The sequence below is a fragment of the Pseudomonas sp. SORGH_AS_0211 genome (genome assembly GCF_031453455.1).
Taxonomy (GTDB): Bacteria; Pseudomonadota; Gammaproteobacteria; order Pseudomonadales; family Pseudomonadaceae; genus Chryseomonas; species Chryseomonas aestiva.
The window spans coordinates 4435550-4493220 of sequence record NZ_JAVIZV010000001.1 but is presented as its reverse complement, the minus strand read 5'-3'; the positions used below and the strand labels follow the sequence as shown (position 1 = coordinate 4493220).

The window sequence follows — 57671 nt, the reverse complement described above, 5'->3', positions numbered from 1 at the left end:
CCTGGGAACTGCTGTTCGACCGTCTCGGCGCAAGCGAAGGCGGCGGCGCCGGCCAACAGCTGCTGGTGATGGGCGCGGCGGGCGGCGTCGGTTCCGTGCTGGTGCAGCTGGCCCGCCAGCTCACCGAGCTGACCGTGATCGGTACCGCCTCGCGCCAGGAAACCCAGGACTGGGTGCGCCAGCTGGGCGCCCATCACGTCATCGATCACCACCAGCCACTGCGGCCCCAGCTCGAAGCCCTGGGCCTGGACGGCGTGACCCTGGTCGCCAGCCTCACCCACACCGATGAGCACTTCACCCAGCTGGTGGATGTCCTGCGGCCCCAGGGCCGTCTCGGCGTCATCGACGATCCGGCGCAACTCGACGTAGTGCCGATGAAGGCCAAGTCGCTGTCGCTGCACTGGGAACTGATGTTCACCCGCTCGCTGTTCCAGACCCCGGACAAGGTGCGCCAGCACGAGATCCTCGAACGCGTCGCCGGGCTGATCGACCAGGGCACCCTGAAGACTACCCTCGGCGAGCACCTCGGCCGCATCGATGCCGCCAACCTGCGCCGCGCCCACGCCCAGCTGGAAAGCCACCAGGCCCGCGGCAAGCTCGTACTGGAGGGTTTCTGATGCCTCGCTGCAGTGCCCTGACCCTCGCCGTCGCCCTGGCCGTGGGTAGCCTGACGGCCCAGGCCGCGCCGCTGCCCCAGGAGCGCACCCTTGGCCAGCTGGAGCAGGTGTTCGCCTTCCAGGACGCCATGCCCACCGGGGTCACCGTCAGCGAGACCGGTCGGATCTTCGTCAACTATCCCCGCTGGGGCGACGAGGTACCCTTCACCGTCGCCGAACTCAAGGACGGCAAGGCGGTGCCCTACCCGGACGCCGCGTTGAACGTGGAAACGCCTGGCCAGCCGGGCAAGGGCTTCATCAGCGTGCAGAGCGTGGTGGCCGATGGTCGCGGGCACCTCTGGGTGCTGGACACCGCCGCCCCGGGCTTCGCCGCGCCCAAGGCCGGCGGCGTCAAGCTGGTGGCCATCGACCTCAAGACCAACCAGGTGGCCAGGACGCTGGTCTTCCCCGCGGCGGTGCTCGAACCCAACAGCTACGTCAACGACGTGCGCTTCGACTTTCGCGTCGGTCGCGCCGGGGTGGCCTATGTCACCGACTCGGCGCCGCCGGGCGGCCTGATCATCCTCGACCTCGCCACCGGCCAGGCCCAACGTCGCCTGACCGGGGCGCCCCAGGCCAATGTCGACCCCAGTTTCGTCCCGGTGGTGGAAGGCGAGCCGCTGCTGATGCAGCGTCCCGATGGCAGCAAGGTTCGGCCAGCCATCGCCAGCGACGGCATCGCCCTCTCGCCCGACGGCGGCACCCTGTACTTCAGCCCGCTGTCCAGTCGCCATCTCTATGCCGTGCCCACCGCCCTGCTGCGTGACCCCAAGGCGAGCGAGGCCCAGGTCCGCGCCGGGGTGCAGGATCTCGGCGAAAAGGGCGCCTCCGACGGCCTCGAAGCCGATGCCCAGGGCCGCGTCTATGCCGGCGACTACGAGCACAACGCCGTGCGCCAGCGCCAGGCCGACGGCAGCTGGAAGACCCTGGTCCACGATCCGCGCGTGCTGTGGCCCGATACCTTTAGCATCGGTCCGGACGGCTACCTCTACTTCACCGCCAACCAGCTCCATCGCCAGGCCCAGTTCCACGGCGGCCAGGACCTGCGCCAGAAGCCCTACAGCCTGTTCCGCGTCAAGATCGACGCCCAGCCGGCCCCTACCCACTGATCCGATCAGGAGTTATCCATGCAGCTGTCCCAGATCGCCCGTACCCGCTACACCACCAAGGCCTTCGACGGCTCCCGCAGCATCCCCGCCGAACAGGTCGAGGAACTGCTGGAGCTGCTCCGCCAGGCGCCCTCCTCGGTCAATTCCCAGCCGTGGCACTTCGTGGTTGCCGCCAGCGCCGAGGCCAAGGCGCGCATCGCCCGTGGCATGCAGAGCCCCTACAACGAGCCCAAGGTGCTGCCGGCCTCCCACGTCATCGTGCTCTGCACCCGCCTGGAAATGACCGAGGGCCATCTGGCCCAGGTGCTGGAGCAGGAAGCCCGGGACGGCCGCTTCGCCAAGCCCGAGGCGCGCGCCACCCAGGACGGTACCCGTCGTCATTTCGTCGACCTGCATCGTCATGAGCGCAAGGATGTGCAGCACTGGATGGAGAAGCAGACCTACCTGGCCCTGGGCACCCTGCTGCTGGGCGCCGCCGCCCTGGGCATCGATGCCACCCCCATGGAGGGCTTCGACGCCAACAGCCTGGACCAGGAGCTGGGTCTGCGCGAACAGGGCTACACGGCCCTGGTGGTGGTCGGCCTGGGCTATCGCGGCGAAAGCGACTTCAACGCCGCCCTGCCCAAGTCCCGCCTGACCCGCGAACAGGTCTTCACCTTCCTGTAAGGCAGGCCTCCGTAGCGTGGATAACGGCGCAGCCTTATCCACAGCGCGCGCCGGTAGCCGCCAGTGGAAAACGCTGGCGCGGTTTTCCACGCTACGACGCGTAGGTTGGGTTGAGCGCAGCGAAGCCCAGCAAGGGCAGCAGGTGCCTTCCTGCGGACATGAAAAAGCCGACCGCTACAAAGGGTCGGCTTTTTTGTTTGCAGCTGTTGGGCTTCGACGATGAAGCCGTCTCAACCCAACCTACGAGATTCAGGTAGGTCGGGCTGAGCGCAGCGAAGCCCGACAGGCCCAGCTCCCATCAGCCGCCCTTCAGATCCGCCAGGATCGAGAAGGCACGCAACCGATCCGCCTGCTCGTAGACGTCGCAGGTAAAGATCAGCTCGTCGGCATCGGTCTTCTCCAGCAACAGCTCCAGACGCTCGCGGACCTTGTCCGGGCCGCCGATCACCGCCATGCCGAGGAAGCTCGACACCGACTCCTTCTCGTGGGGCAGCCAGACCCCTTCCATGCTGCGCACCGGCGGCTGCAGGCGCAGGCTGTCGCCGCGGAACAGCGCCAGGATGCGCTGGTAGACGGTGGTGGCCAGGTAATTGGCCTCGTCGTCGCTGTCGGCCGCTACCAGGGGTACCCCGAGCATCACGTAGGGACGATCGAGCACCGCGGACGGCTTGAAGTTCTCGCGATAGAGGCGGATCGCCTCGTGCACATAGCGCGGCGCGAAGTGCGAGGCGAAGGCATAGGGCAGGCCCTTGGCCGCCGCCAGCTGGGCGCTGAACAGGCTCGAACCCAACAGCCAGATCGGCACTTCGGTGCCCACGCCGGGCATGGCGATCACGCCCTGCCCCGGCTGCTGCGGGCCGAAGTAGTGCTGCAGCTCTTCCACGTCCCGCGGGAAGTCGTCGGAACTGCCCAGGCGGTCACGCCGCAGGGCATAGGCGGTGCGCTGATCCGACCCCGGCGCGCGACCCAGGCCGAGTTCGATGCGGCCCGGATACAGCGAGGCCAGGGTGCCGAACTGCTCGGCCACCACCAGGGGCGCGTGGTTGGGCAGCATGATGCCGCCTGAACCCAGGCGCAGGGTGCTGGTGCCGGCGGCCAGATAGCCCAGCAACACGCTGGTCGCAGAGCTGGCGATACCGTCCATGTTGTGGTGCTCCGCTACCCAGTAGCGGGAAAAGTCGAGCTGCTCGACATGGCGTGCCAGGGTCAGGGCATTGTGCAGCGCCTGGGTCGCATCGCCGTCGTCACGGATGGGGACCAGGTCGAGGACCGACAGGGCGGTCTTAGAGAGACGGGTCATCAGGATTCTCCTCGGCGACCTGATCGTAGGCCGCCCTGTGGCGCTGAATGAAAGGCTGCTTCGCGGAGGCCCAGGCGGCCAGGGCACCCACCGGTACCATCAGGCTCTGGCCCAGTTCGGTGAGGGCGTATTCCACCTGGGGCGGCTTGGTCGGCGTCACCGTGCGGGACACCAGGCCGTCGCGCTCCAGCTGACGCAGGGTCACGCTGAGCATGCGCTGGGAAATGCCGTCGACCCGCCGGCGCAATTCGTTGAAGCGCAGCGGGCCGGGTTCCAGGGTGAAGAGCGTGAGCAAGGACCAGGCATCGCCGATCCGGTCCAGCACATCCCGAATGGGACAGGCATGGGCATGCAGGCGGCGACGGCTGGAGATACGACTGACCACGGCGTCCATGGCGATCCTCGAAGCAGAACTAGTTCCCAGCCTACGCCTTTCGGGCGGTTATTAAAAGTAACCACCTGTCAGGACTGGTATTGCCGCCTTGGCCAGGGCACAATCCAAGAGGTGGTGACCGTTTTTATTGATTGAACGTTCAATAAAAAATAGTTACCCTCCGAGGCTCCTTCCGCTCTCTTCAGGAGATGCCTCGTGCCCAAGGTCGGGATGCAGCCCATCCGCCGTTCGCAGCTCATTGCCGCGACCCTCGAAGCCGTCGACGAAGTCGGCATGGGCGACGCCAGTATCGCCTTCATCGCCCGCAAGGCCGGCGTCTCCAACGGCATCATCAGCCACTACTTTCAGGACAAGAACGGCCTGCTCGAAGCCACCATGCGGCATCTGATGAATGCCCTGCGCCAGGCCGTGCGCGAACGCCGCGCCGCCCTGCCGGGTGACGACCCCGCCGCCAACCTGCGCGCCATCATCCAGGGCAACTTCGACGATACCCAGGTCAGCGGTCCGGCCATGAAGACCTGGCTGGCCTTCTGGGCCACCAGCATGCATCAGCCCAATCTGCGCCGCCTGCAACGCATCAACGACCTGCGCCTCTACTCCAATCTCTGCTGGCAATTCCGCCGCCTCCTGCCCCATGAGCAGGCGCGCGCCTCGGCTCGCGGCCTGGCCGCCATCATCGATGGCCTCTGGCTGCGCGGCGCCCTCTCCGGCGACACCTTCAACACCCGGCAGGCGCTGCAGATCGCCTACGACTACCTGGACCTGCAACTGGCCAAGGCCTGATCTCTCCCTGACCGCTTCAACCCCGGCCGGTCCGCTCCGCCGGGGCTCCCCTCCCGCTTTTCCCTATCCGTCCCTCCTCTGATCGAACCGCTCTGGGCCGCCCATCGACCCGTCTCGGCGCGTCCCCGCATTTTTCATTGATTGAACGTTCAATAAAAATTAAGTAGACTGGCTTCATCGCTGGCGCAGAGAGACCTTTCTTTCGCGCCCCCTGTGTTCCTTGCGGGTGCCACGGCGCCCGCCCAGCTTGGGAGACTGTCCATGGCCCGTTTCGCCGAACAGCAGCTGTATATCGGTGGCCGTTATGTCGCCGCCACCGGTGGCGCCACCTTCGAAACCCTGAATCCCGCCACCGGCGAGGTGCTTGCCGTGGTGCAGAGCGCCAGCCGCGCCGACGTGGACAAGGCGGTGGCCGCCGCCGCCGCCGGACAGAAGGTCTGGGCCGCGATGACCGCCATGCAGCGCTCGCGCATCCTGCGCAAGGCCGTGGACATCCTCCGCGCACGCAACGACGAACTGGCCCTGCTGGAAACCCTGGACACCGGCAAGGCCCTGTCCGAGACCCAGGCCGTGGACATCGTCACCGGCGCCGACGTGCTCGAGTACTACGCCGGCCTCGTTCCGGCCCTGGAAGGCGAGCAGATCCCGCTGCGCGAGACCTCCTTCGTCTATACCCGCCGCGAGCCGCTGGGCGTGGTCGCCGGCATCGGCGCCTGGAACTACCCGATCCAGATCGCCCTGTGGAAGTCCGCCCCGGCCCTGGCCGCCGGCAACGCCATGATCTTCAAGCCCAGCGAAGTGACCCCGCTGACCGCGCTGAAGCTGGCCGAGATCTACACCGAGGCCGGCCTGCCCGATGGCGTGTTCAACGTGGTCAATGGCGTCGGCCCGGAGGTCGGCGTGGCCCTGACCGAGCATCCCGGCATCGAGAAGATCTCCTTTACCGGCGGCGTCGCCACCGGCAAGAAGGTCATGGCCAGCGCCGCCGGCTCGACCCTCAAGGAAGTCACCATGGAGCTGGGCGGCAAGTCGCCGCTGATCGTCTGTGACGACGCCGACCTGGAGCGCGCCGCCGACATCGCCGTCATGGCCAACTTCTTCAGCTCCGGCCAGGTCTGCACCAACGGCACCCGCGTCTTCGTACCCCAGGCGCTCAAGGCCGATTTCGAAGCCAAGGTGGTGGAGCGGGTCAAGCGCATCAAGCTGGGCGATCCCCTGGCCGCCGAGACCAACTTCGGTCCGCTGGTCAGCACTCCGCACATGGAAAAGGTGCTGGGCTACATCGCCCAGGGCCAGGCCGAAGGCGCCCGTCTGCTCACCGGTGGCGAGCGCGTCACCCAGGGCGAACTGGCCAAGGGCAACTTCGTCGCCCCGACCGTCTTCACCGATTGCCGCGACGACATGGCCATCGCCCGCGAAGAGATCTTCGGCCCGGTCATGAGCATCCTGGCCTATGCCGACGAAGACGAGGTGGTGCGCCGCGCCAACGACACCGAATACGGTCTGGCTGCTGGCGTGGTCACCCGCGACCTGGCCCGCGCGCACCGCATGATCCATCGCCTGGAAGCCGGCATCTGCTGGATCAACACCTGGGGCGAATCCCCCGCCGAAATGCCGGTGGGTGGCTACAAGCACTCCGGCGTCGGGCGCGAGAACGGCCTCACCACCCTCGGCCACTACACCCGTATCAAGTCGGTGCAGGTCGAGCTGGGCGATTACGCCTCGATCTTCTAAGCCGCTTCCGTAGCGCTTTTCTCCCCTCTCCGCTGGAGAGGGTCCGGGGCTGGGGCCCGACCCCACCCGCCGTCAGGAGGAGACTTTTTCATGGCACACGAATTCGATTACATAGTCATAGGCGCCGGCTCGGCCGGCAACGTCCTGGCCACCCGGCTGACCGAAGACAAGGACGTGACCGTCCTGCTGCTGGAAGCGGGCGGTCCCGACTACCGCCTGGACTTCCGCACCCAGATGCCGGCCGCTCTCGCCTATCCGCTGCAGGGCAAGCAGTACAACTGGGCGTACCAGACCGAGCCCGAGCCGCACATGGACAACCGCCGGATGGAATGCGGTCGCGGCAAGGGCCTGGGCGGCTCCTCGCTGATCAACGGCATGTGCTACATCCGCGGCAACGCCCTGGACTATGACAACTGGGCGCAACTCGATGGCCTGGACGACTGGAGCTACCTCGACTGCCTGCCCTACTTCCGCAAGGCCGAGAAGCGCGATGCCGGTGGCAACGACTGGCACGGCGGCGACGGCCCGGTCTCGGTGACCACCGCCAAGCCGAACACCAACCCCCTGTTCGAAGCCATGGTCGAAGCCGGTGTCCAGGCGGGTTATCCGCGCACCGAGGACCTCAACGGCTACCAGCAGGAAGGCTTCGGCCCGATGGACCGCTTCGTCACCCCGAACGGCCGGCGCTCCAGCACCGCCCGCGGTTACCTGGATCAGGCCAAGGGTCGCCCGAATCTGACCATCGTCACCCACGCCACCACCGATCGCATCCTCTTCGAGGGCAAGCGCGCCAATGGCGTGGCCTACATGAAGGGCGATTCGCTGGAAGCCATCACCGTGCGCGCCCGCCGCGAGGTGCTGCTCTGCGCCGGCGCCATCGCCTCGCCACAGATCCTGCAGCGCTCCGGCGTCGGCCCCGCGCCGCTGCTGCGTCGCTTCGACATCCCGCTGGTCCATGACCTGCCCGGCGTCGGCCAGAATCTGCAGGACCACCTGGAGATGTACCTGCAGTACGAGTGCAAGCAGCCGGTCTCGTTGTACCCGGCGCTGAAGTGGTACAACCAGCCGCAGATCGGCCTGGAATGGATGCTCAAGGGCACCGGCCTGGGCGCCAGCAACCACTTCGAGGCGGGCGGCTTCATCCGCTCCAGCGAAGAGTTCGACTGGCCCAACATCCAGTACCACTTCCTGCCGATCGCCATCAATTACAACGGCACCAACGCCATCGAGGCCCATGGCTTCCAGGCCCACGTCGGCTCCATGCGCTCGCCCAGCCGTGGCCGCATCGAACTGACCTCGCGCGATCCGCGCCAGCATCCGAGCATCCTGTTCAACTACATGAGCACCGAGCAGGACTGGCGCGAATTCCGCGACGGCATCCGCCTGACCCGCGAGATCATGCAGCAACCGGCGCTGGATCCCTATCGTGGCGAAGAGATCAACCCGGGCCGCGACTGCGTGACCGACGCCCAGCTGGACGCCTTCGTGCGCTCCCACGCCGAGACCGCCTACCACCCGTCCTGCTCCAACAAGATGGGTACCGACGACATGGCGGTGGTCGACGGCGCCGGTCGCGTGCACGGCCTGGAAGGCCTGCGCGTGGTGGACGCCTCCATCATGCCGATCATCGCGACGGGCAACCTCAATGCCCCGACCATCATGATCGCCGAGAAGATCGCCGACAAAATCCGTGGTCGCGCCCCGCTGCCGCGCAGCAATGCCGCCTACTACGTCGCCAACGGCGCCCCGGTACGGGGTACTCCCATGCGCGACGTCAGCGGCCAGCGCGCCGCCGAGCCGGTCCCGCAGCGTCGTGACCAACCGGCCGCCTGATCCCAGGCAGCCGAACGCAAGAAGGGCGCCCTGGGGCGCCCTTCTTGTATCTGCCTTTCCAGGTGACGACGGTGGTTGCCTCGCCAAGCCTGAGCAACCACGGCAACCCGCTCTTCCCCCTCTCCCTCGGGGAGAGGGCTGGGGTGAGGGCCGCCCAGCCCCTCACCTCACAGGCAATCCTTCACCGCCGTCAGAATGGTCCGCGGCCGCAGCGGATTGTTGGCCATCTGCTCGCGCAGCTGGATGCGCGTACCGCGCGATGCCGACCCGATGTCGATGATCGCCGCCGTGGCGCCCGGCACCTTGCTGTCCACCAGCACGCGCTGCCCACTGCTGCCTTGCGGCTGGACCAGCACGTGCCGACCATCCTTCTCCAGGCCGGTCACCAGGCAGGTGCGATAGTCCTCGGCACTCTTGCCCGTGCGCAGCTCCATGGGCGGATTGCGTTCAAGATTCGCCTGGCTGGTGCAACCGGCCAGGGCAGCGGCCAGGAAGGCCAGGATTTTGGTTCTCATCAGCGGCTCCTCGCAAGCTCTTCGCGTCATTTTAGCCGCAGCTGGCTTACGTCAGCCTTAACCGTCGCACATCCTTGGTTTACAAGGGCTTTCCCATGGCTATAATGGCGTCCCCTTGCCGGTATAGCTCAGCTGGTAGAGCAACTGACTTGTAATCAGTAGGTCCCGGGTTCGACTCCTGGTGCCGGCACCATCTTCTTCAAGGTCTTGGACAAGCCACCTCTGCCGTGGCTGCCCCGTCCAGGCCCTCTCCCCAATCCGGTCAGCCTCTATCCGATCTTCGTGTGTGAAGAGCGGGTAGAGGCCTTGTATCCGTCATTCCCGGACCCCAGCCTCGCTAGACCGGCGGAGGGGTCTACCGCACGCCTCTCCGCCGGAATGTCCCTGGCTAGCGCCCCAGCCGAGCGCCGTAGGTCCGGGAGAGCGCGGCCAGCGAATAGTTCGCGCGCATGAAGGCCTGGGCATTCGCCGCGCGCCGCTGGGCCTCCGGGCGATCCTCATGGAGTCGGCGCAGCTGGGCCGCTGCCGCGGCGATGGAAGGACTGCCCCAGACGGCACCCGCCACCAGGGTGGGCATTTCGCCTTCCTCGACCGGTACCTCTTCGACCGCGACCAGGAAACTGGTGGCGTCGGTACAGAAATCCCGGGGTCCCGAATAGTCGGACACGACGGTGGGCTTGCCCAGCAACATGGCATGGGCGATGCCGTAGCCGAAGCCCTCCGACTTGTGCAGCGAGACGAAGGCATCGCAGCTGTCCAGCAGACCCCAGTAATGGCTGGCGGAAAGGTCATGGTCGAGAATGCTGATGCGCTCGTCGCCGCCGATGGCCTCCAGCACCCGGTCCCAGTAGCCGCCCTTGTTGCACCAGTGCTCGAAGTCGACGTTCCTGATCTTGAGCACCAGCTTCACGCCCTCCTCGGAGGGGAAGGCGGTCTTGAAGGCCTGCACCACGGAGAGCGGATTCTTTCTGGGTATCGAGCTGTGGAAGTCACCGATCGAGAGAAAGACGAAGTCCTCTTCGGCCAGGCCGATGGCTTTTCGCTCGAACGTCTCGAAGGCTGCGGGTACGCCAATCCCCTTGCCGACATTGACGATGGGCGTGGTGGTGACGCGGGCATAGATGTCCTGCAGATACGCCGTAGGCACCCAGATCTCATCCATCAGCTCGAGCCCCAGGCCGTGGCTGAGCGGCGGGCTGGAGGTCTCCCAGAGAAAGAAGCCGATCTTGTGCGCCTTCTCCAGCAGATCCGCGGGCAGGCGCGAGCACTCGTAGGGAATGCGGTCGGCGTTGACGTGAAAGATGATCACCGGGCGCTCGACCTCGGTAGCCTCGCGGCATTGCTCTCCACCCAGTTCGAGTTCGTCCTTGTCGACGGAGACGATCGCCGGCCTGATGCCAAGTCCCTTCAGCGCCTCGACGGTCATGCGCAGATTGGCTCCCAGACCGGTCTGGGAGGTATGGCCGATGACGAAGACCTTGTTTTCCAGGGGACAGGTGCCTTCGATCAAGGCGCGCAACCGTTCGGCCAGCCGACCGTGCTCGCGGGTGCCCTCGCCTGGCTGCAGGATCTGCAATTGCGGATAGCGCCGGTACAGCACCTCCGCCAGCCACTGCTTGGCCACCTCGGTACCGGGCTCGTAGCCCAGCAAGGCCTTGGCCATGACCGATTCGGCCCGCCCCAGGCCATCGCCGACGTCGCCCCGCCAGTAGTCGAGCCAGGCATCGGGCAGCAGATCGACGTGAAAGCCCGAGGCGCAGCAGAAAAACACCTTGTTGAAGGTGAATTCCACATAGCGGGCGGCCGAGATCTCGTGGACCCCGGCATCGCGCAGCTCTTCGTCCAGGGCGATCCGCCAGTACCAGTTGATGTCGAAGGGCAATCGGGAAGAATCCGGATGCCGCGCCTGCAGCGGTCGGATCAGACGTTCACCGCACAGTCGCAGAAAGGCCGCGGACCCGGCATTGGGTGAGGAGATCAGGCGATACAGGAGGTGCAGGTATCTGGACCGGGAGAACAGGCTGTCCTTGTCCACCTCATGCTTCTTCCAGAACAGGAACAGCAGCCTGGAGACGAACTGCTCGGTCACCTCGTCGCTGAAGGCACAGCCCTGGAGGTAGTCGATCAGTCCGGCGGAAACCGGAAACACCGTGCCGGCCTGCCACTGCTCGCGGAATTCGTTGACATACCAGCTCACCAGCTCGGTGCGGCCCTTGAGCGATTGCAGATTCGCCGCCTGACCGAAACGCTCGTAATGGACGTGCTCCATGTACCGGGAAATATAGGCATGGCTGCCGTCGTCCATCCGGCTCAGGATCGAATCCTGCTTGAGGACGGCAGCCGCATTGGAGCGGACCAGGGCATCCCACAGCGGCGTGTGATAGATGGCCGCCTTCTTCAGCAGTGCTTCGTAGGGCGTGATGGTCGTCTTGAGAAACGGCAGGGCACAGCCATTCGCCACGATCTGCGGCAAGTTCGACGGACTCGCGCCGGCCAGCTGGGGAATCTGGAAGACCAGGCTGTAGGGTGCCCCGGCCGTTTCCATATGGCGGATCTCGCCACCGAACTCCAGGCTCAGGGACACGGCCAGGTAGGGATTGCGAATATCCACGGCCCAGCCGATCACGGCATTGTCTGCCGCGAGGGTGAAGCACCCCAGGACCGGCGCCGTCGTCCAGTCCTGCAGCAGCAGCGTCAGCTGCTGCGAGTCGCCCAGGTGGGTCGTGCGCGTCAGGCAGAACAGCAGGCGCTCCCAGTTGGTGGTCAGGCCATCGGCGGCCAGCGCCAGGCTGACCAGCGCCTGGGGCTGGCAGCCGAAATCCAGCTTGCGAGCGAGAAACTCCTCGGTGTAGAGAATGCCTAGCACCCACTCGAAAACGCCTTTCTCCACCAGGAAGGCGATGGCGGCTCTGGCTTCCTCGGCATTGGGCAGGCGCCCCAGCAACTGGGTGTAAGCGTTGCGGATCAGGGTCACCTTGCGCAATTCCTCGGGCAGGATGTCGCTGCCGGACAGCTCGTAGAGTCCCGCGTCCTGCATGCAGGTCAGGGCATCTTCCAGGTTGGCGATGACCGGGCTGTTGGTCAGCTCGTACTGGCTGTCCTTGACCACCACGCGGATGGGCTCGAAGGATTTCAGACTGGGCAGGTCGAGGATGAAGCCCTGGCAGCCATCGCTGCCGAGGATGGTCTTCAGATCGGACCTGAAGCGGTTCGCCACCGCGGACGCGATGATCTTGCCGGACTGGATCGCCACGACCTTGACCCGCTCCAGGGGGGCGCCCTTGTCGTAGGCCCAGCCCTCGATGCGCTTGGTGGCGCTGGTATCGACGCACCCGATGAACGTGGTTTCCATGTTGCCTTACCGCCTCTGCTGATCCAGCTCCAAAAGTCTCGCCGCATAACGCCTGCCCACCGTGTCCGATGCGAATCCGCTCAGTGTCGAGCCGCGCTCGCGAATGCCCGCCCGGGCGTTCGCCCGGTTTCTCAGCGCCTGCACGGCATCCGGCATAACAGGCTCGCCCCAGCAGTTGCCCGCGCCTTCGTGATAGTCCGCGGCGCAGGTCTGCACCACCGCGCAGGGCACGAGCTCGACTCCGGCGACGCCCGTGCAGAAATCGCGGTTGCCGCCCGCCGCCGAGGCCACCACGTCCAGTCCCAGCAGCAGGGCTTCGGCGATGCCGCGGCCAAAGCCCTCGGCCCGGTGCAGGGAGACGAAGCAATCGCAAGCGGCGTAGAGCGCCAGGACGTCATCCTTGGCGAGCACCTGGTCGATCAGCACGATGCGCTCATCGCCCGCGGCGAGCGCTTGCAACGCCCCCCAGGCGGCGGGCTCCTTGTCCGCCCTCATGCATTTCACCACCAGGCCTACCGACCGGTCGTGCTGGGCGAAGGCCTGCTGGAAGGCGCTGATGACGGCAGCGGGATTCTTGCGGCGGAATGAAGAGCCGCCATCGAAGGCAAAGACGAAGTAGTAACGCCCGGGCTCCAGGCCGAAACGCCGGCGCAGCAGCGCTTGCGGCTCAGGGGGGGCCACCTGCACGGCCATGGGCATCAGGCAGATCGGCACCGCCGCCGCGGCCGACAGGGCCGTCTCGATGTAGCGGCTCGATGCCCAGACCTCATCGACCAGGGCGAAGCCATGCGCCCAGGCCGCCGGCCAGCGCTGCAGCTCCCAGGGCCAGTAGCCGATGGTGTAGCGGCCGGCCAGGAGGCCGCTGCCCTGCTCCAGATAGACCCGGGCGTGTTCGAGGGCGGTCAGGCAGAAGAGGTTGTAGCGATAGCGCGGCGCCGCGGCGACCCAGGCGGCCACGCTCCGGTCCCCCTCGTCCACCCCCGGGTTCACATTGAGGATGACGAAGGGAATGCCCGCCGCCTCGAGGGCACGCGCGGCCATGCGCAGGTCCTCGCCGATGCCCAGCTCGCCATAGGCGTAGCCGATCAGATTGACCCCGAACGGCGGGGGCTCGCCTCCCCTGCGCGCGGGCCAGGCCAGCAGATTGGCCCCCAGCAGCGCATCCAGCGCGGTTTCCTGCCGGCCGTTCGAGCTCAGCCAATGCTTGTAGCCGGTCCGGCCCGGTGCGGTGGTCAGGTCGAAGGCCTGCTGCAGATCGCTGCGCGTGGCGTGGAGCAGGCGGGCGAAGCGAGTGTCCTCGATCGCCGCCGCGTCCAGCAGGAAGGTCTTCTGCCAGAAGGGAATCTCCAGGCACTCAGGCGCCAGCTCCCGAAAGCCACCGCCAAAGAAGAACCAGGCCAGGGCCGCCCGCTGTGACTGCTCGTCCGCCAGGTCGGTGGCAATGCCCAGATCGTCGCGCCGCTGGATCAGGGCCAGGATCAGGCGCGACAGACCATCCGACCAGAGGGTCGCCGGCAGGGACGCGCGCCCGGAGAGTTCGGCCCAGAAGACCTCCAGCTCTCGTAGCGCGGCGTACTCCCGACTGCCCGAGGTGATCAGCCAGCCCAGGTAGGCCCGGCGGGCCGCTTCGTCGTCGAGCGGAAAACGCGGCTGGAGATCGAGTGGCCGCACCTGCCAGATCAGCAGGAACAGCCGATAGAAGGCGGCCACGCCCGCGACCGCCAGCCGTGGGACCGGCACCCGATAGTAGTCACCGCCGCGCAGGGCCTGCGGGCCCGCCTGCCAGTAGTCGGTCAGGTCGCTGCTCATGTCCGGCGCGGCGCCAGGTCGAGACCGCCGTAGGGTCCCAGGGCCCAGTCCTGGTTCAGCGAGGGACTGTAGAAACGATCCGTCAGTTGCTGCGTCGAGTAGGTTTCGTACAGGGCGCGCTGCTCGCGCTGGGCGCGGGCGGCCTTGTCGGCCGAGCTGTCCTTGCCGCGCGTGGCCGACTCGGCGTGGAGCAATTCGGCAAAGGGGGTCCAGAGCACCTTCAGGCCCAGTGCATCGATGCGCAGGCACAGGTCGACATCGTTGAAGGCCACCGGATAGCGCTGGGCATCCATGCCTTCGAGACCGAGGTAGAGATCGCGCCGCATCAGCAGACAGGCCGTGGTACAGGCGCTCTGCTGACGGGTCAGCTGATTGAGGCCCAGATAGCCGGGATCCTCGCGCAGCCAGTGGTTGCCGGTATGGGCGGCCAGGCCGTTGATGCCGACCACCACGCCGCCGTGCTGCACCATGCCGTTGCGCCACAGCAGCTTGGCGCCCACGGCGCCGACTTCGGGTCTGGCCGCCAGACTGACCATCTCGCGCAACCAGTCCGGCTGCAGCACCTCGATGTCGTTGTTGATGAAACCCACGTATTCCCCGGTCGCCAGCGCCACCCCACGGTTGTTGAGGGTGGCGTAGTTGAACGGATAGGGATGCGCCAGCACCTTCACCCCGCGGGCCTGCAGCGCCTGCAGATAGTCCAGCGTCGCCGGATCGTCGCTGCCGTTGTCGATGACGATGACTTCGAGGGCGGGATAGTCGGTCGCCGCAAGCAAGCCTTCCAGGCAGGCCTGCAACAGGCTGAAGGCGTTGCGGGTTGGCACGATCAGACTGACCCTGGGCAGCTGCTCGGGCAACGCCCAGTGGGCGCGCAGCGCGCCCGGCAACTGTGTCTGACGACTCAGGCAGCTACCCGGACGCAGTCGCTCCAGCAGTTCGTTGAGGCGTTCCAGGCGCTCGGGTTTCTGGCCGTCGCACTCGGCGGGCGTCGCCGGACAGAGGGCGCTGCGATGGCTGAGCACCTGCGCGACCCGCGCCACGGGCAGCTCGCCGCGCAGGGTCGCCCAGATCAGCGCGGCCACGACCGCCTCGCGGTCACGCGGGGCCTCCGCCGTGCGCTCCAGGTCCTCCAGCGCCGCAAGGATGACCGCGCGGCCGAACAGGGCGGTCTCGGTAAACAGATCCGCCCCCAGATAGAGATCGAAATCCCAGCTGGGCTTGAACCAGGGATTGCCCCGACTGCCGTCCGGCTGGTCCTGGTCACAGTCGGCGAATGCCCAGGCCGCCGGCAGCTCGCCCTCGCCGCCCGCCAGGGCCAGCGCCAGCTGATCCAGCGTCTGGGGCCGCAAGCGCGAGCTGAAGGGCAGCAGCAGGACCCCGTCCGCCCCCTCGTCGACCAGCTGCCGCAGCGACTCGGCGAAATCGGCCGTGGCGATCCGCTGACCGCTTGGCGCCAGCCGCTGTGCCTGCAGGCTGTCCAGGCAGGCCTGGCGTTCATAGTCCGGTGCCTCGCCATGCAGCAGCACGGCGATCCGCCGGTCCGCTACCTGCTCGGGAAAGGCCGGCGGACGCTGGTGCAGGGCGAACCACTGGGGATAGTGGCCAAAGCCGGCACTGCGCGGACAACGTTGAGCGTAGTCCTGGGCCAGGCGCCTGGCGAGTTCACGCAGCTCGGGCGCGGCCTGCTCCGGCCAGCCGGCGGCCAGCAGGGCGCCAAGGCCTTCGGCCCGGCAGCAGACGAGGATGGGGCTGCCGGCCAGCGCCCGGCCCTGCGGGTCTTCGATATGGATTTCGTGACGCTCGCCATCCGCCAGCATCCAGGGCAGTTCCAGACGGAAACCGTGATCGGCGTCGGGACGATAGCTGAGGGCGGGGTGCCAGAGGTCGGCGCGACCGCGGGCCAGGATCCGATCGGCCAGCCGCGCCCGCACCTCCAGGTGCGTCCCAGGCGTCTCCGCGGACCACAACCAGCCGGTCACCGCCAACCCACCGCCATACCAGACCTGGCTACCGGGCACGGTCGCCTCGACTGGCGCCTCGCGCGGCAGCTCCAGGGGATCGCCGACGCGCGGGCCACCGTTGGCGACGCGCACGACGATCTGGCGCGCGTCGGCCAGCCAGGCTTCGCGCAGCTGCAGGGCAAAGCCGTGAAAGCCATCGCCAAGGCAGGAACCGTTCTGATATTCGTCGGCGCGCACCAGGGCCACGCTGGCCCCATCGACGAGCACCTCGAGCGCGAGCCTGAGATCCGGCTGGGTGAGGTCGCAGGCCCAGCCCTGAAGCACGCCCCCGTGCAAACCTTCGATACGTCCTTCGATGTTGGCGGCGCCGGACCGAGCAGAATCATTCATGGAGAAAACCGAGGGGAAAGACTTCGTTCAACACGGCCGCCAGGTCTGGCGGCAGTGCACTGAGGGGCTGTGCGCCCGCTTCCTTGGCCACCCGGCCTGCCGGGGCGTGCAAGACCAGCCCGGCGGTACGGGCGCGCTCGGGCGCCCACCAGCTGGTGGTCGGGGCCTGCTCCAGACTGAGGACGAGGGTGCATCCCGCCAGCGCTGGCAGCCGCTGCGGCGCGATGCCGGGGACCTCGGGAAGCATCCGGACATTGCCAAGGGCCAGCAGCGCCGTCGTCCAGGGTGAGGAATCGCCGAGCAGGAACCGGCACTTCAGGCCTCGCCGCCGACAGCGTCGCAAGACCACCAGCCAGCGTTGTGCCAGGCCCGGCGCCTGCAGCAGATCGCCGATCAGCACATTGCCCAGCTCCGTCCGCGGCGGGGCCGGCCCGGCCCTGGGCGCGGCCAGCTGGATGACCGGCACCGCCGGACAGCGCAGGTGCAGGGAAGCCGCCAGGGTCGCATAGGGCGTCAGCAGCGCCCGGGCCCGCTGCAGGAACAGCGCGGCGGATTCCAGCAAGGGCGAGGCAAAGTCATCGCTGCCCTGCAGCTCATAGGGAATGTTCAACTGCAAGGGCAGCGCCCGCAGCGCATCGGGGCAGTCCGCGACCTGCAGATAGCGCAACCGGGCCGGAGCCAGCTGCCCCAGATCCTCCAGCAGCAGAGCGGCCTGGGCGGGCAAGCGATAGTCCAGCTGCAGAGGCAGGCCGCAGCCCTGCAGGCGCAGCTCGGCGAGCAACTGGCCGTCGTGCTGCCGATAGGCCAGGGTGCAGGCCGGCGGCTCCCCGCTCGCCAACGCCTGTCGCGCGAAATGGCTGGCCGGCGCGACCTGCGCAATGATGCCCGCCGTCGCGATCCGGGGGCCGAGCAAGACCAGGCGCGCGCGCTGCAGACGATCTCGATAGGACCGCAGTGGATCCTGCCGGCGGTAGCGCTCGAAGGCGCGATCAGCCGCGGGATAGCGCTCGCGCAGCAACGCATTGTTGAAGGCGACACGTGTCAGTTTCTCCTGGCCGAAAGAAACCCCACCCTGGTGACCGACAAACACCCGATGGGCCGCCAGATGCCGCCAGCCACGCTCGCGGGCACGCAGGCACCAGTCGGTCTCTTCGCCATAGCCCCGCTGGAGATGGAGTTCATCGAGCAGGCCGACATCGTCCAGCGCGGAGCGTCTGATATAGAGGCAGAAGCCACAGCCCACCTCGACCTCGGGCGCCGGCTCGTCGCTCGCTGCCGCCTGGGCGTTGAGGACCTCCAGCTCGTCCGGTGTCGGCAGCGGATGGCCCTCGCAGGGGGCCGGAAAGCTCAGCAGCTCGCCGTTGTTACTGAACGGCGTGGCGGTCGCGGCGTCCGGGCGCTCCCGGACCGTCGCGCGCAAGAGGTCCAGCCAGGCGCCGGCGACCAGAGTATCGGCGTTGAGCCAGACCACGTCGCGCAGGCCATGCAGTGTCATGCCGCGATTCATGTTCCTGATGAAGCCCAGGTTGACCGGGCGCCGGTGCAGCTCGATGTCACCCGCTGCGGCCAGGGCCTCCAGCGCCTGGATCAGATGCGCATCCCGGCTGGCATCATCGAGCACGACCAGCTGCATGGGCGTGCGATTGGCCGCACGGCTGCGCAGGACACTCTCGATACAGGCCAGGGCAGCCGCCCGCCCCTCATAGACCGGTATCAGCACATCGACGACGGGATCAGGCGCCTGCCCGGACGGGATCTTGGGGGGCGGCTCCCTCAAGACGCCGGTGGCCAGGGGACTGCCACTCAGGTCCTGGCCGTCGGGCCACTGCAGCCGCAGGCTTTCGACATCCTCGGTCAGCTGCAGACGAAAGCCGCCATGGGCACCGGCATTGCCCGCCTCCGCCAGCAGCGGACAGGATTGCCTGGCTACCAGAAGGCTCGGCGATTGCCCCTCCAGCGTCAGGGTCAACCGGGGGGATTGTCGAGGGCGGCGGGTATCCAGCGCCCAGCCGTGGATCTCCCGGCGCAGCGGATCGAATTCCACCTGTCCCCAGCAGCCCGGCGGCAGATGCGCGAGCAGCAGACCCAATTCGGCGGCACTGCCGACATAGGGCAATTCGGCCGCCAGCTGTTCATTCTTGAATCCTGGCAAGGCGATCAGGGCGCGCAGGCGCAGGAGACGGACCGCAGCGGTCGTGCGCGCGGGGTTGGCCGGCGCCGACAGCAGGTCGAAGGCAGTCTGGTGTTCACCCTTCGCCAGCAGCACATGGCCCAGCAGGGCCCAGACCTCGCCCTGTGGCCCGAGCCGGGTAGCGGCCTCGGCCAATGCCAGGAAGGCGTCTTCCAGCCGGCCTTGCTGCAGGGCCTCCAGTCCTTCGGATACCAGGGCCGCCGGACGCTGCTCGGTGATGCGCAGGGCCAGCGCGAGACGCTCGGCGGCGGTCTCCAGGCAACCGGCTTCCCGGAGTGCCTGATAGTCCTCCATGAGCGATGCAGAGCTCAAGATCGAAACTCCCGTGCAAGGATCCGTAACGACGAGAACCTCCGGCCAGGCGCCGGAGGTTCTCTATCGAGGATGAGGCGTCAGACCTGGCCAGCGATGACCAGTACCCCGGTGTCGTGCTGCTGGGCTTCTGCCGAGCCAACGATGCTTACCACCACCGAGGCCCGCGAGGCGCCATCGGCCAGGGTGCTTTCCCAGTACGCCAGACCAGCCGCATCGGCACTGCGGCCGAGCATGTTCTGGTAGAGGGACTGGACGAAGGTCGCGTCGGAGGCGCCGCCCATCTTGTTCTGGTACTCGCTGGAGCCCAGAAAGGCGCCGGCGATGGCCGTCACGTTGCCGCCATTGGCCGCGACGTTGTCCAGCCAGTAGTGCGTACCCGCCTGATCGGCACTACGGCCGAGCAGGGCCTCGTACATCCGGACCGCGCTCGCCTGCGTTTCGGTGGCGGTCACCGTCAGGGAGCTCTTGCCATCGGCGTCGGTGAAGAAGGTGACGTCCTTCGCCATGACCACGCCAGGTGCGGTGCTGGAGGTGCTGCTCAGGGTGACGGTGCCGTCGCTGCCGACCTTGACGCCGTAGTCGGTCAGCTTGCCGTTCACCACCACGACGTCAAAGCCCGCACCGCCCTCGATGGTGTCCTGACCATTGCCGGCATAGACCACGTCGTTGCCAGCGCCGGTCTTGACGATGTTGACGCCGCCGTGGAGCACCACGGTGTCATTGCCGCCTGCCAGGGTGATGGTGTCGTTGCCGGCCCCGCCATCGATGTAGGTGCTGACGTTGTCGGTGACCGTGAGCGTGTTGCCGCCGGTACCGCCGACGATGACCCGGCCGAAATCGGCGGTATTGACCGGTGCGTCCTTGATCACCTGCGCGGATTGCGCGGTCTGGGCCGAGGCGCCGAAGGTCACCGTCACGGTGGCCTGGGTATCGAACACGAAGGCGTGGGCATTGGCCAGCGCGTTCGGGATATTCAGGGTCACCTGGCTACCGCTGGAGCCCAGGTTGTTGAGCAGGACCAGCTGCGGTGCGACGGCTTCGCCGTTGCTGTTGTGGACGGTATTGACGGTGCTGCCGTCGTAGTTGGTCACGGCGACATTGGCGTTGGCACTGGTCGAGCTGTTCAGGCCGAGTACCGAGGAAATGGCAGCCAGGGTGTTGGAGCTCAGCGAGCTGGACGTCAGGGAATTCTGGACGGATTGAGCGCTGACGGGCTGATCGTATTGCATGGTTAAGTCTCCTGAAGCGCTTCTTCACGAAAGGCGCAAATCGAACGGTGGGGGTCATGACCATCCCAGGGAGACTGGTAGCGGCAAGCGTTCATCTCGACGCCAGGGTTGATCGATACGTGCAGCGCGGTCAGGAAGGCATTCGCCGGGGCGACGCACTCCTCACCGGGCAAAAGGGGTTGCGGCGCCTGACCGGCAAAACCGGCCCAGGCCTCGAGCCGATAGTCGGCCCGGCGCGGACCGACCAGGGCGATGGCGATCGCGGTGATGGGCAGCTGCCCGCTCGGACTGCCGAGGAACTGGCCGGTGGTGACCGCGGGCTGCTGCACGCCGGCGATCTGGCAGCCATAGGCGAGATCGATCCCTTCGGGGCGCCCGGGCCAGTCGATGCAGAAGCCTCCCAGGGGCTGTGCGGTCCTGGGGTCGCCCAGGGTCGAGGCGTGGACGCTCTGGGTGCCTGGCGCGAAGTGGCCGGTCAGCCTGAGTGCGACGGCTGTCGGCCGGCCCCCGTCGTGGCTGGCAACGGCCTTCCCTGGCGCCGGGCGCAGGATCGCCTCGGAGGTGTCGATACGATCGATCCGCAGGTCGATGGTCTGGCAGCCGGCCCCTTGCAACTGATACTCGGTGATCAGCAGCGTCCCGCAGCCGTTCTTGACGCGGATGATCAGGGTGTCCCCCAGCCGCGCCAGGGTATTGCGCACCACGCTTTCGCCGGGAAAGAAATCGACGGTGCTCTTGCCGATCAGGGTCGGTTGCAGGCTGATCAGGCAGGGGCGCTCGGCATCGTGCAGGGAGGCATAGCGGGCGATATACAGGCCCGGCTCCAGGCTCAGCAAGCGAGTCCTGAAGGTGAATTCCTTCTGATCCTGCACCTGATTAGCCTCGCTACGGTTATGGTCATTAACGCTCGGGACGCTAAGATCACCTGAAAATTGTGACATGCATCACATTTATTGCGATAAGCCGATCAGCGGGCACCGAAGGGTTACGAACGGCGGTGTTGGCCGTCTTTGTCAAAGCGCCCTTTCGTCAAGAAGCCCGGGCTAGAGCCATATAGCCATACTAAAAATTTGTAACTCGACGTGTCTTAAATCGTTCAACGGTGAGCCGCCCTGGTCGCTCGCCCATGATGGAGGCAGAGGAAGCGTCCTTTGCCTGAAAACGAGACGACGAAAGCAAGCAAGGCTTGAGGCAAGCCAAGGCTTGGTCGCCGCGAGCAGAGGAGGCTGGAGGGGTCGGAGCGAGACGTTGCAGGCAGGGCTGATCGACGCGCGGAGGGGTCCGGCGTCCATGCCGGTCGAGCAGACAGCGGATGCCGACGGCTGAGCGTCGACCTCCGCCGGTCGCCAGTCGTCAGCCGCGCTCAGCGTCTTCCGGCTTGAGTCCGGTCTTGCGCGTCTCGTCGGGCTTGGGCACGGTCAGCCAGGCATTGATGCGCTGGATGTCGGCATCCTTGAAGTCACCGCTCCAGCGCAGCAGGACCAGCTGGTTGGTGATGAAGTCGTATTGCGCGCGCAGGTAGTCGCGCCGGGCGCTGTACTCCTGGCGCACCGCGTTCAGCACGTCCACCGCGGTGGCCGCGCCGAAGGAGAAGGACTTCTCGCTCGCCTCGCGTGCCTTGACCGCCGAGTTCAGCGCATTGCGCGACGACTCGATCTTGCTCAGGCTGGCAAAGCTCTTCAGGTAGGCGGTCTTGGTTTCCTTGACCACCTGGCGCCGCACCGCTTCGTAGTCTTCTTCGGCCGATTCCTGGGAACCGTACAGACTCCGCGTCCGGGCGCTCACCGAGCCACCGCTGTAGATCGGAATCTGCAGATTGAGGCTGGCCGAGTAGGTATCGACGACGTCCGCGGCGATGACGTTCTCGTAGGCGAAGTCACTGCGTTGCGCCCCGAATTGGAGACTCAGGGTGGGCAGATGGCCGGCCTTGGCCTCGCTGACGGCGTACTCGGCGGAATTCAGGGCTTCCTGCTTGGCCTGCAACGCCGGATTGTGATTGATGGCCGACTGCACCCAGTCGGTTTCCGTACCCGGCAACGCGGTGAAGAGGGTGCGGTCATCGATGCGCTTGAAGGGCTGGTAAATGTCCCGCCCGACCAGCTCGGCCAGCGCCTCGCGTGTCACCTGGATCTGGTTCTTGGCTTCGATTTCCGCGGTCTTCAGGCTGTCCACCCGCGCGGACAGCTGCAACTTGTCGGTGATGGTCGCCAGCTGCCGGTCGAACAGCGCCGAGACGCTGTCGAGGTTGCGCTGGGTCGCCTGGCGCTCGGCGGTGGCCAGCTCCAGTTCATCCTCGGCCGCCAGGGCGGCGAAGTAGCGTTGCACCACATCCGCCGCGGACTGGATGCGGGTGTCTTCGGCCAGCGAGCGATACTGCTTGGTGAGCTCACTGTACTTCTTGAAGCCACGCCAGGCGGCCGGATTGTAGATCGCCTGGGTCAGACTCAGGTTGTAGGTCTGGCCGTCGTAGAACAGCGTCTGGGGGCCTTCGGTACGCTTGATGCGACTGGTGGAGGCGCCGCCGCTCAGCTGCGGCAGCATCTGGCCGAAGGCACCGTCCTGCTGTCCCTGGCTGGCCTTGACCTGAGCATCCGCGCCACCGATGCGGGGATCGGACTCCATGGTCTTCTGGTACAGCTGCCAGAGATCCAGGTAGGCCGCCGGCTCATGGCTGGCGACAGGCGCCGCCTGACCCAGCAGCGGCAACGCCAGGCCCAGGGCGAGAAGCAGTCGGGCGGGCTTGAACATCGCCTTACTCCTCGATCATCGAGCGCGCCATGGCATTGCGCGCCGGCTTGAGCAGGTAATTGAGCAGGGTACGGGCGCCGGTGCTGATCAGCACTTCGGCCGGCATGCCCGGCACCAGCTCACGGCGACCCAACTCGGCCCGACCCTTGTCGGTCAGGGTCACGCGCGCCAGATAGTAAGGCGCACCGGTCCGCTCGTTGGTAAAGCGGTCAGCGGAGATATAGACGACTTCGCCTTCCAGGATGGGGGTGGTGGCGTTCTTGAAGGCACTGAAGCGCACCTCTGCCAGCTTGCCCAGTTCGATACGGTCGATATCGTTCGGCTGCACCTCGACCTCTACCAGCAGGTCGGCGCCGATCGGCACGATGTCCAGCAGGTGGGTACCAGGCGCCACGACGCCACCGATGGTATGCACCGCCAGGCCCATGACCATGCCGTCCACCGGCGCCTTGATCACCGTACGGTTGACGAGATCCTGCAAGGCCCCTACCCGCTCGCGCAGCTCATAGATGCGCGATTGGGTCTCGGCCAGCTTGTTGGCCACGTCCGACTTGAATTTCTGGGTGGTCTGCAGGATCTGCAGCTTGGTTTCCCCCATCTGCACCTTGGCGCGGGCGATGGCCGATTGCTGATCGGCGATCTCGGCCTGCAGGCGCGACAGGTTGCGCTCCTGGTCGCGCAGGCGCTCGTTGTTGACGTAGCCCTGCTTGAGCAACTCGCTCAGGTCCTTGATCTCGCTGCCATAGGATTGCGAGAGGCCCTGCTTGCTCTGGATGATCGCCGAGAAGCCGCGGATCTGCTGCTCGAGTTCGGCACTCTTGTTCTTGAGGACGTCGACCTCACCCAGGCGCGCATTGCGCTGGGCCAGGAAGATCTGCCGTTCGCTGTTGCGGGCTTCCTGGACGCGCTTGTCGTCCTCGGGGAAGTCGCTGGTGCCGAAGGTCACATCCTTCAGGTCGTCACGTTCGGCGATCAGCCGCGCTTCCAGCGCCTGGGAGGCGATCAGCTGGCTGCGCGCCGCTTCGAGCTGGGCACGGGCCTGGGTATCGTCCAGGCGCATCAGGGTATCGCCGGCCTTGACGTGGTCACCGTCGTGGACCATCAGCTCCTTGACGATGCCGCCTTCCAGGTGCTGCACGGTCTTGCGCGAGCTCTTGATGGTCAGATAGCCCTGGGCGAGCACGGCGCTGTCGAGCGGGGCCAGGCCGGCCCAGAGACCACCCAGGCCGAACACGACGATCAGGATGATGTAGCCCAGTCGACGGACCGGCTTGTCGGAAATCTTCAGGCCCTCGGCCTCGGCTTCAGCGAGATACTGGGTGTTCATCAGGCCATACCTCCCGATTGCTCGGCGCTGCCATCGGTCTTGGGCAGGGATTCTGTTTCAGCGGCGGCCACGGGCGTTGCCGCGGGGCGGCCCTGCAGTTGCGCCAGGACCTGGTCACGCTGGCCGGACATGACGATCTGGCCATCGTTCATCACGATGAGGTTGTCGACATAGGCCAGGACGCTCACACGGTGGGTCACGATAAAGAGCGTCGCACCGGTCTGCTTGAGGCGCAGCAGCGCCGCGCCCAGGGCCTTCTCGCCCGCCTCGTCGAGGTTGGAGTTGGGTTCGTCCAGCACCACTAGCCGCGGATTGCCGTAGACGGCGCGGGCGAGACCGATGCGCTGGCGCTGACCTCCGGAGAGGGCACCGCTGTTGGCGCCGATGATGGTGTCGTAGCCCTGGGGCAGGCGCAGGATCATGTCATGCACCCCGGCTAGTTCGGCGGCCTCGACCACGGCCTTGGCATCCACCTGGCCAAAGCGGGCGATGTTGTCGCTGATGCTGCCGTCGAACAGTTCGATGTCCTGCGGCAGGTAGCCAATGTACGGGCCGAGTTCCTCGCGTTTCCACTGGGCGATGTCGGCGCCGTCCAGACGTACCTTGCCGCTCTGCGCCGGCCAGATACCCAGCAGCGCGCGCGCTAGGGTCGACTTACCCGCTGCGCTGGCACCGAGAATGCCGACCGAGGCACCCGCAGTGACGTTGAACGAGATGCCCTTGAGGATCGGCTGGAACGCGCCAGGGGGCGTCAGGATCAGTTGCTCGACCGAGATGTTGCCCTTGGGCGCCGGCAGCGACATGCGCGGCGGCTCGGCCTGCACGTTGCGCATCATCTCATTGAGGCGAGCGTACTGGCCGCGGGCGGAAATGAAGCCTTTCCAGCTGCCGATCATCAGATCGATAGGTGCCAGGGCGCGGCCCAGCAGCAGGGAACCGGCGGTCATCAGACCGGGGGTGATCTGATGGTCGATGACCAGCCAGGCACCCAGGCCCAGGATCAGCGATTGCAGCACCATGCGCAGGGTCTTGGACAGGTTGCTCAGGGCGCCGCCGTGTTCGCTGGCGCGCGCCTGCAGGCCCAGTACGTGGGTATTGCGCTTGCGCCACTGCTTGAACAGGCTGGGCATCATGCCCATCGAGGCCACTACCTCGGCGTTACGCAGGTTCTTGCTGGTGAACTGGGTCGCCCGGGCGTTTTCCTGGTTGGCCTCGGCCAGCCGCTTGCCGGTCAGCTTCTCGTTGGCATAGGCCAGGAGAACCAACAGGATCGCACCGAGCACGGTGAGGGCGCCGAACAGCGGATGGAAGAAGTACATCACCGCGATGTAGATCGGCAGCCAGGGGGCGTCGAAGAAGGCGAAAAGCCCCTGCCCGGTCAAAAATTGGCGAAGACCCGTCAGGTCATTGAGCGGTTGCGCCGAGGCCTGGGCGCCGCCGGTGTAGAGCGCCTGCTTGAAGCTGGCGTCGTAGAGACGCTCGTTGAGCAGCAGATCAAGGCGAGTGGAAACCCGCACCAGAATGCGCGAACGGATCCATTCCAGGGCGCCGTAGGTCGCCATCAGCAGCAGCATGATCAGGGTGAGCATGACCAGCGTGGTGATGCTGCTACTGCTCAGAACGCGGTCGTAGACCTGCAGCATGTAGAAGGAAGGGACAAGCAGCAGCAGGTTGATGAAGAGGCTGAAAAAGCCGACCGTTAGAAAGCTGCCCTTGCAGGCAATCAACGCCTGCTCGAGATCTGTCTTGGGTTTGGATTGCATGCAGATACCAGCGGGGACAAGAAGGAACAAAACCGCAGGGTGCGGACTCTATCACAGGTTTTTGAGGGGTGTTCCCCCTACCCGCGGAGCCCGCGATCCTACCCGATGACCGGGGCCAGAGCCTTAAGCCTGCCTTATATCCGGGGTCTCGACGGCATCGCTGGCCGGCAGATGGCGCTGCTGCAGGATGCCCTGGCGGGTGCGCTCCACCAGTTGCAGCGAGGCTTCGCGCCAGCCGACCCAGGCCCAGTCCTGCAGCGGACGTGCGGACGGGAAGCTACCTTCGGCTTCGTAGCGCTCCACCTGGGCGGCCAGGGACGCCGGATCCTGCAGCTGGAAATAGGCCATGAAATCCCCACCCACCTCGCGGAACACGGGAATGTCGCTGGCCATGGCCGGCAGGCCGCGCTGCATGGCTTCCACCAGCGGCAGACCGAAACCCTCCACATAGGAGGGGAATACCAGGGCCCGGGCATTGGCATAGGCGTATTCGAGGCTGGTGTCGTTGGCGCCGTTGAACATGAACAGCCGGCGCTTGTATTCCGGATGGGTCTTGATGCGCTCGATCAGCGCCTCGGTCTTCCAGCCCACCTTGCCGATGATGCACAGGCGCACATCGGCGCCCCGGGCCCAGAGCAGGTCGAAGGCGTCGAGCAGATAGGCGTGGTTCTTGCGCGGCTCGATGGTGCTGACCATCAGGTACACCGGGGTCTTGCCGTCGAACAGGCGCTTCACTTCCGGATCGCAGGCGGCACCACTGCCATTCAGATCGAGTTCCGAGCCCAGCTGGAAGTAGCCGTGCCACTGGCGCTCAGCCGCGGCGCCGCGACGCAGGCGCAGTTCCGCCGCGACTTCCTGGCTGATGGTCTGGGAGATGGCCATGAAGCCGTCCGCGGTGCGGGCGATCCAGTCGAACCACTCATCGAAGACCTTGACCAGGTGGTTGTCGCAGAACTGCGGATGGGTGAGCGGGATCAGGTCGTACATGACCGAGACGATGCCCACGCCACGCGCCTTGAGCGATTCGGCGAGTTTGAAGAAATCGGCATGCCAGGAGGAGTCCAGCAGCACCAGCTGGTCACCGGGCTCGATCTCCAGGGGAGTGGCACGCTCCGGCTCTTCACCCGCCTGGTAGTCCTGCTCGCGCAGGATGTTCAGCGGCCACTGAATGACCTGGCTGGTCGCACGGCACGGCCAGTACCACATCCGCCGCAGCAGCAGGGAGCGGTCAGCGTACGGCAGCTTCTGCTCGACACGGTCGTGCCAGCGCCAGAAGCGGTCCTGCAGGCGGTCCAGGCGGCCGATCCACTGCCGGCGCCGGATCCGGCCCTCGTCGACCTCCAGCGGCTCCAGGCTGTTTACCCGGTAGAGCTGATCGTGCTTCATCATGACCGGAATGCACTCGACCGAGGGCTCCAGGTGCGGCAGCTGCTTGATGACGTTACGCACCACCCGCTGGATACCGGAGTTGTCGGAAGGGTGTTCGTAAACGTAGGTGCATTCGATCAGTAGACGCATGGCAACTCGCAAATCCTCGCTAGACCCGGGCAGGCCTGCCAGAGAAGGGCCGATGGAAGGCCGAAATGAAGGAGCGCCAACCGGAAAACTGCGGGGGCCGGCGTCTGGATCCGTAGGGACAAAATTGGCGGGCGATTATAAGGCCCAGGGCACACAGCGCCCAGCCCGGTCGTCTCGGCAACGTCAGGGCCGGTCATAAAACCGCTACCAGACGTGGACTAATCGTGGTCAGCCCGGATAATGCGTGCCTTTGCGCCAGGGCTGTCCGGGCGGCTAAGAGCGCTGGAAAGGCGTCCGGACCGATTCCCTCGGCAGAGCCTCCCGACGACCCTCAACCGCCTTCGCGTGAGGGTGCGTTCAACCAGAGCTGTCGAGCAAACATGAAGGTCTTTGTTTCCATCAATGTTCTCAAGCCGCCAATGACCGGTATTGGGCGATATACGCTGCATTTGCTGGAGCAGCTCGTCGATCATCCCGCGGTGGAAGACATCAAGGCCTATGGTGATGATGGCCTCATGGACCGCGCCGCCTTGCGCGCCAAGCTCCAGCGACTGGCCGAAGGTGAAGCGCCATCGCCCACTCGGCTACGCTACGGTCGGCTTCGGCGGTGGCTCGGGTATCGTCCCTGGCTACGCCGGCTCTACCGGGCACGATTGAACAAGGCGTTTCGCCCTTGGGGTGCGCAGCTGGACGGCTACGTCTATTGGGAACCCGGCTATTTCCTGCTGCCTTTCAAAGGCCCCAGCGTTGCCACGCTCTATGATCTTTCGCACCTTCGTCATCCAGAACTGCATCCCCCGGCTCGCATCGACGAAATGCGGCGTTTGATCCCTCACACCATTGAGGCTTCCACGCGCCTGATCACTATCTCGGAGTTCATCCGTAACGATCTGGTCGACACGCTTCAGTTGAAAAAGCCTGTGGACTTGGTCAGCCCCGGTATCGCCGCCGACTTCTTCAACATCACCGATGTCCAGCGACAGGAATGCCGGCAGCACCTGGGCCTCCCAGAGCATTTCATTCTTTCGGTGGCGACCCTTGAGCCCCGCAAGAATCTCGCACGCCTGCTACGAGCCTTCGAAAGCCTGCCGGCTGCCCTACGCCAGCGTTATCCACTGGTCCTGGCAGGCGCACCCGGCTGGCAGAACTCGGAGCTGGCCGAGCTGATGGCCAGGTTGCAAGAGGCAGGTGAGTTGCTGTTCCTCGGCTATGTCGATCAACGCCATATCCCCGCGCTTTATGCCAACGCGACCCTGTTGGCATATCCCTCGCTTTATGAAGGCTATGGCATGCCCATCGCTGAAGCCATGGCCGCCGGCTGCCCGGTCCTGACCTCCACTGTGAGTTCGATGCCTGAGGTCGCCGGGAACGCCGCGGTATTGGTCGATCCCCTGGATGAGTCGTCAATAACAGCAGGCCTCAAGCGTCTGCTAGAAGACTCGGACCTGCGCAACCAACTGACCGCGGCGGGCATCGTTCGTACGCGAGACATGACCTGGGCCATTCGGGTCGAGGATCTCATCGCCAGCCTTACCGCGGCCGCGCCGTGAGCACCTGCGCATAACCGGCAAGACCTATACGAGAAGAGTTGATGTCTGTTTCATTAAAATCCAGTACTGCGTGGTATCTACTGAGTTTCATCGCGCTGTCGGTACTCTATTCCTGCTTCGCCACTCAGGTACCGCTCAACTCCGACGCCGCATCGGCACTGCTCGAAGCCCAGGATATCGCTGCCGGCAATGTGCTGCTGAGCGGCTGGAATCTGTCCACGGTCTCGTTCTACTTCACCGAAGTCCTGCCGTACGCTGTGCTGATCAAGGTGTTTGGTTGGCACCTGAGCTGGGCCTATGTGGTGCCCGGGATGCTGCTCGCTGCCGTGGTGGTGGTCGCGGCCCACCTCATCGTTCGCAAGCGCGGTATCGCGGGGCTACCGCCCCTGGTGATCGTGGCCGCACCCGGCTTTTTCGCCAGCAATCTGCTGCTGGTCCCCTGCATCCACATGGGCGCCTATCTGGCGACCTTGCTGGCGTGGTGGCTGGTGGAGACCTACGAAGAACACCAGGGTCGTTGGCGCCTGGCCCTGCTGACCCTGTTGCTGGGCCTCGTGCTCTTCAGTGACGACATCGTTCGCTACGTTCTGCTGCTGCCACTGCTCGCCGCTGCCCTGATCAGGGTGCGCCACAACCCGAAACTGGGGTGGGTCATCGCCAGCTGCATCGCGGCAGTGATCCTGGCCAAGCTTCTGGCCCTGGCGGTCAAGGCCGCGGGCGGCTTCACCACGCCCGGCTTGCCACCGTTGAGATTCGCAAGCTACGCCGCCCTGTGGCAAAACCTCGAACTGACCCTGCAAGGCGTGCTGGCGTTCTTCGACGCCGAGTTCTTTGACCAGCGGATCTTTTCGCGCGGCGGCCTGAGCAAGGCCTTCCATGCCGCGGTGGCCTTTGGTTTCTTCGGCGCGCTCTACTGGATCGCCAGGCAACGACGCGCACTGGATACGCTGAGCATCGGCTGCCTGCTGGGCGCGGCCATCCTGCTAGGCGCCTATGTGCTGAGCAATCTGCCGGTGAACCTGATGACCACGCGTTATCTGGTCCCAGTCTTCATCCTTGGCGCTATCGTCCTGGGACGTCATCTCCTAGTTGAACGCAGGATAGTCGTCTTGGGCAGTGGTGTTGCCTTTGCCTATGCAGCCACCCTTCTGGCCGTGCCGAAGTGGGACTACACGACGTCCAACCGCAGCTTTCCGCTTGCCCAGGTATTGCTCAAGCACAACCTGCAGGACGGTTACGCGACTTTCTGGAATGCCAGTGTCAACGCGATCGTTGCAGACGCCGAAATATCACCGATCGTTATCGATGCCGAAGGGGCCAAACCCTTCGACTGGCTATCAAAGCCCGAATGGCACCATAACGGCGGCAGTTTTCTGATCTGCGATACCGAGCAACAGGTCATTCATGCCATTCGCCAACTCGGCGTGCCGGAACACCAGGAAAAGGTCGATGGCAAATTCCTGCTGATCTGGAAGGGTCCCGTCAGCCTCCAGCGGCCCTGACGAAACCACAATGCGCCGAAGAAGACCGTAACAAGGCGATCAACCGTGCGGTATGTCTTTGGCGCGCCTCGGCCGTCAGGTGATAGTTGGTATCGAAGAAGTCATCCGCTGGGTACATGAAATCCAGCGGACGCCCTAGATACGTCAAGCCATGCGCGCGGGCCGCTGCAGGGAGGCCCTCATAAAAGGCCCGCTCGACCGGATCGTCATGGTAGGCCGGCCGATCGAGCATGGCAGGGGGTACGAACACCGCGCAGCCACCGGCCTGTTCCACCTCCTGGGCAAAGGCCTGCCAGAGCTTCCAGCTGCCACTCAGCGCTGTGGCCTGGGCACCATAATGCTGGACCGCCGAGTGAAGCGCGCCAGCGAACAGCTCAGGACTACGCTCCTCATGCCGGCTCAGTGCCTGGTCGCCCCGCTCATCCAGATGCTGCGCCCCGTAGAGTCCGGCCACCTGAAAGCCTGCCGGCACGCCGCGATAGCCCTGGACCACGCGTTCCAGCGGCGTCATCGCCAGGAGCTTGGCCAGTCGCCAGGGATTGAGACCATAGCTCACTGGATGGCTCAGCCAGTATTCCAAGTAGACCTGGTTCACTTCGAAGCGATCGTGATAGAGCGGATACTCCAGCGGCAGCAGTACCCAGTCCCCGGGCTTTACCGCCTGACGTGCGTAGATCAGCAGATAGGGACTCAGGATGCCCGCATTGACCCCCAGGTTCACCACAGGCCGGCCGAAGGCCTGCTCTAGCTGGGGTGAGTCGATGCCGAACATGGCGCCCGATCCCGCGACCACCACCAGCTTGGGCGCCTGCACACTCGCCGCGCGGGCCAGCTTCTTGGCATAGGCGCCCTCGACCCAGAGGTTGTTGACGAAAGGCCTGCCAAGCTGGCCTGCGACCAGTGCGACCCAGGCGATGCCAAAGCACAGGCAGCCAATGAATACCCCCAGGAAAAAGCGTCTGGTACGTCGCATGATGATCGCTAGAAATTGAAGTAGAGAAAGGCCCGATCCGGGCGGGCGAGCATCGCCTTGGCTACCAGCAGGACCAGGATGGCGCACACCAAACCCCGCCAGACCGGCGACAACCGCAAGGCGATGGTGAACGCACGGGGCGCCACCACGCATACCCCCAGCAGCAGGGGCGCCGCCAGCCAGAGCGAACGATCGAAATGCAGGGCGGATGCTTCCACCAGCAACATCCCCAGCCCAGGCGGACTCGGCCAGTTCCACTGCCCGAGGGCCGTGAACAGGGTCAGGGTATGCGTGAGGTCACTGGCCCGGAACGGGATCCAGGCGAGCATCACCACCACCAGCGTCAAGGCCCAGGCCAGCGGCCCCGGAAGGCGCCAGGGCGAAAGCCAGCGCCAGGCATGATTCAGACAGAGCAACGTGCCGTGCGCCGCGCCCCACAGGATGAACTGCCAGCCAGCGCCGTGCCAGAGCCCACCCAGGAGCATGGTGATCAGCAGGCTCAGCCACTGCCGGCCCCGTCCATGGCGACTACCGCCCAAGGGAATGTAGAGGTAATCCCGCAAAAACCGTGACAGCGAAATATGCCAGCGCCGCCAGAACTCGATGATCGAACGGCTGCGATAGGGAGAGCGGAAGTTGATGGGCAGGCGGATGCCGAACATCAGCCCCAGCCCCACCGCCATGTCGGCATAGCCGGAGAAGTCGAAATACAGCTGCAGGCCATAACTGAAGGCGGCCAACACAACCTGGGGCGCCGCCGGCTGGGCCAGGTCGAACAGTCCATCTACTCCGGGCGCCAGGCTGTCGGCGAGTAGCACCTTTTTGGCCAGCCCCAGTACGAACAGCGTCGCGCCGAGTTGCCAATGCCAGGGGCGGGTCGCGAACCCGCGCTCGATCTGCGGTAGCAGGCTGCTCGGGCGGCAGATCGGGCCCGCGATCAGGTGCGGAAAGAAACTCACGCACAGCATGAAGTCGCTCAGCCGACCCGGCGCTGCCAGCCGGCCGCGGTAGAGATCCACCTGCCAGGCGATCTGCTGGAAGGTGTAGAAGGAAATGGCCAGCGGCAGCACCCACTGACCGGGCAGGCTCAGCCCGGCCATGCCGGCAAAGAAGCCCAGGTACTTGTAGTAGGCCAATAGCCCCAGATTGAAGACCAGGGCCCTCACCAGCCAGCGCCGGCTGCGATGTCGCCATACCTGCACGCCCAGTCCGTAGTTGACCAGCATGGAGGCCAGCAGCAGAAAGAGATAGCGCCAGTCCCAGAAGGCATAGAACAGCCAGGAGGCTCCCAGGAGAAAGAAGACTGAGCTCTGCCGCCCCAGCCGACGCACCCCTAGAAAGCCCAGGAAGGCGAGCGGCAGGAAGACCAGCAGGAAGGCGAAAGAGCTGAAGACCATGGCGAGGGTGGCGGCAGTTGGACGAGGGCCGGACGGCGCTGGCGTGAAGCCGGGCACTCTAGCATGAAGCCAAGGCGGCCTGGCGCCAGGAAGCCAGGCCAAACCGCATGTTAGACTTCGCGCCCCTCAGGCTGCCGTGGCGCAGGATCCGCATGCGTGTCCTCCATGTATTCAAGACCTACCTCCCCGATACCCATGGCGGCATCGAGCAGGTGATACGCCAGATGTGCGGCGCGACGCGCACGCTGGGGGTGAGCAATCGGATCCTGACCCTGAGCGAACAGCCCGTCCCGGAATGCATCGAGGTCGAGGGCATTCCGGTGCAGCGGGTGCGTCAGGACGCCAACATCGCCTCCACCGGCCTGTCTCGCGCGGCCTTCGGCGCCTTCGCCCGGGCGGCGCGCGACAGCGACGTCATCCACTATCACTTCCCATGGCCGTTCATGGACGTGCTGCAACTGGCGGTCCGCCCGGGCAAGCCCTATGTGGTCAGCTACCACTCGGATATCGTCAAGCAACGCCATCTGCTGCAACTCTATCGCCCCCTGCAGCGCCATTTCCTGAGTCGCGCCAGCCGGATCATCGTTGCCACCGAGCCCTATAGACGCAGCAGCCCGGAGTTGCGCGGGCTGGAGGCGCACACCGAGGTCATTCCCTACGGCCTCGACGAAGCCAGCTATCCGGCGCCGTCCCAAGCCTGCCTTGCGCAATGGCGCCAGCGGCTGGGCCCGCGCTTTCTGCTCTTCGTCGGCGTGCTGCGCTACTACAAGGGCCTGCACCTGCTGCTCGACGCCCTGGCCGGCCTGGACCTGCCGCTGGCCATCGTCGGCGACGGACCGGAACGGGCCGCGCTGGAAGCCCAGGCGCACCGCCTCGGCCTGCGCAACTGCCATTTCCTCGGACGCCTGCCGGAAGAAGACGTGGCGGCGCTCTACAGCCTCGCCGAGACCTTTGTCTTTCCTTCGCACCTGCGCTCGGAAGCCTTCGGCATGGCCCTGCTGGAAGCGGCCATGTACGGCAAGCCGCTGATCAGCTGCGCCATCGGCTCGGGCATGAGCGAGATCAACCGCCACGAACAGACCGGCCTCGACGTGGCGCCCACCGCTGCCGCGATCCGGGAAGCCCTGCTGCGGCTCTGGCAGGCGCCGGAAGAGCGGGCACGTTTCGGCGCCGCCGCCCGCGCCCATTTCGAACGGCACTTCCAGGCGAATCAGCTGGGTCGACGACTCGCGACGGTCTATGCGCAGCTAGCCCCTGATGCCATCAACCCAGGGGCGGCAGACGACTACAGACACCCTCGGTAGACTCTGCCGTTCAATTCATCCTGCCGCGTCCCCGGAGGTCACCTACCCCAATGTCCCTGATGCAGATGCTCAACGACGACCGGCTCAGACCGTTGCGTTTCATCCTGGTGGGCGGCCTTGCCACCCTGGTCCATATCCTGGTCGCAGGCACGCTGCTGGCGCTCTTCGAGCCACAGCCCTATGTAGCCAACCTCTTCGCCTTTCTGGTGGCTTTCGGCGTGTCCTACTGCGGCCATCGCTACCTGACCTTTGCTCGCCAAGGCTCGATCCTGCGCTTCTTCGTCGTGGCGATCGCCGGCTTCGCGCTCAACAATCTGCTCCTGACGGGTCTACTCGCCCTGGGACTGTCCGCGTTCCTGGCGATCGTCGTGGCCACCGCGCTGGTCCCCGTCTTCAGCTATCTGGCTTCTTCGCTTTGGGCTTTTCGATGAAAACGACGCCGCAGCTTTCCCTGGTTGTTCCGGTCTACAACGAAGAATTGGCCATAGGCCTGTTCTACGACGCGGTCTGCCATCATCCCGAGCTCAGCCAGCTGCCGCTGGAGCTGGTCTTCATCAACGATGGCAGCCGTGACGCCACCGCGCAGCAGCTCGACCTGCTGCAAGCCCGTGACGAGCGCGTGGTGGTGCTGCACCTTTCCCGTAACTTCGGCAAGGAAGCGGCGCTCTTCGCCGGCATCGAGCATGCGCGCGGGGATGCCGTGGTCCCCATCGACGTCGATCTGCAGGATCCTCTGGACGTCGTGCCGCGCCTGCTGGCGCAGTGGCGCGACGGTGCCGACGTGGTCCTAGCCAAGCGTGTCGACCGCAGCAGCGACACGACCTTGAAGCGCTTCACCGCCGAATGCTTCTATCGCCTGCATAACCGGATCACCCATACCCCCATCGAAGAGAACGTCGGTGACTTCCGCCTGATGAGTCGCGAGGTGGTGGAAGCGATCAAGGAGATGCCCGAGCGTAATCTCTTCATGAAGGGCATCCTGTCCTGGGTCGGTTTCGAGACGCGCATCGTCGAATACCAGCGTGCCGAACGCAGCGCCGGCACCAGCAAGTTCAACGGCTGGAAGTTGTGGAACCTGGCCCTGGAAGGGATCACGTCCTTCAGCACCCTCCCCTTGCGCCTATGGACCTATCTGGGCGGTGCCGTGGCCTTGTTCGCCCTGGCCTATGCCGCCCTGATGGTTTTCGAGAAGCTGCTGTATGGCAACCCGGTACCCGGCTATCCCTCGCTGATGACCGCCATCCTCTTTATCGGCGGCGTGCAGCTGATCGGCATTGGCGTGCTGGGCGAGTACATCGGCCGCATCTACATCGAGAGCAAGCGCCGGCCACGCTATGTGATCAAGCGCGAACAGAAGCCCCGCGGTACTGCGGAGCAATCGGTGCCCGAAAAGGAAATATCGCGTTGAATGCAGGCGCCCGTCAGGGCGCCTCGATCCGGCACACCGTCCCGATGTCTTCCTCGCGGCACCACTGGCCGTAGTGCCCGCCCATGGCCTGCTCGATCCGTTCGCGGGAATAGGCATTCTCGCTGCGGCCGAAGACGAAGAGCTGGCCAGGCCGCAGGGGCCGATCCAGCACCGCCGCCTTGGTCGCGCAGTCGCCGACCACCCGGGCGATGAAACCGGTGTTGAGCGGCACGGCATGGAGTGCGGAAAAGTACTGGAGAAACAGCGCATCGAAGGGTTTGCCGCCACAGCCGTAGTTGGGCAGCAGGTGGACCTCGCTCGCCGAGGCGACCCGCGCATCCCAGGTCGCACGGTCATAGTCGAAATGGGGTTGGCGGCTGGCCGCCTCGACCAGGTAACCCCGGTGATGGCGAGTATCGGCGTACTGCACCACGATCAGCGCCAGCAGGGCCAGGCGCCAGACACTGGATGCCCGGGTCAGGTAGAAGCCCAGGGCCAGGATCAGCAGGCCATAGCCCACCGGCCAGAAGAAACGTCCCGAGCCTCGGAAGATGCGCGCCAGTTGCTCCACGCCGGGTAGCAACGGGTACTCGAAGAGCGCCGTCCCGCCCAGATACACGCGGTTGGATAGCGCATAGAGGGTGAGCCCCACGAAGACCAGCAGCAGCACCCAGTGCTGACGACACTGCGACAGCAACCAGCGCGGTGCCAGCACCAGGATGCTCAGCAGCATGGCCAGCAGGCCAACGCCGAGGTAGTTGTGGCCGTCGATCTGCAGCCCGGTCGCATCCAGGACCAGCCCGCCGGAGGGCAGGAACACGCTGGGCGCCAGGTGAGTTCCCAGGAACGGCGACAGCAGGTTCATCGAGGATTCGATGTAGCCCACCTCAGCCGGTGGCATGCCCTGACTGAAACTCAGATAGCCCAGTACGTACAGCACCAGCGCCAGCAGGGGCAGGGGCGCGACCAAGGCCATGGCCACCTTACGCCAGGGGCTGGACTGACGAACGCCAATGGCCAGGGAGGCAGCGCCATACAGCGGATAGAGCATGGCGATCAGATAGGGATGGATGGTGGCCGACAGCACCAGCAGCGCCGTGCCATAACGCCAGAATTGCCCCGGGACCAGTTGACCGCGCGATAGCCGGGCGTAATGCGCCAGCATCAGGATCATGAGGAATTGCGCATTGAGCGCCGCATGGGGAATCCGGATCATCAGCGCCGGCATCATCAGCGCGAACAGCGTGCCGCCCAGGAGCGCTGCCGGAGTACGGCCGCGAAAGGACGCGGCGGCATAGGCGCCGGCGAGCCCCTGGAGCAGGTAGCAGCCCAGCGTCCAGACGCCGAAGTAATGACTGCCCGGCGGCAGCCAGGGATAGATCATCTTGAACAGGATGGCCGCCAGCGGAATGCTGTCGGTATAGGCCACGGATAGGCCTTCGGGCGCGTTGAGCAGGCGGGTATAGAGCAGCGGGAAGCGCCAGCGATCCTGGACGAAGGCCCACATACCGGTGATGTGCTGCGTCGGATCGGTGCGGTTGTCGAAGAAGAACCCCGAGTGACCGGTCAGAAAGTCCCACGGAAAGATACGCGCGATGTACAGCACGCCCAGCAACAGGGCCACCCCATAGTAGAGGGTTCGGCCCATGGGGCGATCGAGAACGGCCAGGCGGCCGGTTACAGCGGTCATGAAAGCTCCTGAGCCTTTGAATGATCGCCAACGGCTTGCTGAGCCAGGGCGCGGAACAGCCCGTCGATGCGGGTGGAAATGGCCGGCCAGGCATGGCTGCGCAGCCATTCACCCTGTCGCGACGGTCGCCCTGCGGCCAGATGCTCGCGCAGTCCCGCGGCGATGGCCTGGGCATCGGTGCCGGGCAGTCGGTAGACCGCCTCGTCGACGTCCTCGAAGATGTCCAGCGGCGTGCAGAGCACCGGCTTGCCGGCGAGCAGACCCCAGCGCACCGCGGCGCTGGAAGACTCCTGGGTGTGCTGGTAGGGAAAGACCACGACCTCGGCCAGGCTCAGCCAGGCCAGGGATTCGCGGTCGTCCAGGAAGCGGTCGATCAGTTGCGCACGACCTTCCAGGCCCAGCGCCATGATCCGCTGGCGGCACTCCTCGGCCAGGGCCGCGCTTTCCGGTACCGGGTACTGGGCGTTGACCAACAGCAGGTAGAGGTCGTCGTCGGCGGCGGCGACCTCGGCGAAGGCCTCGATCAATTGCAGGATGCCCTTGGGCGGCAGCAGGAAGCCGTAGCTGGCCACGATACGGCGTCCGGCCAGGGCCTGGGCCTCATCCGGCAGTTCCAGCGCCCTGGGCGGCGGCATCACCCCGTGGGGGAAGAGCATCAGGTTGTCGGCCAGGCCGAAATCCTTGAGGCGATTGAGGTCGTGGCTGCTGTGCACCAGCAGGCGACTGCTCTGGCGCAGCGCCAGGCGCAGTTGCCGCAGGCTGCGGTGATCGCCCGGCCGGTCGAGATCGGCGGTGGAATGGAAGGTGACCAGGGTACGGATACCGCGCCGATGCACCTCGTGCAGGAAGCGGGCGAAGGGCACCAGGCCGAAGAAGCCGAAGTTGAACTGGATCAGCAGGATGTCCACCGGCTGACGATCGAGGGCCTGCAGCAGATCGTCGAGCGAATCCTGGCCACCCTGGTCCCAGACCCGCTGGATCTCCTGCCCTTCCGGATTGATCAGGGCGACGTGACGGTTGGCGAACACCTGGGTGGCCGCCAGGGGGCCGGCGATCAGTTGCTGGCTGTAGCCGGCGATACCGCAGGCGCTGTTCCAGGTGGTGACGGTGCCGACCCGCGGCTGCGGCTTGCAGGGCGGCAGCGCGCGGACCCGGGCGATGGCGGCCTGGGTGCGGCGGGCGACCTGTTCCCAGGTGTAGTCCCGGCGGATCAGGCGGTCGGCCCGCAGCAGGCGCGAGCGCACCAGGGCCTGCCAGCGTCCTTCGCGGCGCGCGGCGGCGAAGTGGGCCAAGAGCCGCGCCAGGTGATCGGTATCCGGCTCGGCCCACAGCGAGCCGCTCAGCTGCATGTGGGTCTGGGCGCGGGTAAAGCGGTAATCGATGAGCCAGCTGGTCTCGGGCATACAGAAATCCGTCTGGCCGCCATAGCCGGTGGTGACCACGGCGCACTCGTGCAGCATGGCCTCGGCCAGGGGCAGGCCGAAGCCTTCGCCGCGACTGGGCGCCACCAGGACATCGGCCCAGACGTAGAGGGCGCGTATCGCCGCCTCGGGCAGGTCAAGATTGAACAGCTCGACCGCCGGCGCCGCCGAGTGCCGCGCGCGCCAGGCCGCCAGTTCGGCGTCGATGTCGTGATGGGGATTGGGAAAGGTCTTGATGACCAGCACCACGTCATCCGCCGCCGTGAAGGCGCGGGAATAGGCGTCGAGCAGGACGTCGACGCCCTTGCGCGGAAAGCAGGACGAGATGTGCAGCAATTTCAGCGTCGTGGCACTGCCGGGCAGCGCGCGGCCGAGCAGCGCCGGCTCCGCCGGGGTGCGCAGGATATGGTCGGCGCCCAGGCCGACGGTCACCACCGGCACGTCGACGCCATTGTCCTCCAGCACCCGGGTCACATAGGACGACATGCTGGTGACCAGCTGCAGATAGCGATTGAAGCCGGCCACGGCCTCCACCGGCAGCAGGGATTCCTCCCAACCATAGCAGGACAGCACCCGGACCTCGCCCGCCATGTCGCTCACCCGTGGCGGATAGAGCAGGCGCAGCACGGCGGCTGCCGGCTCCTCGGCCCGGGCGTGGGCGGCCGCGCTGGCCGGGTCGGCGGCGAGAAACTCCGGGGACACGGGAATGGGGCCGGGACCCTCGGTCGCCCGCAGCGCCACACTGGCGCCGACGGCCGCGAAGCCCCGGGCCAGTTCGCGATTGACCACCGCCAGGCTATAGCTGCTGTCGAACGGGCCTTCCACACGGATATCGACTGCACTTCTAAAAGGTGGCGGCAGCACAACGTTGTGAACTGCCATCCACGTTAGAAGCCATTGGTAGAAGCCTTCCGCCGTCCAGCGCCGCGCCTGAGCGTCGCCACGGTGCTGGACCTCATAGCGCAATCCTGGATTGTCCATCAGGCGTTGCAGGACATCGGCCGTGTGCGCTGGTGCGGTCGCCGCCAGCGGCCAATAGCCGTTACCAAGGATTTCGCGCCCTTCGCTGCTCTGAGCGTTGCCCACCAGCGGGATGCCCAGCGCCAGCAGGCGCAACAGCCAAGCCGGATCGGGCGCGGGCTCCAAACTGAACGCCAGGTCCACCGCAGGCAGTGGCTCCTCGGCTCGCAGCACTGTTAGCTCAATATGATCCAGCGCAGCGACACCAGCTAGAAAATCAGCGCGGTGCAAGGGTTGCTCATCGCCATAAACACACAGACGCCAGGAGGCACCCGACGGGTGTGCCAATTGCAGCAGACCTTTGACCGCCTCCTCATGCTGCAACTCGGCGACATGCACGAGGACAGTGAAGGGGCGCGGCCGGTCCAGATCTGCCGGCGGCGGAACGGGAGGCAACTGCCAGGAGGGATAATCTATACGAGAAACAGGAATGGTGACATCTCGGGCATAGAGCCCCTCGAGCAACTGGGGCTCGCGACTCAGGAGCCCGCGGATCATAGGGCGCCGACGGATGAGCTCCGACAAGGCTGCAGGCTCCGCCTCGGGACCTGGCAAGAGCAGTACGTGGCCGTCGCAACGTGCCAAATGCCGTTCGTGCTCGGCCTGCGGTTGACCATGCACCAGCAGAAGCTCGTCCGCCCCGCCCAGGGCGCAATCGGTAAGCGGTCGCACCTGCGCCTTCCATTGCTCGGGAGGTTCGTCGGTATAGAGTTCGGCGACGAGTCCGGCGTGGCGCGCGGTATCGCGCAGCTCAAGCAGATAGGCCCAGCCATAGGCTCCCGTTAGCGGTCCCACGACCCACTGATGGAGGGCAGTGACGGCCCGCTTCATGGCGTCTCAGCTCTAGTGGCCGAAACTGCATAGTGCTGCCAGGTAAGCGGCGACATCTGCGGGACGCCTTGTAACAGCGCGGCTTGTGCAGGGTGTTGAATGGCCACCTGGGCAAAGCCCTTGTGGCGGCAGAGAAACTCCAGCAAGGGCGCCGGAGACGGCCGCTGTCGCGTTGGATCCAGCCAGAAGGCGCAAGCACTGGACGCATGGGCGGGATCAAGGGCCTGCAACAACAGTAGTCCGCCAGGCGCGAGCACGCGCAGCGCCTCGTCGAGCAAACTGGACAACTGCGCCAAGTCCAGACGATCCACCAGTTCGAACGCACACAGGGCGCCCAGACTGCCCGTCGGTTGCTCGCTCAACCACCTCAGCGCATCGCCGTGTTCTATTGTGAGCCCCTTGGCGGATGCCTGGGCCACCAGCTCAGTGTCGGCCTCAACCCCACGCCGCTCGATCATCTGAGGCAGGCTGGCCAGCCAGAGGCCATTGCCGCAGCCCAACTCGACCAGAGGCAATCCCTGACCCAGGGCTGGGCACTCCTCGATCAGAGGCAGATAGAAACCCAGCAATCCACGCAGCGCCTCATCGTCCAAGGCAAAGTGCTCACGAAGCGTCCGCTCCAACGCCAGGGGTACGCCAAGGGCCGCACTCTGGGGCGCCAGGGGCATTGTCGGGGAGGTTTCCAGCAGGCTCAGTCGTGTGCGCAGCTCTTGCTCACCACGGTCCAGCTGTCGCTGGGCCTGTACCAATTGTGCTTCCACGTTGGCCAGCTCGCGCTCCAGCTCGCCCAGGCGCGGCTCGGGCGCCTGGTCCTGCAGCACCTGCCAGCGCTGCTGATGCCACTCCAGCAGGTTGCTCTGCTGCTGAAGCAGGATCGCCTGCAACGCCAGCTGGTTCTGCCAGCGGTAGTAGCGAGCATTGTCGCGCTGCTGCCGCCCGGGCAGGCCGGCGACCTCCAGCATGAGCCCCAGCAGTCGCCCGATCACCGGCACCCGGCGCAGCTTGCGCTTGAGCAGCGCACGGCGCAGCCCCGGCGCGGCGGCGCCATGGCGCTGACCTTCAGGGCTGAGGTGGATGGCCGCCAGCAGATCGAAACGGTCCTCGCCGCCACGCAGCCGGGTCAGGTAGTGGGACAGCCGCTCCGGCTCGATGGGGTGCCCGGTCAGGTAGTGATAGGCCGCGCGCACCAGGGCCTCGTCGTCCAGCTCCTGCAGGGCCTCCCAGGTAGGCTCGGCCGGCGCCGCGGCCGGCTGCAGCGCCTGGGTGCGCTGGCGAATGTCGGCGATCAGATGGGCGAGGTGATCGTCGAGACGGGAAAGATCCAGGTCGGGGCCAGGGGTAGACATCGCGGGGCGCTCGGTTGGACAGGGGGGACGATGGCCAGGCCATCGCGAGAAGACGGCAAGGATACCCGCTCGGGCGCGCTGGATGAACGTCTCCACCCTTTCCCACCCCCGACACCTCGTCGGCGCCGTGGTGATTTGGGGTCAAGAAAAGCGGGGCCAGGCCGAATCAGCGAGGAGAGACGAATCGATTGAGCCCTGGCACAGGATTTGAAACTGGGCCAGTAGGCGTCAAGAAAGCGCTAAATCTTGGCTGAGGACAGTCGCCAGAATTTTGTAGTTGGCAGGCCGGGCAGGAGCCCGGCGGCAGCACCTATCGCCGGTACCCTCATGACCCTTCGCAAAACCCTGGCCGCCCTGGGCGGTATCCTGACCCTGAGCGCCCTGCTGGGCACCGCCGCCCCCGCCCGCGCCGTGGAGCTGGTGGGCCTCAACCTTTCCGGCGCCGGCTTCGCCAGCCAGGTGCTGCCGGGCCTGAACGAGCGCAACTACATCTTTCCGGTGGAAGCCTACTTCCAGCAGTGGAGCGCGCGCGGCGTCAAGCTGGTCCGCTTCCCCATCATCTGGGAACGCCTGCAACCCAGCCTGGGCGGCACCTTCGATCCGACCTATGCCGGCCTGATCGATCGCACCTTCCTGTATGCGCAGAACCACGGCATCAAGATCATCCTGGATCTGCACAACTACATGAGATACCGCGGCACCGTGATCGGTACCGGCAGCGTCGGCTACACCCACTACCAGGATGTGCTGACCCGCATCGCCCAGCGCTGGAGCAGCCAGGCGTCGCTCTACGGCTACGACATCATGAACGAGCCCCACGACGCCACCGCCCAGTGGCCCGTCGCCGCCCAGTACGGCATCAACGGCGTGCGCAGCGTGGACAACGTGCGACCCATCTTCATCGAAGGCAACGGCTGGGCCGAGGCCACCCGCTGGCCGCAGTGGAACGACTCGCTGCTCGCCCTGCGCGATCCGGCCAACAACCTGATCTTCGAAGCCCACACCTATTTCGACGGTGACGGCGGTGGTGGCAACTATTCCAACACCAGCGCCGCCGCCTATGCGGACGACTACGGCGTGCAGCGGGTACGGCCCTTCGTGGAATGGCTGAAAAAGAACGGCAAGCGCGGCTTCATCGGCGAGTTCGGCATACCGGACAGCGATCCGCGCTGGAACGTGATCATGGATAACATGCTCGCCTACCTGAAGCAGAACTGCATCCCGGCCACCTACTGGGCGGCCGGCCCGGGCTGGGCCAACTACAACATGTCGGTGGAGCCGGTGAACGGCCAGACCCGCCCGCAGTGGCCGACCCTGGCCAAGTACCTGGACGGCAGCAGCTGCAGCACCTTCGGTCCCGGCGCCCAGGCGCCCAAGAGCGCCAGCCAGGCCGATCTCAATGGCATCCAGCAGCTGTACCTGGCCTACATGGGCCGCGCCTCGGATCTGGCCGGCCTGCAATACTGGGCCAACCGCGTCGCCTCCGGCGAGATGAACGTGGCCCAGATCGCCGCCAGCTTTACTGAAAGCCCCGAGTATCGCGGCCAGTATCAGGGCCTGGATAACTCGGCGCTGGTCAGCAAGGTCTACACCAACGTCATCGGCCGCAGTGCCGAGAGTGCCGGCCTCAACTACTGGGTGGGCGAGCTGAACAACGGCAACGTCAAGCCGCAGACGCTGGTGCTGGCCATGGTGCGCGGCCTGGGCGACAGCGATAAGAGCAACTTCGACGCCCGCACCTCGGCGGCCTTCAGCAATATGAAGTGATGGGGTAAGGCGGGTCGGATCCGACTCGCCTTGTTGGGCCCTTCCGAGCGCGGCATGGATGCCGCCTGAGGGATAGGTGCAGACGCGAGTGGTAGCAAAGGACCGCCTTAGAGCGGCTGAACCTTTGCCCGGGACGGGCCTCTACCCTCCTCCCCCTATATGTGCCGATTCAAGGAGGATCCCGCATGCAAGACGCCATCGACCGCCTCGTCACCGCCCTCCAACCCCATAGCTGCCAGGTCACCCAGCGCCCCGCTGATCGCAGCCTGCTGCTCACCGTCAAGGACAACCAGGGCGGCAGCTCCATGACCAAGGTCATCCCCCTGACCGAGCTGAACTGCCCGGACCGCCTGGCTACCGTGATCAAGGATGTGCGCCGGGACCTGGCCAATTGCGGCGGCACCCTGGATGCTGCCTGCACCTCCGATCTGCAACACCGCGGTGCGCGAATTCGGCGGTACGGGGACTAATACCCGCACGACCGCCCATGGGCGTAACTCCAGCCGATAGAACCCGTCACAAACGAACGCACCTGTGCAGCCAACCAGCTAGCGCAGCTCACTTTTCTGCAGGCAAAAGAAAAGGCCGCGCCGCGTCCGGGTTGGCCTCTAGGAGATGCAAGGAAGGTCGAGGGCTCATGGGCGCCTCGTTATCGGCGATAGGAAACCGGAAACTGACCAGGCGTTCAATCCGGGAACGGCACGTGTGCAAAGGTTTGCTATCCATTTAACGAATTTATTAAGAATTGAGAGCTAAGAGATTAAATTGCAGTGACAGCCGACGAGACGTAGCTCGTCGTCAATTGCCAGGATGCCGCAGGTGGACAGCTACAGACAGCGCCTCGCGCGCAGTAGGCAGGGACAAGACACACGGTGATTTGCCGCACTAGGAAAGCATTTTTGAAGCAAAAAAAACGGAGAGCCGAAGCTCTCCGTTTTCACATCACTAACGCGATTAGGCGTGGGTGAAGTTTGCAGCGGTCAGCTGAGTAGCAGTAACGCCGGTCAGCTGGATCAGAGCATCGCCGCTATCAACGGTACCGGCACCAGCAGCGTCAACGAAGACGTAGGTGTCGCTACCGTACTGGAAGGCAACAGCAGCTTTGCCACCCAGATCAGAAGCAGCCAGCTGTACAGCAGAGGACAGCGAAGTAGCAGCGCTGATTGCACCAATCTGAGCGTTGGTCAAAGTAGCAACGCTGTTGGAGTTAGCAGCACCACCGGAGACTACGGTGAAGTTCAGCTGGTCAGCAGCCACATTGAAGTCGCTGATCGAAATCAGACCGGCCTTCAGAGCGGTATCAGCAGCAGTTACCTGAGCAGCGGTAGAGGTGGAGCTGGTAGCGCTGTAGTTCTGGATGTTAGCAACAGCAGTGTTGAAGTTCACGACGTCGTTGCCGTCACCCAGGGTAATAACCGAGGTGTGGGAAGCAGTGACGGTGCTAGCAACGGTGCCGGTGGCGCCCAGAGTAACGGTGTCATTGCCAGCACCAGCGTTCACGACCAGGTTGGCGGAACCAGCGCTGACGGTGATGGTGTCATTGCCGGCACCAGCGGTGATGGTCAGAGCAGCAGTACCGACGGTACCAGTGATGGTGTCGTTACCAGCGCCAGTGTCGACAGTCAGAGCAACAGCTTTGGTTGCATCGGTGGTGTTGATGGTGTCAACAACAACGGTGTCATTACCCGAGCCAGTGGTGATTTTGCTCAGAGCGTCCAGCGAAGTGGTAGTAATCGACAGACCAGCGGTAGAAGAAGAACCGTCGATGGTGGTCAAAGCGCTCAGGGCGTTAGTAGCAGAGCTCTGCGCGTTTACGGTCAGAACCGGAGTACCAGTGGTAGCGGAGCTGCTGACATTCAGAGTCAGAGTGGTAACTGCGTCAGTAGCAGGAGCAGTCGGTGCTTCGTTCAGAGTGATAGCAGCATTGCCATCAACAGTACCCTGTAGATTCAGGCTGGTAGCAACGTTAGTGCTAGCCAGGGTCAGAACTGCGGCAGCGCTGTTGCTCAGGTCTGCGAAGGTGACGGTACCAGCGCTCAGACCTTTGAAATTCAGAGTGCCAGTAGCGGTAGCGTCATTGATGCTCGGCGTAACAGCAGCTTTTGCGGCAGTGTTAGCAGTGGTGTACTGAGCAGCGGTAGCACCGGAGTTGGTCACAGTACCGAAGTCGGCTTTGACACCGGCAACAGTGCCAGCAGTACCAGCGTTGGCAGTGACAGTAGAAGCAAACTGAGTTTTGGCGTCGAGCAGCAGACGGTCAGTGCCAGTTGCACCGTTGACCAGAGCCAGAGCCAGCCGATCTACCGATACGTCAGCGCTGTTGATCCAGTAGGTCAGTTCGTTGTTAGCAGCGGTGCGGCCGAACAGGTTTTGGTACAGGGTATCCACAACCTGAGCGCGAGTCAGACCACCGTAGACGCTGGTGTACTCGGGCTGTTGAGCAAAGGCAGCACTGACCTGATCAACAGTGGCGTTGGCTTGCGAGGTCCAGTAGGTCAGACCAGCTTGCTCAGCCGGACGGCCGAAGTAGGCCAGATACAGGCTTTCAACTTGAGTAGAGGTAACAGCCATTTCCTTGCATCTCCTAAGATTTTGTCGAATTCGACTCCAGGCCTTCCGTCACTGGATGGCACCCGTCGGCACCGGCCTGTCGCCTCACCCCAACTGCTGGGGCGAAGCCCCCATGATGGGTTTCGTTTCGATATCGGCTTTGTAAAGAGGTTCACATCAAGGATGTGCGTTCGTCGTACAAAGCAGCGGTATCGGCGGCAATCCTACACAGACCTTTGTGACGGGAACAAGCGTTTCTTCAGAGCCTTTCACGCTTTACTCAGACGGATTCATCCTACCGAGACCTGCCGGGTCGACAGCCCGCGAACAGCGCTGATATAGAGGCTAAAGTTCCTGACCTGCCGGCATAGCCACGGGAATCGTCGTTTAACGGACACAAACCGCCGTAAAAAGCCATAAATCTGACACTGGCCGTATTTCTGCTGGCTTTCGCGCCTGGACCATTCGCTCCACTTTTACGACCGCCTGCGATCCATGCCTCGCTCCTTCCTCAACCAATGGTCGCGCCTGCGGGCGGACGAACGGTCATACCTGGGAAAGTGATAAGCCCGTGAAAAGCGCTCAAAACCGGCCAAAAGCTGGCCAGATGCCGCTATTAGCCCTCTGGATTTGTTGTTGCCACCCAGCCGCCGGCATACCCGCAAGGACGGATCAGGGCATTTTTTGGCTTGGTCTGGTTCCCGAAAACGTCGTCCTTTCAGTTGCCAGACTGCTTGGTAGCGGATGTTGGCGCTTCCTGCTGGTATAGCGGCCAGTCAGAAAGCGGCGATGGGGTGCTGGAGCTAGGCGGTGTTGGGCTTCGCTGTGCTCAGCGCCAACCTACGGGGAGCTGGATCGGATCCCCTGCCACAGCCGCTGCAATGCCTTGTGGAAGATGGAAGGCTCAGAGGACGGTTGACGATCTTTACCGCTGGCGAAACGAGCGAAGCGTTTTCACGCAATTTCAGGCAGTTTTTCGCCTAAAGGCACTTTGCCACATTTAGCTTTTTTCATTTAGCGCAACAATTATGAATCGTATGTCTATTTAAAGGTGATAGGTTTCACAGTCCCTGGGTGTTGTGCCCATTTCCTAGAGGGATGAAAACCATGGCCGCTTCGGATTACACGAATCAAATCCAACAGATCTATCTCGCCTACCTGGGTCGTCCGGCTGACCCGGCGGGTCTGGCCTACTGGGCCGATCAGGTCGATAGCCAGGGCGGTGATCTGTCGCTAGTGCTTTCCGGCTTTGCCGCTTCGGAAGAGTCCGCAGCCCTGTACGGCGAAATGAGCACCAATCAGGCGATCAGCTCGATCTACACCAACCTGTTCAAGCGTGAGGCCGACGATGCCGGCGTAACCTACTGGCAGGCGCAGATCGAAAGCGGCGCCGTGGATCCGGCTCAGGCAGCCCTGGCGATCCTGCTGGGCGCCCAGGACACTGACGTCACGGCGGCCAGCAACAAGCTCACCGCCGCCAATGCCTTTACCGCCAGCGTCGCGGCCAGTGGTGCGACTGGTTATAGCGATGCGGATGCGCTGGCCGTGGGCCGCGACTTCCTCAATAGCATCGATGCAAGTGATGCTTCCCTGGCCAACCTCGACACGGCCGTCGCCGCTGCGGTCGCCCAGGCCACGGGTACCGATACCACTCCGACACCTGAGCCCGAGCCGACTCCGGTATTCGCCGCCAACCTGGGCCAGGACGGCATCGTGACTTTCGATAACCCGGGTGCAGCCCTGACGGTCGCTCAAGAAAATGGTGGCTTCGTCTTTACCAGCGATAGCGTCTCTTCCACGGTGACAGGCACCATCAACAGCATCACCGTGCCGACCGGTACCACCTTGAACATCGCCAGTGCCGATGCCGCTGCTATCAACTTCCCCGGCGATGGCACCGTAGCCCTTACGGATGACGGCGCGCTGACGGCGACGGCGCTGGCAGCATTGGATGCCACCACCTCGGGTGTACTGGATGCCTCCAAGGTCACTGCCATCACCGAGGCGAGCCTTGCCCAGGCCAAGGCGCTGCTGAGCGCTGACGCTACTTCCTTTATTCATGCCGGAGACGTGGCCGTCGACCTGACCGATACCACGGCCAATGCTGCCGATCTGGTGACCCTCGATGGCGCGACTACCGGCAAGATCAGCGCCGACGCCCTGACCGCGATTACCGGTGAACTGAGCGCGGTGCAAGGCGTACTGGGCGCCATCACCACGGGAACGGAGCTGTCGGCTACCACCCTGAGCAGCGTGACCCTGACCGATGCGCTCACCGCTGGCGCCCTGGATAACGTGGCGCTGGCCAACGACACAACCCTGACCCTGGCGGACGTGGCCGATAACACCCTGACGCTGGTGGATCAGACAGTAGCCGCAGGCAAGACGCTGACCATCGATGCGTCGGCTGTTACCAGTTCGGTGACGATCGATGGTAGCGCGGAAGCTGATGGCATCCTGGTCATCAAGGGGGGTTCGGGGGATGACACCCTGAACAGTGGCAAGGGTGCGGATACTCTGACTGGCGGCGCGGGTACCGATAACTTCGTCTTTGGCCCGAATGGCATCTCGACCTTCGGCGCGCTTGATACCATCACCGACTACCGAGCGACCACCGGGGCCAATGCCGGCGCGGCAGACACCATCACCCTGAGAGGCGCCACGGTCGTGGCTTCCGACAAGGCAACCGTTCAGGACCTGTCGAGCGCAGGCAGCCTGGCGGATGCGCTGAACACTGCCGCCAATGGAGCAACGACCGACAACGGCCTGAGCGTCTTCCTCTTTGGAGGCGACACCTATGCCTATGTGGAAACCACGGGCAGCGGCACCACCTATGCAGAGAGCGATACGCTGATCAAGCTGGCAGGTACACCCTTCGCTGCTGATGAGAGCATCGTTGGCCTGGGTATCGCGAACGTCTGATACCTCGGTAATAAAGAAGCCCCTGCTTCAGTGATGGCGCAGGGGCTTTTTATTGGGCGCTATATAAGGAGGGCCCGGCCTCAGGGCCGCTGGGCGATCACCGCGTAGTCCTGCGGGCCGTAGAACCAGCGGTCGCAGTGGCGGGCCACTTCGCTGTCTTCGTGCAGGCGGTGCTCGGGCTCCACGGCGTTGACCTTGTGGATCTCCACCTGGGCATAGCCCTTGAACTGCACCAGGAATTCGGTGAAGGCCGGCGGCAGCGGGTGGATATGGGTGGGGTCGGTCCAGAAGTAGTTGGCCGAGGTGACGATGTTTTCCGGATTAGGCGTTTCGAAGAGGATCAGCCCGCCCGGTGCCAGGGCGTGGAGGCAGACGTCAAGCAGCTGGTTGAGGCGCTCGAAACCCAGGTGCTCGATGACGTGGAAGGCGGAGACGGCGCCGATGCTGCCGGCCGGCTGGGCGGCCAGCCAGGCGATGGCATCGGTGTGCTCGGCGGGCAGGCCACGGGCGCGGCACAGCTCGACGTTCGTGGCATTGAGGTCGATGCCCAGGCGCTGCACTTCGGGCGGCAACAGCGCCAGCCACTCGCCCCGGCCACAGCCGATGTCCACCAGCGGCAGCCCGCGGGCCAGCGCCGGATTAGCGGCGATAGTGGGCAGATAGTAGGACAGCCGGGCGTTGATGGTTTCGGCGCTGCCGCGGAAGCGGTCCTCGAAGGCCAGGTAGAAGCTGTCGGGCACGGTGCCGCTGGGCAGGTTGCTGGCCGGGGTTTCGTCCGCCTCGACCGCAGGGGTCTCGGTCGTGATCACGGTCGCGGATCGAGGTGCAGCTGCGCGGGGCGCGCTCTCCAGGGCGGTCAGGCGGGCGCGGAGTTCCTGGTTCAGGTTCTCGGCCAGGCGCAGGCGCTCGCGCAGCTCGGCCAGGGCCGGATCGGGCGTGGCCTGACGGGCGCCAAGTACCTGCTGTTCGGCGCTGAGCACCCGGTAATGCTGCTCGTGACGCTGGATATGGGCTTCCAGGCGCTCATGCAGGGCCAGCTGGCGCGCGGCCTCGCGCTGCTGGCGCTGGGCATTCGGGCAACGGCGCAACAGGCTGCCGAGCAACGGCAGCTGGCGGCAGCGCCGGCGCAGGCGCGCGCCGCGCAGCCCTGCCACCGGGGCGCCGTGGGCACGGCCTTCGGCGGAATCACGCAGGCCGGCCAGGAGTTCGAGCTTGTCCTCACCCGCGCGCAGGCGCTGCAGATGATGCGCCAGCCCCTCGGGATCGATCTCGCGCCCCAGCAGGTAGGGGTAGGCCGCGCGCAGCAGCGCCTCGCCCTCCAGGTTCAGCAGGGCGTGCCAGGGGGCGAGTTCGGGACGGGAAGCGGACATGGCAGGGCCTAGGCGGGCTGGGAAACGGGGGTCACGTCATGCAACCCGGCGGAGAGATCGCACAGGCCACCGAAGACCGAGCCCAGGATGCCGGCCACTTCGAAGCGGATGCAGTTGTCCCGCCAGTGGTAGCAGTGGCGGGTATGGTCGGGACCTTCGTGCAGGGCCAGGGTCAGGGTGTACTTGCCCGGGGCGAGGCGCATGGGGAATTCGTAGCGCAGCACGCGCGTCTCGCCGGCGGCCAGCACCAGGGGCACACCGAGCAGGAAGCTGTTGGTGCCATAGATGTCCTGGCCGAAGCGGTCACGGATCATCATGCCCAGGGTGGCGTCGGGCAGGTGCTCGCGGGCGCTGACGCGGACATCCAGATGGGCCACGTCGCCGCAGGCCAGGGTGTCGCTGCCGGAACCCACGCCGCGCAGCACGGCGGATTCGATACGGGCTTCGCCGGTGCCGTAGCCGCTTTCCTCGGCTTCCACTTCCAGCTCTTCGCGGTCGGCGCCGAGCAGCTGGTTGTAGCGATTCACTGCCGCCTCGGGCGTGTCGTCGGCTACCACACGACCTTCGCTCAGGACGATGCAGCGATCGCAGAGCATCTTCATGGCGTTGAGGTCGTGGGAGATGAAGATGATGGAGCCACCGGAGGCGCGGAAGGCCTTGATGCGCCTCATGCACTTCTGCTGGAAGTGGCCATCGCCCACCGACAGGGCCTCATCGACCAGGAAGATGTCGGGATCGGCATGGATGGCGATGGAAAAGGCCAGGCGCATGACCATGCCGGAGGAATAGGTGCGGATGGGCTCGTCGATGAAGCGACCCAGTTCGGAGAATTCGATGATGGCGTCGCGCTTGGCTTCGATCTCTTCGCGGTTCATGCCCAGCAGCAGGCCGTTACCGAGGATGTTCTGCACCCCGGTGAGGTTGCCGTCGAAGCCGGTGCCCAGTTCGAGCAGACCGGTGACGCGCCCCTTGATGTCGATCTCGCCACCGTCGGGCAAGAGCACCCCGTTGAGGATCTTGAGCAGGGTGGACTTGCCGGCGCCGTTGCGACCGAGGATGCCCAGGGTCTCGCCGCTGCGGACCTCGAAGCTGATGTCTTCCAGCGCCACATGGCGGGTGTGGTAGCTGCGGCGGAAGAGGATTTCCTTCAGGCGCAGCGCCGGGCGGCTATAGAGCTTGAATTCCTTGCGTACATGGGAAACGCGGAGCATGACGAAGGCCTGCTAGATGAAGTCGCGGATGTCGCGTTCGAGCTTGCGACCCAGAACGATGCCCAGGCCCAGCAGCACGGCGCCCGCCAGGATCAGGCCGCCGATCGCCAGCAGATCCGGCCGGCTCGCCTGGATCAGGGCGGCGCGGTAGGCCTCGACGATGTAATAGAAGGGGTTGGCGGCGAACCAGGGGTGCCAGCGCTCGGGCATGATGGTGATGACATAGACCACCGGGGTCAGCCAGAACCACAACTGCATGACCACACCGACGATCTGGCCGATGTCGCGCAGAAAGACGCTGAGGATGGCGAAGATCAGCCCGAGGGCGTAGGCCAGCAGCTGCTGGCAGAGAAAGATCACCGGCCACCAGAGCACGGTGGACGGGAAATGGAAACCGATGATCGCCAGGAAGGCGACGAAGAAGCCCATGGAGATGGCATAGAGCACCGTCTCGCTGAGCAGGATGTACAGCGGCAGCGACCAGAGCGACAGCCGGACCTTGCCCAGCAGGTGGGCCTTCTCGTGGAACACCTGGGTGATGCGGGTCAGGGTGTTGGAGAAGCAGTTCCAGGCGAGCAACCCGGTGACCAGGTACACGCTGTAGCTGTACTGGCCGAGGGACTGCATCCCCATGGCATCCAGCCGCATGCCCATGATGTTGGAGAACACCAGGGTGAAGATGAGGATGTTGACCAGCGGCAGGATGAAGGTCCAGGCCGCGCCGAGCACCGACGCGGAATGGCGATCGATCAGATCCTGCCGGGTGAAGTTGAGGATCAGCGAGTAGTTCATGGGCAGAGATCAGGAACCGGATTGGCGCCAGTCCGCGAGGACCTGGGCGACGAGTGCAGAAGGCTCGATGCGGGGTTGCCAGCCGGTGAGGCGGCGGAGTTCGCCGGCGTCGCCGACGGCGCGGGCGATATCGCTCGGGCGCAGGCGCGCGGGATCCTGCTCGACCTGGATCGGGCAGGCGGCCTGATCGATCAGGGCGTCGAGCAATTCCTGGACACGCAGCGGACGGCCGGAGGCGATGTTGAGCGCAGTGCCACTGGGGATGTCCGAGCTGTGCCCCAGCAGCGCCACATAGGCGGCGACCACGTCCTGGACGGCGAGAAAGTCGCGCTGGGCGCTGAGGTCGCCGACGCGCAGCACGGGCGGCTGCTCGCCGCGCTCGATGGCCGCGATCTGGCTGGCGAAGTCGGTGAGCACATAGCCCTTACCCTGACCTGCGCCGCTGTGGTTGAAGGGTCGCGCGCGGATCACCCGCACCTTGGAGGTGGCGGCGAACTGGGCGGCGGCGAGATCGGCAGCGGCCTTGCTCGCGGAATAGGGATTGAGCGGATGCAGGGGCACCTGCTCGTCGACCTCGGCATGGCGCTTGAAGCTGGCGCCATACATGTCGCCGGAACCGACCTGCAGGAACACCGGGGGCTGCTCGAGGGCAGCGGCGGCGGTCAGCAGATTGAGGGTGCCGTGCAGATTGATCTGCCAGCAGCGCTCGGGCTGGGCGAAGCTGCCGGAGACGCTGGCGAAGGCCGCCAGGTTGACGATGGCGGCCGGTTGCAGCTGCTGCACCAGCGCCAGGGTGGCAGCCGTATCGCTCAGGTCGAGGGCATGACCCACGACCTGAGCCTGGCTTGGCAGCGAGCCGTCACGGCAGGTGCCGTGCAGCTCGGCGGCCGGAAAGGCGGCGGCCAGCGCCGGCAGCAGATGGCTGCCGACGAAGCCGCTGGCGCCGGTAACCAGGACCGGCTGACCGGCGAAATCACGCACGGGCGAGGGGCTTCAGGCGCGCCAGGTCGGCTTCCACCATCTCGGTGATCATCTCTTCGAGGGTGGTGGTGGCCTGCCAGCCCAGCTTGGCGCGGGCCTTGGACGGATCGCCCAGCAGCACGTCGACCTCGGCGGGACGGAAGAAGGCCGGGTCGATGACCAGGTGCTTGTCCATGTCCATGCCGACCACGTCGAAGGCGATACGGCACATGTCGCGCACGGTGGTGGTACGGCCGGTGGCGATGACGTAGTCGTCGGCGACGTCCTGTTGCAGCATCAGCCACATGGCCTGGACGTAGTCACGGGCATGACCCCAGTCACGCTTGGCGTCGATGTTGCCCAGGCGCAGTTCGTCCTGCAGACCCAGCTTGATGCGGGCAACGGCGTCGGTGACCTTGCGGGTCACGAATTCCAGGCCGCGCAGCGGGGACTCGTGGTTGAACAGGATGCCGCTGCAGGAGAACAGGTTGAAGCTCTCGCGATAGTTGACGGTCATCCAGTGGGCGTAGAGCTTGGCGGCCGCATAGGGCGAGCGCGGGTAGAACGGGGTGGTCTCGCGCTGCTCCGGCTCCTGGATCAGGCCGTACATCTCGGAGGTGGAGGCCTGGTAGCAACGGGCGTCAGGCTTGATCAGACGGGCCGCTTCGAGCACGTTGACGGCGCCGATGCCGCTGACCTGACCGGTCAGCAGCGGCTGGTTCCAGGAGGTCTTGACGAAGGACTGGGCGCCCAGGTTGAACACCTCGTCGGGCTGGTATTGCTGGAACAGGCGGATCAGACCCGACAGGTCGAGCAGGTCGCCGTCGATCATCTCGACGTCCTTGGCGATACCCAACCACTCCAGACGTGCCAGGTTGACGTCGGAGGTGCTACGCCGGGGGTTGAGGCCTAGTACCTTGTATCCCTTGCCGAGCAGAAACTGCGCCAGGTAGGCGCCATCCTGGCCAGTGATACCAGTGATCAGAGCAGTTTTTTGGGCCATCGCGATACGGTTCCGAAAGTTATGAGACGAGGTGCGAGCGACTCACACAAAAAAGACCGGCGATGCTACCACAGATATATGGCTGGAAGCGTGCGGTGCTCGGCAGGGCAAGGTATCCGGAATGCCGATGCCAGGCGGTTGTCTGGGCCGACGAATGCCCGGAAAGGGTGGGTCATGGGGTTTAGAATGTCTCCGCTCAGATACAGGGAGGTTCTCCTGACATGCGCGAAATCACCAGCCGTTCGGCACCCTACAGCAGCATCGTCTATCTCGAATCCATCTTTCCCGATGGTTCCGCCTTCCGCGGCTCGGGCAGCGTGGTCGGCAACAACGACGTGCTCACCGCCAATCACATGGTCTACAACGCCGAGCATGGCGGTTCCGCCGTCCAGGTCATGGTCGCGCCCGGGGCTTTCGTCAATGACGCCACCGGTGCCTGGTCGGCCCCGCTGGGTACCTACCTGGCGACCAACTGGTCGAGCCGGGTGGGCAACTGGGACGCCAATGGCGATGGCCTGGTCTCGCCCTCGGAGGCGCAGAACGACCTGACGCTGCTGGGCTTCAACGTCAACCTGAGCTCGGTGACCGGCACCCTCACGCCTACACTGGGCGGCGCCACTTCCTTCACCGGCACCGTGCTCGGCTATCCGGGCCGGGGCACCGGTCTCATGGAAGACACCGGCACGGCGACCCAGTACAGCGGCGTCGCCGCCTATCAGTTCTCTACCGGACTGGGCAGCGGCGCCTCGGGCGGACCGCTGCTCGACAGCAGTGGCAACCTGCGCGGCGTACTGTCCTCGGGCAATACCAACGACACCCTGTCGACCTACGCCAGCATGAGCGATACCGGCAACTGGCAGTGGTACCTGAAGGCCAGCATGAACAACGATGCCGCCGCCTTCAATGCCAGCTCGCGGCCGGTGGGCCTGGGCGTCAACAGCGGCAGCAAGGATGGCGAGTTCTTCTTCCAGGATCGCCTGTCCCTGGATGGCGATCATCGCGGCAGCCTCTATGGCTATGGCGGTGGCGATGTGCTGCGGCTGGAAAACGCGGCGACCGCCTACAAGTGGCAGGCCGCCGGCAACGTGGTCAGCCTGACCAGCAACAGCGGCGACCTCTCGCTCAACCTGCACGACATCAACCTGCTCAATTTCAGCGATCGCAACCTCTATGTCCTGACCGCCGATCAGGCGCAGATCGCCCGCCTCTACAATGCGGCCTTCCACCGGGTACCGGACTACTCGGGTCTCGACTATTGGATGTACGACCACGCCAAGGGCACGACCAGCCAGACCATCGCCCAGTCCTTTACCGCCTCGAGCGAGTTCAAGGGGCTGTTCTCCGCGGCGGACGATCGCTCCTATGTCACCCAGTTGTATGCCAACGTGCTCGGCCGTAGCGGCGAGACCGCCGGTATCGACTACTGGCTGCACGACCTCGGCACCGGGCTGAGTCGCGCCAATGTGTTGCAGTCCTTTTCCGATTCCACGGAAAACCAGGCGCTGACCAGTGGTAGCAACGGCTTCATTCTGCTGGTGGGTCAGAACGAATGGGCCTAGGGTGGCCAGACTGAATCTCCGGCTGTTGGGCTTCGACGATGAGGCCGTCTCAACCCAACCTACACGGCTACTCTTTTAGTCGCGGGTAGGTTGGGCTGAGCGCAGCGAAGCCCAACAGGATCAGGCGGCACCTCCCGTTGGGGCTGCGACGATGGAAAACGAAAGCCGCTCCGTTCCTGCAATCTTTCTGCAACATCCCACCCGTTAGGCTCCGTCTCCCCTTTTCATCAGACGGACCTGCGCCATGCCCACGACCCGCGAAACGATCAGTGCCTACTATCAGAGCATTCTCGGCCGCGCCCCGGATAACGCCGGACTCGGCTACTGGACGGCGCAGGTCGAACAAGGCAATGCCAGTCTCGCGCAGGTAGCCACGGGTTTTTCGCTCTCGACCGAAGCGGCCTCCAGCATGGTGCCTGTCGTCGCCCTCTACCTGAGCAGCTTCGGACGGCTGCCGGACGCCGCAGGGCTGCAGTACTGGACCCAGGCGCTGCAGAATGGCACGTCACTGGAAGCCATCCTGCAGGCGTTCCTGCAGTCACCGGAGTTCGCCACGGTGGCCGCAGGCTCGGCAACGGCCTTTCTGAGCGCTGCCTACGAGAATGCCCTGGGGCGGCCCGCCGATGCGGACGGCCTGCAATTCTGGACCCAGCAACTGGCGGCCGGCACCAGCCGGGCGGAGGTGCTGGCAGCGCTTGCGGGTTCGCCGGAAGGTCAGCCCCATGCCCTGGCCAAGGCGCAACTGAGCCTCGCCTATCAGGGGGTCAGTGGCACGTCGCCGAGCCTGACCGAGCTGAACGACATCCTGGCGCAACAGGGGCAGCAGTCATTGATCGAGCTGGTCACCCGCACCACCGAGCGCTTGATCGACAATGCCGCACCTGACCCTGGGCCCACCGAGCCACAGCCAGCCATCTTCACCTTCACGCCGGAGGCAGGCACCCAGGCCGGAGCGTCGGATGCGTCCGGGGTCATCCGCTGGGGCCAGTACCTGATCGTGGGCGATGACGAGGGCAATGTGCTCAGGGTTTACGATCAGAAGGGTGGCCAGGCGCTCGACGCCTTCGACTACGGCGGTGTGCTGGGCCTGAGCGACGAACTGGATTTCGAAGCCATGACCTTCACCGGCAGCCTCGGCACGGAGGGCACCCTGTATCTCACCGGCTCGCACAGCAACAGCAAGAGCGGCAAGGAGGCGCCCGGACGCGAAGCCATCCTGGCCGTGCAGCTGACCACCGACGCCCAGGGCAAGCCGGTGTTCGATACCGCGGGCATCCAGACCTACAAAGGCCTGGTCGCGGCCCTCGATGCCTGGGATGCCAGCGGCAGCAGTGGCAAACCGGCCGGCTACTACGGTCTGAAGGTCTCCTCCGCTGCCGGCATCGCCCCCGAGCACGTCAACGGCTTCTCCATCGAAGGCCTGACCACCTCCCCCGATGACAGCCAGCTCTGGCTGGGATTTCGCGCGCCGCAGCTGGATACCGGATCACGCGACAAGGCGC

41 protein-coding genes and 1 tRNA gene (2 of these 42 running past the window's edge) are annotated in these 57671 nt (G+C 65.1%); 18 read left to right on the top strand and 24 right to left on the bottom strand.

The window, feature by feature from the left end; genetic code table 11:
• The 3 genes in view from QE393_RS20780 to nfsB are tightly spaced (at most 18 nt apart) and all read left to right on the top strand, a layout consistent with a single transcriptional unit that may run on beyond the window.
• A protein-coding gene (locus tag QE393_RS20780; RefSeq protein WP_310045412.1) for a zinc-binding alcohol dehydrogenase family protein crosses the window boundary here: on the top strand, positions 1 to 617 show its 3' portion. 391 nt of this gene lie to the left of the window's left edge; the window shows 617 of its 1008 coding nt (coding positions 392-1008); its start codon lies beyond the left edge, outside the window; the stop codon is at positions 615 to 617.
• Positions 617 to 1765 (top strand): L-dopachrome tautomerase-related protein, encoded by a 1149-nt coding sequence (locus tag QE393_RS20775; protein WP_310045411.1) that lies wholly within the window; start codon positions 617 to 619, stop codon positions 1763 to 1765. The genes QE393_RS20780 and QE393_RS20775 overlap by 1 nt, the downstream gene beginning before the upstream one ends.
• 18 nt (positions 1766 to 1783) lie before the next feature.
• Positions 1784 to 2431 carry an oxygen-insensitive NAD(P)H nitroreductase gene (nfsB, locus tag QE393_RS20770; RefSeq protein WP_310045409.1) on the top strand — a complete coding sequence of 216 codons (648 nt, stop codon included), beginning with the start codon at positions 1784 to 1786 and terminating at the stop codon, positions 2429 to 2431.
• 298 nt (positions 2432 to 2729) lie between these two features.
• Here the strand turns inward: nfsB and QE393_RS20765 are convergent, their stop codons facing one another.
• Together QE393_RS20765 and QE393_RS20760 are read right to left on the bottom strand one after the other, a co-directional pair.
• Positions 2730 to 3731, bottom strand: coding sequence for an LLM class flavin-dependent oxidoreductase (locus tag QE393_RS20765; protein ID WP_017641696.1), 1002 nt, complete (start codon positions 3729 to 3731; stop codon positions 2730 to 2732).
• Positions 3715 to 4125 (bottom strand): helix-turn-helix domain-containing protein, encoded by a 411-nt coding sequence (locus tag QE393_RS20760; protein WP_133860060.1) that lies wholly within the window; start codon positions 4123 to 4125, stop codon positions 3715 to 3717. Before QE393_RS20760 ends, QE393_RS20765 begins: the two co-directional genes overlap by 17 nt.
• 195 nt (positions 4126 to 4320) lie before the next feature.
• On the opposite strand from QE393_RS20760, the gene betI reads away from it, so the two are divergent.
• The 3 genes from betI (at position 4321) to betA (ending at position 8475) form a co-directional block, all read left to right on the top strand.
• Positions 4321 to 4908, top strand: a complete 588-nt coding sequence (betI, locus tag QE393_RS20755; RefSeq protein WP_310045408.1) for a transcriptional regulator BetI — start codon at positions 4321 to 4323, stop codon at positions 4906 to 4908.
• Between the two features lie 261 nt (positions 4909 to 5169).
• Positions 5170 to 6642, top strand: coding sequence for a betaine-aldehyde dehydrogenase (betB, locus tag QE393_RS20750; RefSeq protein ID WP_310045406.1), 1473 nt, complete (start codon positions 5170 to 5172; stop codon positions 6640 to 6642).
• Between the two features lie 90 nt (positions 6643 to 6732).
• Positions 6733 to 8475 carry a choline dehydrogenase gene (gene betA, locus QE393_RS20745; RefSeq protein ID WP_310045405.1) on the top strand — a complete coding sequence of 581 codons (1743 nt, stop codon included), beginning with the start codon at positions 6733 to 6735 and terminating at the stop codon, positions 8473 to 8475.
• Positions 8476 to 8642: 167 nt separating this feature from the next.
• On the opposite strand, the gene QE393_RS20740 is transcribed toward betA, so the two are convergent.
• Positions 8643 to 8990 carry a hypothetical protein gene (locus tag QE393_RS20740; protein WP_310045403.1) on the bottom strand — a complete coding sequence of 116 codons (348 nt, stop codon included), beginning with the start codon at positions 8988 to 8990 and terminating at the stop codon, positions 8643 to 8645.
• 117 nt (positions 8991 to 9107) lie between these two features.
• On the opposite strand from QE393_RS20740, the gene QE393_RS20735 reads away from it, so the two are divergent.
• A tRNA-Thr gene (locus QE393_RS20735) sits at positions 9108 to 9183 on the top strand.
• A gap of 195 nt (positions 9184 to 9378) precedes the next feature.
• Here QE393_RS20735 and QE393_RS20730 read toward each other — a convergent pair.
• The 10 genes from QE393_RS20730 to QE393_RS20685 form a co-directional block, all read right to left on the bottom strand.
• On the bottom strand, positions 9379 to 12342 hold the full coding sequence (locus tag QE393_RS20730) for a glycosyltransferase (protein ID WP_310045401.1): 2964 nt from the start codon (positions 12340 to 12342) through the stop codon (positions 9379 to 9381).
• Positions 12343 to 12348: 6 nt separating this feature from the next.
• Positions 12349 to 14151: a glycosyltransferase gene (locus QE393_RS20725; protein WP_310045400.1), complete on the bottom strand. Its 1803-nt coding sequence runs from the start codon at positions 14149 to 14151 to the stop codon at positions 12349 to 12351.
• On the bottom strand, positions 14148 to 16502 hold the full coding sequence (locus tag QE393_RS20720; RefSeq protein ID WP_310045399.1) for a glycosyltransferase: 2355 nt from the start codon (positions 16500 to 16502) through the stop codon (positions 14148 to 14150). The genes QE393_RS20725 and QE393_RS20720 overlap by 4 nt, the downstream gene beginning before the upstream one ends.
• Positions 16495 to 19005: a glycosyltransferase gene (locus QE393_RS20715; protein ID WP_310045397.1), complete on the bottom strand. Its 2511-nt coding sequence runs from the start codon at positions 19003 to 19005 to the stop codon at positions 16495 to 16497. The genes QE393_RS20720 and QE393_RS20715 overlap by 8 nt, the downstream gene beginning before the upstream one ends.
• 80 nt (positions 19006 to 19085) lie before the next feature.
• Entirely contained in the window at positions 19086 to 20237 is a 1152-nt protein-coding gene (locus QE393_RS20710; protein WP_310045396.1) for a DUF4214 domain-containing protein, read from the bottom strand.
• Positions 20238 to 20239: 2 nt separating this feature from the next.
• Positions 20240 to 21109 (bottom strand): cell wall-binding repeat 2 family protein, encoded by an 870-nt coding sequence (locus tag QE393_RS20705; RefSeq protein WP_310045394.1) that lies wholly within the window; start codon positions 21107 to 21109, stop codon positions 20240 to 20242.
• A gap of 481 nt (positions 21110 to 21590) precedes the next feature.
• A complete protein-coding gene (locus QE393_RS20700; RefSeq protein WP_310045393.1) occupies positions 21591 to 22985 on the bottom strand; it encodes a TolC family outer membrane protein in 1395 nt (464 codons plus the stop codon).
• Positions 22986 to 22989: 4 nt separating this feature from the next.
• A complete protein-coding gene (locus QE393_RS20695) occupies positions 22990 to 24312 on the bottom strand; it encodes an HlyD family type I secretion periplasmic adaptor subunit (RefSeq protein ID WP_310045392.1) in 1323 nt (440 codons plus the stop codon).
• The gene (locus tag QE393_RS20690) at positions 24312 to 26075 is read right to left on the bottom strand and encodes a type I secretion system permease/ATPase (RefSeq protein ID WP_310045390.1); all 1764 of its coding nucleotides are present in this window, start codon (positions 26073 to 26075) and stop codon (positions 24312 to 24314) included. Before QE393_RS20690 ends, QE393_RS20695 begins: the two co-directional genes overlap by 1 nt.
• A 123-nt stretch (positions 26076 to 26198) precedes the next feature.
• On the bottom strand, positions 26199 to 27593 hold the full coding sequence (locus tag QE393_RS20685) for a glycosyltransferase family 1 protein (protein ID WP_183632415.1): 1395 nt from the start codon (positions 27591 to 27593) through the stop codon (positions 26199 to 26201).
• A gap of 380 nt (positions 27594 to 27973) precedes the next feature.
• Here QE393_RS20685 and QE393_RS20680 point away from each other — a divergent pair, with 380 nt between their 5' ends.
• Both QE393_RS20680 and QE393_RS20675 read left to right on the top strand, forming a co-directional pair.
• The gene (locus QE393_RS20680; RefSeq protein ID WP_310045388.1) at positions 27974 to 29143 is read left to right on the top strand and encodes a glycosyltransferase family 1 protein; all 1170 of its coding nucleotides are present in this window, start codon (positions 27974 to 27976) and stop codon (positions 29141 to 29143) included.
• Positions 29144 to 29184: 41 nt separating this feature from the next.
• Positions 29185 to 30645, top strand: a complete 1461-nt coding sequence (locus QE393_RS20675; protein WP_310045386.1) for a hypothetical protein — start codon at positions 29185 to 29187, stop codon at positions 30643 to 30645.
• On the opposite strand, the gene QE393_RS20670 is transcribed toward QE393_RS20675, so the two are convergent.
• Positions 30626 to 31618, bottom strand: a complete 993-nt coding sequence (locus QE393_RS20670) for a hypothetical protein (protein WP_310045384.1) — start codon at positions 31616 to 31618, stop codon at positions 30626 to 30628. The two genes, QE393_RS20675 and QE393_RS20670, sit on opposite strands and share 20 nt — an antisense overlap.
• Positions 31619 to 31626: 8 nt before the next feature.
• Positions 31627 to 33015, bottom strand: coding sequence for an MBOAT family O-acyltransferase (locus QE393_RS20665; RefSeq protein ID WP_310045382.1), 1389 nt, complete (start codon positions 33013 to 33015; stop codon positions 31627 to 31629).
• Positions 33016 to 33167: 152 nt separating this feature from the next.
• On the opposite strand from QE393_RS20665, the gene QE393_RS20660 reads away from it, so the two are divergent.
• Genes QE393_RS20660 through QE393_RS20650 form a run of 3 tightly spaced genes read left to right on the top strand, consistent with a single transcriptional unit; the run spans position 33168 to position 35727 of the window.
• Positions 33168 to 34319, top strand: a complete 1152-nt coding sequence (locus QE393_RS20660; protein WP_310045381.1) for a glycosyltransferase — start codon at positions 33168 to 33170, stop codon at positions 34317 to 34319.
• Positions 34320 to 34369: 50 nt separating this feature from the next.
• Entirely contained in the window at positions 34370 to 34750 is a 381-nt protein-coding gene (locus QE393_RS20655; protein WP_310045380.1) for a GtrA family protein, read from the top strand.
• Positions 34747 to 35727 (top strand): glycosyltransferase family 2 protein, encoded by a 981-nt coding sequence (locus QE393_RS20650; RefSeq protein ID WP_310045379.1) that lies wholly within the window; start codon positions 34747 to 34749, stop codon positions 35725 to 35727. Before QE393_RS20655 ends, QE393_RS20650 begins: the two co-directional genes overlap by 4 nt.
• Positions 35728 to 35740: 13 nt before the next feature.
• Here QE393_RS20650 and QE393_RS20645 read toward each other — a convergent pair whose 3' ends face one another.
• Positions 35741 to 37417, bottom strand: coding sequence for a DUF6311 domain-containing protein (locus QE393_RS20645; protein WP_310045378.1), 1677 nt, complete (start codon positions 37415 to 37417; stop codon positions 35741 to 35743).
• The gene (locus QE393_RS20640) at positions 37414 to 40002 is read right to left on the bottom strand and encodes a glycosyltransferase (RefSeq protein ID WP_310045377.1); all 2589 of its coding nucleotides are present in this window, start codon (positions 40000 to 40002) and stop codon (positions 37414 to 37416) included. Before QE393_RS20640 ends, QE393_RS20645 begins: the two co-directional genes overlap by 4 nt.
• A 144-nt stretch (positions 40003 to 40146) precedes the next feature.
• Here QE393_RS20640 and QE393_RS20635 point away from each other — a divergent pair, with 144 nt between their 5' ends.
• Positions 40147 to 40644 carry a hypothetical protein gene (locus QE393_RS20635; RefSeq protein ID WP_310045376.1) on the top strand — a complete coding sequence of 166 codons (498 nt, stop codon included), beginning with the start codon at positions 40147 to 40149 and terminating at the stop codon, positions 40642 to 40644.
• 41 nt (positions 40645 to 40685) lie between these two features.
• Here the strand turns inward: QE393_RS20635 and QE393_RS20630 are convergent, their stop codons facing one another.
• Positions 40686 to 42035, bottom strand: a complete 1350-nt coding sequence (locus tag QE393_RS20630) for a methyltransferase domain-containing protein (RefSeq protein WP_310045375.1) — start codon at positions 42033 to 42035, stop codon at positions 40686 to 40688.
• A gap of 327 nt (positions 42036 to 42362) precedes the next feature.
• Between QE393_RS20630 and QE393_RS20625 the strand changes: the two genes are divergently transcribed.
• Together QE393_RS20625 and QE393_RS20620 are read left to right on the top strand one after the other, a co-directional pair.
• A complete protein-coding gene (locus tag QE393_RS20625; protein ID WP_310045373.1) occupies positions 42363 to 43802 on the top strand; it encodes a cellulase family glycosylhydrolase in 1440 nt (479 codons plus the stop codon).
• Positions 43803 to 43987: 185 nt separating this feature from the next.
• Positions 43988 to 44272: a DUF3509 domain-containing protein gene (locus QE393_RS20620; protein WP_310045372.1), complete on the top strand. Its 285-nt coding sequence runs from the start codon at positions 43988 to 43990 to the stop codon at positions 44270 to 44272.
• Positions 44273 to 44756: 484 nt separating this feature from the next.
• On the opposite strand, the gene QE393_RS20615 is transcribed toward QE393_RS20620, so the two are convergent.
• Positions 44757 to 46373: a DUF4214 domain-containing protein gene (locus QE393_RS20615; protein WP_310045370.1), complete on the bottom strand. Its 1617-nt coding sequence runs from the start codon at positions 46371 to 46373 to the stop codon at positions 44757 to 44759.
• A gap of 1086 nt (positions 46374 to 47459) precedes the next feature.
• On the opposite strand from QE393_RS20615, the gene QE393_RS20610 reads away from it, so the two are divergent.
• A complete protein-coding gene (locus QE393_RS20610) occupies positions 47460 to 49274 on the top strand; it encodes a DUF4214 domain-containing protein (RefSeq protein WP_310045369.1) in 1815 nt (604 codons plus the stop codon).
• Between the two features lie 80 nt (positions 49275 to 49354).
• On the opposite strand, the gene QE393_RS20605 is transcribed toward QE393_RS20610, so the two are convergent.
• The 5 genes from QE393_RS20605 to QE393_RS20585 are packed head-to-tail and all read right to left on the bottom strand — an operon-like array spanning position 49355 to position 54610.
• Complete coding sequence (locus tag QE393_RS20605) at positions 49355 to 50644, bottom strand: class I SAM-dependent methyltransferase (protein WP_310045367.1); 1290 nt, start codon at positions 50642 to 50644, stop codon at positions 49355 to 49357.
• Positions 50645 to 50652: 8 nt separating this feature from the next.
• Positions 50653 to 51855, bottom strand: a complete 1203-nt coding sequence (locus QE393_RS20600) for an ABC transporter ATP-binding protein (protein ID WP_310045365.1) — start codon at positions 51853 to 51855, stop codon at positions 50653 to 50655.
• 12 nt (positions 51856 to 51867) lie between these two features.
• Positions 51868 to 52647 carry an ABC transporter permease gene (locus tag QE393_RS20595; RefSeq protein ID WP_042134757.1) on the bottom strand — a complete coding sequence of 260 codons (780 nt, stop codon included), beginning with the start codon at positions 52645 to 52647 and terminating at the stop codon, positions 51868 to 51870.
• Positions 52648 to 52656: 9 nt separating this feature from the next.
• Entirely contained in the window at positions 52657 to 53628 is a 972-nt protein-coding gene (locus QE393_RS20590) for a GDP-mannose 4,6-dehydratase (protein WP_310045362.1), read from the bottom strand.
• Entirely contained in the window at positions 53621 to 54610 is a 990-nt protein-coding gene (locus tag QE393_RS20585; protein ID WP_042134762.1) for a GDP-mannose 4,6-dehydratase, read from the bottom strand. The genes QE393_RS20590 and QE393_RS20585 overlap by 8 nt, the downstream gene beginning before the upstream one ends.
• Before the next feature lie 221 nt (positions 54611 to 54831).
• On the opposite strand from QE393_RS20585, the gene QE393_RS20580 reads away from it, so the two are divergent.
• Both QE393_RS20580 and QE393_RS20575 read left to right on the top strand, forming a co-directional pair.
• Positions 54832 to 56169 (top strand): DUF4214 domain-containing protein, encoded by a 1338-nt coding sequence (locus tag QE393_RS20580; RefSeq protein ID WP_310045360.1) that lies wholly within the window; start codon positions 54832 to 54834, stop codon positions 56167 to 56169.
• A gap of 226 nt (positions 56170 to 56395) precedes the next feature.
• A protein-coding gene (locus QE393_RS20575) for a DUF4214 domain-containing protein (protein WP_310045659.1) crosses the window boundary here: on the top strand, positions 56396 to 57671 show its beginning. 1406 nt of this gene lie beyond the right edge of the window; 1276 of the gene's 2682 nt are visible here — the first part of the coding sequence; the start codon lies at positions 56396 to 56398; its stop codon lies beyond the right edge, outside the window.

Bases quoted from the DNA above. Each gene is read 5' to 3' on its own strand.
- QE393_RS20775 (WP_310045411.1), top strand. From the start codon at position 617: ATGCCTCGCTGCAGTGCCCTGACCCTCGCCGTCGCCCTGGCCGTGGGT.
- nfsB (WP_310045409.1), top strand. From the start codon at position 1,784: ATGCAGCTGTCCCAGATCGCCCGTACCCGCTACACCACCAAGGCCTTC.
- QE393_RS20765 (WP_017641696.1), bottom strand. From the start codon at position 3,731: ATGACCCGTCTCTCTAAGACCGCCCTGTCGGTCCTCGACCTGGTCCCC.
- QE393_RS20760 (WP_133860060.1), bottom strand. From the start codon at position 4,125: ATGGACGCCGTGGTCAGTCGTATCTCCAGCCGTCGCCGCCTGCATGCC.
- betB (WP_310045406.1), top strand. From the start codon at position 5,170: ATGGCCCGTTTCGCCGAACAGCAGCTGTATATCGGTGGCCGTTATGTC.
- betA (WP_310045405.1), top strand. From the start codon at position 6,733: ATGGCACACGAATTCGATTACATAGTCATAGGCGCCGGCTCGGCCGGC.
- QE393_RS20740 (WP_310045403.1), bottom strand. From the start codon at position 8,990: ATGAGAACCAAAATCCTGGCCTTCCTGGCCGCTGCCCTGGCCGGTTGC.
- QE393_RS20730 (WP_310045401.1), bottom strand. From the start codon at position 12,342: ATGGAAACCACGTTCATCGGGTGCGTCGATACCAGCGCCACCAAGCGC.
- QE393_RS20725 (WP_310045400.1), bottom strand. From the start codon at position 14,151: ATGAGCAGCGACCTGACCGACTACTGGCAGGCGGGCCCGCAGGCCCTG.
- QE393_RS20720 (WP_310045399.1), bottom strand. From the start codon at position 16,502: ATGAATGATTCTGCTCGGTCCGGCGCCGCCAACATCGAAGGACGTATC.
- QE393_RS20710 (WP_310045396.1), bottom strand. From the start codon at position 20,237: ATGCAATACGATCAGCCCGTCAGCGCTCAATCCGTCCAGAATTCCCTG.
- QE393_RS20700 (WP_310045393.1), bottom strand. From the start codon at position 22,985: ATGTTCAAGCCCGCCCGACTGCTTCTCGCCCTGGGCCTGGCGTTGCCG.
- QE393_RS20695 (WP_310045392.1), bottom strand. From the start codon at position 24,312: ATGAACACCCAGTATCTCGCTGAAGCCGAGGCCGAGGGCCTGAAGATT.
- QE393_RS20690 (WP_310045390.1), bottom strand. From the start codon at position 26,075: ATGCAATCCAAACCCAAGACAGATCTCGAGCAGGCGTTGATTGCCTGC.
- QE393_RS20685 (WP_183632415.1), bottom strand. From the start codon at position 27,593: ATGCGTCTACTGATCGAATGCACCTACGTTTACGAACACCCTTCCGAC.
- QE393_RS20680 (WP_310045388.1), top strand. From the start codon at position 27,974: ATGAAGGTCTTTGTTTCCATCAATGTTCTCAAGCCGCCAATGACCGGT.
- QE393_RS20675 (WP_310045386.1), top strand. From the start codon at position 29,185: ATGTCTGTTTCATTAAAATCCAGTACTGCGTGGTATCTACTGAGTTTC.
- QE393_RS20670 (WP_310045384.1), bottom strand. From the start codon at position 31,618: ATGCGACGTACCAGACGCTTTTTCCTGGGGGTATTCATTGGCTGCCTG.
- QE393_RS20665 (WP_310045382.1), bottom strand. From the start codon at position 33,015: ATGGTCTTCAGCTCTTTCGCCTTCCTGCTGGTCTTCCTGCCGCTCGCC.
- QE393_RS20660 (WP_310045381.1), top strand. From the start codon at position 33,168: ATGCGTGTCCTCCATGTATTCAAGACCTACCTCCCCGATACCCATGGC.
- QE393_RS20655 (WP_310045380.1), top strand. From the start codon at position 34,370: ATGTCCCTGATGCAGATGCTCAACGACGACCGGCTCAGACCGTTGCGT.
- QE393_RS20650 (WP_310045379.1), top strand. From the start codon at position 34,747: ATGAAAACGACGCCGCAGCTTTCCCTGGTTGTTCCGGTCTACAACGAA.
- QE393_RS20645 (WP_310045378.1), bottom strand. From the start codon at position 37,417: ATGACCGCTGTAACCGGCCGCCTGGCCGTTCTCGATCGCCCCATGGGC.
- QE393_RS20630 (WP_310045375.1), bottom strand. From the start codon at position 42,035: ATGTCTACCCCTGGCCCCGACCTGGATCTTTCCCGTCTCGACGATCAC.
- QE393_RS20625 (WP_310045373.1), top strand. From the start codon at position 42,363: ATGACCCTTCGCAAAACCCTGGCCGCCCTGGGCGGTATCCTGACCCTG.
- QE393_RS20620 (WP_310045372.1), top strand. From the start codon at position 43,988: ATGCAAGACGCCATCGACCGCCTCGTCACCGCCCTCCAACCCCATAGC.
- QE393_RS20615 (WP_310045370.1), bottom strand. From the start codon at position 46,373: ATGGCTGTTACCTCTACTCAAGTTGAAAGCCTGTATCTGGCCTACTTC.
- QE393_RS20610 (WP_310045369.1), top strand. From the start codon at position 47,460: ATGGCCGCTTCGGATTACACGAATCAAATCCAACAGATCTATCTCGCC.
- QE393_RS20605 (WP_310045367.1), bottom strand. From the start codon at position 50,644: ATGTCCGCTTCCCGTCCCGAACTCGCCCCCTGGCACGCCCTGCTGAAC.
- QE393_RS20600 (WP_310045365.1), bottom strand. From the start codon at position 51,855: ATGCTCCGCGTTTCCCATGTACGCAAGGAATTCAAGCTCTATAGCCGC.
- QE393_RS20595 (WP_042134757.1), bottom strand. From the start codon at position 52,647: ATGAACTACTCGCTGATCCTCAACTTCACCCGGCAGGATCTGATCGAT.
- QE393_RS20585 (WP_042134762.1), bottom strand. From the start codon at position 54,610: ATGGCCCAAAAAACTGCTCTGATCACTGGTATCACTGGCCAGGATGGC.
- QE393_RS20580 (WP_310045360.1), top strand. From the start codon at position 54,832: ATGCGCGAAATCACCAGCCGTTCGGCACCCTACAGCAGCATCGTCTAT.